The sequence below is a fragment of the Paenibacillus chitinolyticus NBRC 15660 genome (assembly GCF_000739915.1).
Lineage (GTDB): Bacteria > Bacillota > Bacilli > Paenibacillales > NBRC-103111 > Paenibacillus_F > Paenibacillus_F chitinolyticus.
In genome coordinates, this window is the sequence record NZ_BBJT01000007.1 from 115,344 (window position 1) to 173,014 (window position 57,671).

Genomic DNA, 57,671 nt, shown 5'->3' on the forward strand with positions numbered 1-57,671 from the left:
CTTTTAGGAAAACAATTTTCGCGGTAACTTTTGCAAACCTGATTAAAGAAAAAGCAATGAGGTTAATACTAAGCAACCAGGCAACACAAACTAAAACATAAACATTTAGGAGGTAATCTAGATGAGTTTCTTATGGTCATTAATTATCGGTGGTATCATCGGTTGGTTAGCCGGCATGATTATCGGTAAAGATATTCCCGGCGGCATTATCGGCAACATTATCGCAGGTTTCTTGGGCGCATGGCTCGGCGGTCTGCTGCTTGGCAACTGGGGTCCGGAAGTCGGAGGATTCTACTTCTTCCCTGCTTTGATCGGTGGTATCGTACTGGTATTCATCGTCAGCCTGATCTTGCGTTCTATGGGAAGCAAACGGGTATAACCTTAAGCTAACCTGATTTACAGGATAAAAAAGACTACGCGAAACACTCGCGTGGTCTTTTTTTGCGCTTTTACCTCGCTATGTTTTGCAGCTTCACAGCGTTTTTCCAGTGGCTTGCAACTTTTGGAACTATTTGTCCGTTTTATATACAGCAATCTTCCAAATTAATACATGAGGAGAGTGACTGTCATGAAAAAATATGTCATCGGTTTTGCCGTTGGGGCGATTGTATCCGCATCGACGGTAGCTTACGCAGGCAACACGATACAAGCTGTACTTTTCCCCGCAAAATATCAGGTAAACGGTGAGTCGAAAACGTTGCCGGACGACTATAAAACATTAAACGTGGACGGACACGCTTACGTGCCGATCCGCTTCGCGGCCGAAAGCCTTGGCGCCGTAGTGGCTTACGAAGGCAAAACAAACACCATTTCCATCGATAACGGGTTTAACGTGACCACGATGGACAGCACCATCCGCGCCGGCCATCTGAAAGTGTCCGACACCGCCAGCAGCACGGTGGAAGGTCAGCTTTACATAGGCCAGGACCATTGGGACCGCATGGCGCAAGCACGGAACAGTATTGAGCCAGGCTCGGAAGTGGACGTGAAGGGAACTATCTTGTTTTTTGATGCTCAAGGAAAGCCGCTGGGCCAAGCCCCGCTTGAGACCAAGTTTACGGCTGAAGGCGATCAAATCAAACCCTTCAAAGCGGTTGCCGACCACAACGTAAGCGGCTATGCCTTCGCTTCTCTTCAAGCCGGGCCTGTGCCGCATCCGCTGCCTGTTCCTCCGAATCTGTCCATCTCCGACGAGACCGGAACGCTTGGAATCGGAACGCTGAAGCTGATTAAACAGAACGATTTCACGAAAGTGAGCGGCTGGGTTAGCGTGAAGAAACCGGGTACGCTCCGCTTCGACGCGACCCTCCAATTTTATGATGCGGAAGGCCGGGATCTGGGCACCGCCACTGTAAAAGGTACGAGCGTCGGAAGTACCGGGGAAAGCCTATCGGCAACCACGTTCGAAACGGTCGGCAAAGGCGATCTCACCGGTTACAAATCCGTGAAGGTAAAGCTGAATTCCGCCGACCCTGTTCAATAAGTCTGGGCTTCGCGTTTTAAGGCTTACGAATTAATCCGTCAGTTTGCCACTAATTGAATTCAGTCCCCTTTCAGTAGCCGGTGCCGGGCAACCTGCGCACTAAACGTTACTTGGAGGGGATTTTTTTCGCGGCATTATACGGTTGTCCGGGTAAAGAGAGACATATCCTAGTCTGTCCAAAAACGAAGGGGGCTGTTTCGCATGGCTAAAAAATTCGACTATTCGCTGGATTACGAGCATCTGGACCTCCGTAAAAAACCGGAGCTCTACACCGTAGGCCGGGGAGAACAAGGCGTCCTGCTCGTCGAGCCCTATAAGAGCGAGATTTTGCCGCACTGGCGGTTTAAAACGCCGGAAATCGCGAAGGAATCTTCGGAGAAAATTTATAACCTTTTTATGGATTATAAAAAATCGGGTGATTTTATCGGAATGGACATGGCGAGAAAATTTCTCCAGATGGGCTATACGCGCGCCAGGCGTTACACGAACCACAAAGGAGGCCGGAAATATTCCAAAGAAGACGGTTCGATCCTGCCCTACCAGAACGATCCCGTAAAAGCGGAGTCCGCCGCTATTTTTAAAGCTCAATGGGAAATCGCGAAGACGGACGAAGACTATATCCGCATGAAAAAAGAACACCAGGATAAATACGAGAAGGAGGACAAAAAACAGTCTCCCGATTAATGAGTCCTTTCTTTCTCCTGACCGGGGATCGTAAAATGCCGCCACTCCGGCGGGAGGAGAGACTGGTAGCGCCTTTGCAGGAAGCGGTCGTCGATCAGGACCAGCGTCCCATAGTCGTTCTCCGTCCGGATCAGACGGCCGCCGGCCTGCATGACTTTATTCATGCCCGGGAATACATACGCGTAATCGAAGCCGCTGCGGCCGTCCCGGTCAAAATGCTCTTTGATGATATTCCGCTCCGGCCCTACCTGGGGCAGCCCTACACCCACCACGACCACGCCCGTAAGCCGGTCGCCCCTCAGGTCGATGCCTTCGGAGAAAATCCCGCCCATGACGGCAAAGCCGATCAGAGTGCGGGAAGAGTCCGCCCGGAACGAGGCGAGAAAGGATTCCCGCTCCTCCTCCGGCATCGACGGCTGCTGGACCAGGATGCGCAGCATGCGGCTGCTGTGGTCCCCGCTCCCGGTTTCAGCGCCGGAGCAGCCCGAACCGCCGGAACTGCCGGAACCCGCTTCCTCCGCCAGGATAGACCCGCCGCCGCTCTCATCCGAAGCCGGCAGCCGGTCTTGAAGCAAGACTTCCACCGCTTCGAAAGCAGTCTCTGACGCCGCTTCCGTACCGCCCGCTTCTCCGTCAACCGCAGCGCCGGATTGCGGGCCTCTCTCCTGTTCCAGGAAAAGAGCGGCCACCTCCCGCATGTATTCGTAAGAAGGAAAGAAGACGAGATAGTTGCCCGGTTTCTCGCGGACGAGCTTTCCCAAAAGCCGCGAGATCGGCAGCTTGGTCTTGTCCCGGTCCTTGTAGCGGGTGGAAAGCGGCTCGATCCATACATCGAGCTGCTCCTGCCGGAACGGCCACGGAATCGCCACCGTGTAGTCGTCCTCTCCGCCGCCCAGCATATCCATGTAGTAGGAAAAAGGCGTCAGCGTGGCAGAGAAGAACACATGCGCCCGATACCCTTTCCCCATCTGCGCCAGCAGCGCGGAAGGGTCCAGGCAGAGCAGCTTGAGCCGCACGTCGCTGCGCTGCACCTCGGCGAGGGTCACATACCGCTCGTCGTAGTACTTCGCCGTGCGCAGAAAACTCTGCACCGCGAAGTAGGTGTCGAGCAGAAGCTCCTGCGCCTCGCCGCCCTGCCCGGGAGCGGAGAGCTCCCGTTCCGCCTGCTGCGCGAACGCTTCCAGCAGGACCGGCAGCTCTTCCGCCACTTCCCGGAGCACGAAACTGCCGCTGCTGCCCTGTTCCTTACGGAAGGCGATGAAATAGTCGTTCACGGCCTTGGCCGCGGCTTCCACGGCGGAGTTCCGCCCCTTGAAATCCCTTTTCAGCTGCAGAAAAGGGGCTTTCGTCAACTCGGCGGAAAACATCTCTCTGCCGCGGTCCACAAGATTGTGCGCCTCGTCGATCAGAAGCGCCGTCTGCTTTTTCACTTCCTCTGGAAGCCGCTTGAGATATACTTTTGGATCGAAAATATAATTGTAGTCGCAGATAACCGCGTCGGCCGCATAAGCCGCATCAAGCGAAAACTCGAACGGACACACTTTGTGCTTGCGCGCGTATGTCTCGATGACACCCCGGTTCATCAGCTTTTCATGGGACAGCATGTCCAGGACAGCCCCGTTCACCCGGTCATAATACCCATCGGCAAACTCGCATATTTCCTTCCTGCAATCCACCTCATCACGGAAACAAATCTTGTCTTTCGCCGTCAGCGTGACGGTACGCATATGAAGCCCCCGCTCGATCATGAGGGAAAAAGCTTCCTCCGCGGCCGTACGCGTCAGCGTCTTCGCCGTCAGATAAAAAATCCGCTGGAGCAGCCCTTCACCCACCGCCTTAACGGACGGAAAAAGGGTCGAAATGGTTTTGCCCGTGCCGGTAGGCGCATTCGCGAACAGCTTGTGGCCGTCTTTGATCGTTTTGTAGACCGATCCGGCGAACTGCCGCTGTCCTTCCCGGTAGGCCGGATACGGAAACGGCAGCTCTCTGATGCTGGCGTCCCGCTCCCGGCGGTTTTGCAGCTGCATCGCCGCGTAAGGAGCATAAAGACGCACGGCTTCCAGCACGGCGGCCTCCATTTCGTTATAGGAATATTCCCTGACGTACCGCTGCTGTTCCTCCGTCCCGACCTGGACATACGTCAGTTGGACTTTCATGTGTTCCCTTCCGTGCTGCCGCGCATACATATAGGCGTAACAAACAGCCTGGGCCCAGTGAACGGGATGGCGGTTTTCCTCCACGAGCCGGGGATCGCCCGTCGAAGATTTGATCTCATCAATCGTAACCTCACCGCCGTCATCATCGAAAAGCAGCCCGTCGCAGCGGCCCTCCAGCACAAATGCCATCCCGTCCAAAAGAATTTCCGTTTGCAGGAAAACCTCCTTCTGATCGCTGTCCCCGTAAGTTTTCTGCACCTTCTGATGGGCCTTGGTTCCTTCGGTTAATGCCGTGGCGGTCCGGAAGCCGGATTCGATGCTTCCGCTCCGGTACGCATATTCCACCAGAGTTCGGACTGAAATTCTCACTTCACCGCTCATTTCCCTCACCGCCCTTTTTTATAAATACCCGCTCCGCGAACATTCGTTCTATCTGCCGATTATATCATCCTCCGGATTATTTCCCAACCATAGGCAGCCGGGAGGAACCGAGCGACCAACAACATTGCCGGATTCAAGAACTCTAGACAAGACACCAACTCTGTTCGCAAAAAAAAGACTCCTCCGCACGCCGGAAAAGTCTTTATAAAGAAATCAAATGAAAAGCAGCCCGGGTTACCCCTGCTCATCCCCGGCGGCGAGCGGATTCTGCTTTTTCCGGTAATAGTCCAGGACGCCCCCGATCAGGAAAAGAACAACGCCGATGTTAATCGCGATATCGGCCAGATTCAGAATGCCCCCGCCGGGACGGAATTCAAGAAAATCCGTCACTTTGCCGAACCAGAAACGGTCGATGGCATTTCCCGCTGCGCCTCCCGTCAGAAATCCCATGCTCGCATCCATCAGCGGGCCATGAATTTCCCCTTTACGGCGATAGTAAAGCACAATGGCGATGAACACAACCGCCAGCACGGCGAATACGCGCGCATATCCCTGAAACCTGCTTCCGGCCATCCCGCTGTTCTCATAATGCGTAAGCGCCATACTCCCCCAGAACGGAACGGATTCCCCGACCGCCATCGTGGCGCGGATTAAAGCTTTCACAAACTGGTCGGCAGCTGCAACCAAGGCGGCAGTGAAATAAAACAGCATAACAGCTCTCTCCTTCCGATTGGCAAGCTTTCGATCCTTAACGGCATAAATTGTTCCACAAGGAACATTTTCGCTATCTCCCGGATCGTTTTCAGACCATGTGCCCGGGCATCGTTTTTAGACGGCACCTTCTATATTTTTGAACTGATTGTAGAACATCCGGTAGTACACGCCCTGCTGTCCGATCAGCGAATCGTGCGCGCCTTTCTCCACAATTTCTCCGTGGTCGATAACCATAATGGTATCCGCATCCCGAATTGTATTCAGCCTGTGCGCGATAATAAAGCTGGTCCGGTTCTGCATAACCTTGAGCAGCGCATCCTGGATATGAAGCTCCGTGCGTGTGTCGATGCTGCTTGTCGCTTCGTCCAGAATGAGGATAGAAGGCTTTGCCAGAATGACCCGGGAAATCGCAAGAAGCTGCCGCTGGCCCTGGCTTAAATTCCCGCCGTTCTCCGACAGGAGGGTTTCGTATTTCGCGGGAAGCCGGTTAATGAACACGTCCGCGTTAGCCATGGCGGCTGCGGCTTCGACCTCGGCATCCGTGGCATCCGGTCTGCCGTACTTGATATTTTCCTTGATCGTCCCCGAGAAAAGGTACGTATCCTGGAGCACGATACCGAACGTCCTTCGCAGGCTGTCCCGCGTATACTCGCGGATATCCCGCCCGTCGATCAGGATGCGGCCCCCGGTAACATCGTAAAACCTTGTCAAAAGGTTGACGATAGTCGTCTTGCCCGCCCCCGTCGGGCCGACAAGCGCCGTGGAGCTGCCTTGGGCGGAATCGAAGCTTACGTTGTTCAGAATGGGCACATCCGGGCGGTAGCCGAAGCTTACCTGTTCAAAAACGACGTGTCCCTTCGGATGGAGAAGCTCGACGGCCCCCTCGGAATCGAAAGGCTCCTCTTCCTCGTCGATGACCTCGAACACCCGCTCCGCCCCCGCCACACCGGACTGGAGAATATTGAAAATGTTGGCCAGGTCGTTCAAAGGACGGACAAACTGCCGCGAATAGCTTAAAAAACTCGCGATAACCCCGACGGTAATATCCCCGCGCACGGCGAGAATCCCCCCGACCAAAGCTACGGCGGCAAAACCGATATTATTAATGACGTTAAGCAGAGGCATTAGGAATCCGGAACGGATTTGCGCCTTGAGCCCTACCTCGCACAGCTCCGCATTGACCCGCTCGAACTCCGCAATCGCTTTTTCTTCGTGATTAAACGCTTTGACGACCTGGAGACCGGAAATGGTCTCTTCGATATGTCCGTTCAGTTTGCCGAGCTGGATCTGCTGGTTTTTGAACAGGACGCTCGTTTTCTTCGTAATGGTCCGGGTCAGCACGAACAGGATCGGCACGGTAACCAGACTGGCCAGCGTCAGCGTCGGACTGAGGACGAGCATCATCGCCAGAGAGCCGACAATCGCGATGACGCCGCTCATAAGCTGCGTGGTGGACTGCGAAATCGTGCTGCTCACATTGTCGATATCGTTGGACAGGCGGCTCATCATTTCCCCGTGAGGCCGGGTATCGAAGTAAGCGACCGGAAGCTTCTGAAGCTTGGCGAAAAGAGCTCCCCGCAGCCGCATCACAATCCGCTGCGATACGCCTGCCATAAGCCAGCTCTGGAGGAAGGTGAACACCGCGTCGATTAGGTACGCCAGCAAGAGGACCAGCACCATCGTCTTCAGGAGGCCGAAATCGACGCCTTGTTCCGGATGAGACATCGCATCCACGGAGACCCCGATCAGATAAGGACCCACCAGAGTGAGAGCCGCTCCGATCAGAATCAGGGCGAAAATGACCGTCAACAGCTTCCGCTCGCTGCCGAAATAAGCCCACAGCCTGCGCAAAGTCCCCTTGAAATTCTTCGGCTTCACGACTGGTCCGCGGCCTCGCATTCCCCCGTGCCCTGGCCCTCCTCTGGGCGAAACTGTCACGGGTCTGCCGGGAGGGTTCTGGCCGCCCGGCCGTTCTTGGGAAGCTGCCATGTCAACCGACCTCCTTTCCCATTTGCGACTGGAAGATTTCCCGGTAGACCCGGCAGCTTCCGAGCAGCTCGTCATGCGTGCCGGAGCCTACAATCTCGCCTCGATCCAGCACGACGATTTTGTCCGCGTCCATGACGGACGTGATCCGCTGGGCGATCAGCAGGCAGGTGAGCCCCTCGGCGTATTTCTTCAGCGCGTCCTTGATCCGCGCTTCGGTGGCGGCATCGACGGCGCTGGTGCAGTCGTCGAGGATAAGAATGTCCGGCTTTCTCACGATCGCGCGCGCAATCGAAAGCCGCTGTTTCTGGCCGCCGGAGAAGTTCACGCCTCCCTGCCCGAGCCTAGTCTCATAGCCCTCGGGCGAAGCGGCTATGAACTCGTGGGCCTCGGCCATCCGGGCCGCATGCTCCATCTCCTCCGGCGAGGCGTCTTCTTTGCCCCAGCGGAGATTGTCGGCCACCGTGCCGGTGAACAGCACGGTTTTCTGGGGCACGACGGCAATCTTCTCGCGCAGGCGGCTCGGCTCCAGTTCTCTGACATCGGTACCGTTCACTTTGACGGTTCCGGACACCGCGTCATAGAACCGGGGAATGAGGCTGACGAGCGTGCTTTTGCCCGAGCCCGTGGAGCCGATGATGCCGACGGTCTGTCCCGGCTCGCAGGAGAAGGTGATCCGCCTCAGTACCGGCTCGCCGGATGCTCCCTCGTACGAGAACGTGACATTCTCGAACTCTACGCTTCCACCGGTCTGCATTCCCGTCAGCGTGCCTGATGCCGGCTTATCTGCGGAGCTTGCCGAGCTTCCGCCGGCTGCCGTTGTGACCGGAATTTGCGCAGCCATCGTATTTTCCTCCGCGAAAATTTCACCGATCCGGCCCGCGGAAGCCCGCGCGCGCACAAACATGTTGAACACCATGGAAATCAGCATGAGCGAGAACAAAATCTGCGTCATGTAATTGACGAAAGCGATAATGTGCCCGGCCTGCATCTGTCCCTGGTCTACACGAAGACCACCTAACCATAGGACAGCCACAATTCCGAAATTAACGGTCAGCGTAATCCCCGGGTTAAAGGCCGACATAACCCTCATGGCCGTAACCGACCGGGAACGGTACTCTTCGTTCGCCCGGCCGAACTTGCCGACTTCGTAATCGAACCGGTTGAAGGCTTTGACGACCCTGACACCGGACAAATATTCCCGCATAATCCCGTTAACCCTGTCGAGCGCCTGCTGCACCTTGATAAAGTAAGGAAAGCCCACCTTCATATTGATCGCGATCAGAATGCCGACAACGGGAACGACGACAGCCAGAATGACGGAGAGCGGCGGATTCAGACGGGCCGCCATAATCAAGCTTCCGATGCAGAGCAGCGGTGCTTTGACGAATACGCGCATCAAACCGTTCACGAACATTTGAACCTGCGTAACGTCGTTCGTTAACCGGGTGACCAGTGACGCCCGGTCGAACCGGTCGATATTTTCAAAAGACAGGGACTGGATTTTGCGGAATAAATCCGATCTCAGCTCGGCCCCGAACTTCTGCGAGACATGACTCGAGATCACATTGCGGACCGATGCCGAAATGGCCCCCAGCGCGGTTACCAGCAGCATAATGCCGCCCATCCGCCACACGTAATCCATCTGTTTGCCCCCTACGCCTACATCGATGATTTTGGACATCAGCGTCGGCAGCGTGAGATCGCACAAGGCTTCCAATGTCAGAAAAGCGACCGCGGCGCTGAAGGGCTTCCAGTACTTGCTTATATATTTTCGTGAAATGGGCATTCTGTCTCACCTGTCCGTCCTCGTAAACGATAAGTAAACCGCTAGGGAATAGTTCTATTATCCACCATACTCCCCTCCTTTTCAAAAGTCACGAGCTTCTCTTTTTTACGTGTTCCGGCAAAAGCAAAAAAACCGCCGGCGCACAGTGCACGGGCGGTTCTGACATTTCATTAAGATTCGGATACGACAGTGAAACGCTCATTTTCATGCTTCGGCTGTTCAATCTCATCCAAAACGGCGGCTGCATAATCTTCGTAACTCACATAGCTTTGGCCTTTGGAGTTAACGAGCAGGTTATCCTTGCCCGTACGATACTGCCCGGTTCTTTTGCCTAGCGCGAAGATGGCGGACGGGCTGACGAATGTCCATTTGATTCCTGCGGTGTTTTGCAGAATCTCCAGGTTTTTGCCTTGATTCGATGCCGTTGCAAAATAGGCGGCCGGGAAATCCGGCGTTTCCAGCACGCGCGTCGTTTTCGCTTCGTCCACGAACAGGCTGCCCGCTCCCCCGACGACGATCAATTTCGTCTCCGGCGCGCCTTGCAGAGCTTCGATCAGCACGTTGCCCGCGTCTACATGGAGATGCTCCTGGCCCGGGGCCGCTCCGAAAGCGTTAACGACGATATCGAATGCTTTCAGATCGGATGCGGTCAGATCGAACACGTCCTTTTCCAGAAGAGCTGCGCCTTCCGCGCTTACTTTAGCCGCGTCTCTCACGATTGCGGTAACCTCATGCCCTCTTTCCTGCGCTTCTTTCAAAATACGGCTGCCGGCTTTGCCGCTTGCGCCGATAATAGCTATTTTCATAACGAATTCCTCCCGGATAATGTTTTTGCAGTAAATGTCTTTCTTTGATGTAACTATTATAGTTACAGGTTATCGATTTTGTCAACTGGGCTTTAACAGCCTGTTTATGAAGAATCGACAAGGGCGGGGGATATTATACTTCTCGTTCAAGTCAATTTATGCCCACAACAAAGGTGATCTTTTATATGAACTGCACACTCATCCAACTTTTTTCTTTCCAAAAATTATGCTATACTGTGTATAACACTGCGTTTAACGTAGAATTTAATTAACGTATGAAGTTTCTTCTTGCTATCTATACTAAAAAAGAGCCTTCACCGCGCCAACGGTGAAAACTCTTTAGGACCCGAAAGGCTGTGGAACACCACGGCGCGCAAGCACAACTAAATGTAATGCAAGCGAAAACCACCGTTTAGGCGCCTAACCTACTAGCGGTGGTTTTTTCGCTTGTTCCGGAATTTACGACGCGCCCAGCGATAGAGCTTACGGATACCGAGCACAAGGCTCAGTAGCGTTACGGTCCAGCGCAGTACGTCATAAAACGCCACAAGTGCGACCATCGGCCTCACCCCCTTTCGGGAAGCTGCGCCGTGGTCTGAAAATCCACCACTATTCAAAGTCCATAAAACCGATTATAGCATGTCCTTTCCAGATTGTTCCATTGAACATTTGTTTCCAAATGCTACATCTTTCAGGAGAAAGACACCGGAAGCAGTCTTACGTTCCATCATCACAAAACACTTCGTCCCTACCCTTAAAAAAGTTAAAATCCGGTTACAGTTTAGCTCCGGATGGGTAATGTTACCTCTCTGTAACCCACCTTGATCCAAGGGGTGCCTATAATTAAACCGGACAACCTAGGAGGGATACTTATTATGAAAAAATCATTTAAGCTTCTGACACTTGGCCTGGCAGGCTCCTGTCTGCTGGCGGCCTCAGCCGGAACTTCTTACGCGAATAACGCGGTACAGGTTCCTGCGGCCACTTCTGTTGCGGCGGAACCCGTATCCGCACAAGCTTCCGTTAAAAACGGAGCTGTACAGGTGACAACCAAAGAAATCAAAGAAGATTCTCCCGAACTGAGCGTCGATCTTCAGATTCCCGTTATACAGGGAATGAAAGATACGCAGTACCAGGACGAGCTTAACGATATTATTTACCGGCATGCCATGAAAGATGTGGAGGCAGTGCGCAAACAGGCTCAACGTGATTTGGCTGCCGCCAACGGTTCCGCAAGCGAGCTGGCAATGCCTTATTCGGTCGACTTGATAGCTGAAGTAAGCGCATCGGGGGGCCAGGAAGACGCGAACCGTCTGTCTCTGCGGGTGGCAACTTCCGTTTATACGGGAGGCGCTCACGGGATGCCGCGTGTGGATACCTATAACGTCCTGAATGCGGAAGAAGCTCAGAAGATTGAGCTGAAAGACTTATTCGGGGACAATTATAAAGCGATTATCGACAAACAGATCAGTCAGGAAATCGCCAAGCATCCGGATGATTTCTTCGAAGACGCTTTCTCCGGCATTACCGATACGCAGTCCTTCCAGATCAGGGACGGTAAAGCGGTAATCGTGTTCTCGCCTTACGATATTGCCCCCTATGCCGCAGGCATCCAGGAGTTCTCCATCCCCATCGCTCCAGGAGGCAATTCCTCCGCACCTTCGAGTCTCGTAGTGGGCGGTGAAGTGCTGTCGGCGAAGCAGGGCTCGCTCTACACCACAGCGGAAGGCACCAACATGGTTCCTCTCCGCGTTGCGGCCGAGAAGCTGGGCTTCCAGCTTAAGTGGAACCAGGAGCAATGGGCCGCCGAGCTGTCCAAAGGAGCGGTATGGACAAGCGTTTACAAGGGAAAGGATGCGTACACCATCAACAAAATGGCGCCGGTTTCCCTGGGCGAAGCGGCTGTCATTAAAGAAGACGGCAACATGTACGTGCCCGCATCTTTCTTCTCCAAGATACTAAAGGCTGACGTAACCGTAACCGGCGATCAGCTCGTGATTAAATAAAACAGGCCTTCGCAGCGGACGGGCCCTGCCCCTCATATAACCCGTTTAAAGAAGCGTTTCCGCTCTTTAAGCGGGCTTTTTTTGCGGTACCGGACAAGTCTTCTTCCCTCAAAACAACATGAAAAAAGTCCCGCCACTCCCCAAAAGGAGAATGCCGGGACTTAGGTTCAGACCGGTTGATTCCGGTAAAATTCCGGACCGCTCTTAGTAAGCCAGAGCGAACAGGCCATGAATGTGAGACAGGTAACGGATGTTACTTGCTTCTTTCATGAGGGTTGCAGGCAGGCCTTTCAGGCGGGTTTGGTTGCCGCCGATCGAACCGATTCCGTCTTTGCGGCCCAGACTTCCGAGTGTACCGGAGAATACAGGCGTGAAGACGTCCATCGGTGCGCCTTTCTGTGCTGCGAAGAGGTTGTAACCGACCACTTCGCCCATCTGCCAAGCCAGTTGTGCGGTTGGCGGGTAAGGACGCTCGGCACCGGCCGGGAAGACCACGGCGCAGTCGCCTGCAAGGAACACGTCCGGGTGGGACGTGGATTGCATGAACTCGTTGACCGTCGCGCGGCCGCGGTTCACTTCAATCCCGGAGTTAGCGACAACCGGAGTGCCTTGTACGCCGCCCGTCCAGACGAGCGTGCTGGTTTCGATTGTGCTTCCGTCTTTCAGGGAAACGACGGATTCCTGCATTTCGGTGATCGCAACGCCCGTCAGGAACGTTACGCCGCGTTTTTGCAGGCTTGTCGTAGCGCGCTCGATCAGTTCCGGATGGAAGCCCATCAGGATGGAAGGAGCCGCCTCTACGCAGTACAGGGAGACGTCGTTGAAATCGACGCCTTTGCTGCGGCACAGGCCAGGCAGCATATCGGCGAGTTCGCCCACAAGCTCGATACCGGTCAGACCGCCGCCGCCGACTACGAATGTCGCGTCCGCTTTGTTCTTGGTCTGGCTGTAAGCTTCGATGCGTGCTTCCACGTGCTCGCGGATGCGGTTGGCATCGTTAACGGATTTCAGCGTGAAGCTGTGTTCCTGGAGGCCAGGAATGCCGAAGAACGCCGTTTCGCTGCCCAGGGCAACGACGAGCTTATCGTAATCGAACGATTTGCCGTTCGACAGGATGACGCGCTTGCTGTCCGCGGAAATGGTTTCGACCGTGCCGATTTCCAGGTTGATGTCTTTGCCGCGCAGGAGCTTTTCCAGAGGCAGGGCAACTGCTTTCTCGTGCAGATTACCTACAGCCAGGCGGTGCAGCTCGGTAATGATTTGATGCGTAGGAAAACGGTTAACAACCGTAATCGTAGCTTCTTCCGCAGTCAAGTGTTGACGGGCTGTCAGTGCGCTGAGCAAGCCGCCGTAACCGCCACCTAAGATCAAAATATGCTTGGACATACTCATCCTCCATTCTTGTTTCAGCTTACCTTATGATTTAACGCTGTTGCTGCCGTTCGGCTTGAACATCCAAGAATGCCTGTACGAAACGGAATGTCTTTTGTACTTGCGGGTCTTTCAGCATTTTGAGAAGTCCGAACAGACCGATCGTGGAATGTTCCGCTTGAGCGCGGTCGCTTGCTTCGATTGCAGCGGCAGCTACGCCTTTGGCTTTCTCGGTGATCGGCTTAACAAACTCGTTCATACCGCCTTTGAGGTCGTCGATCAGAACTTGGTCGCTCGCAACGCTTTGAGCCAAATCGTAAGCTTTGGTAAGAATCGTAACCATTTCCGCCAATTTCGGCAGATTCTCCACGAGAACGGTTAAAGACTCCTGAACCTCTGGCTTCATCAACTGATCAAGGACATCCTGAGTTTCCCTTTTTTCAGTAGTGCTTGGGGTTTGATTGGATGTTTCTGACATAAGCTAACGTCCTCCTTTGCTTTGAAATAGAAGCCCGTTTATTTTTCGATCCCTGCCTAGCCATCGAGACGTCTTCTGTCTTCGCATAAGTTTCCCTATTCGTGATAAATGAACCCACGCGGCCTGATAAGATTGTAACATTTTTCACATAAAAGGAAGAAGGTTTTTCTTGGCTGCGAGTCCATTACTTGCAAGATCGGGAAAAATGTCGAACAGGTCGAAACGGAACCCTATGTACTCCTATTATACCTCCGTCTTGCTGACAAGAGAAAAACTATTTTTTAGACATGTGAATAATTTGTGACAAAAATCATTTCTTTTCGCGCCCCCGCTCCTTAAGCAGGTATACATGCTTGTTTATTCCAATAATTCCTCGGATTTTCTTGCCAGAAGGGACAAGTCTTCGAGAAAAAATTTCATCAAAACCGGCTGCCCTGCTTACAAGAAAAAACCACCCGCGCGAACTCAACGGATGGTCTCGGTTGCGGCACCAAAGGCGGCAATCCTTCATTTTCTTGCCCGAGCTAGACCTTCGGCCTTTTAAAAAGCTGGTTCATCACCTCGGAAAAAATAAGTCCCGCGGCAATCGAACCCGAAATCATAAACGCTTTGGCGGCGAGCTGAACGGCAAGATTATAGTCGTTTTCCACGAAAGAACGCATCGCATCATAGGCCATGCCTCCCGGAACGAGGGGAATGATCCCCGCCACGCTGAAAACGATAATGGGGGTCTTGTAGAGACGGGCGAAAACCCGGGATATCACCGTCACGAAGAACGCCGCGGCCAAGGTGGCCACAATGGCGTTGGTATCGCTCCGCACTAGAGCGACGTATACGAGCCAGCCCATCATCCCGACGAAACCGCACTGGATCAAGGTATTCCTTGGAACGTTAAAAATAATGCCGAAGGCGGCGGAGGCGATATAACTCGTCACGAGCTGCGCAATCATTGAGGATTCCTCCGTTAATAAAATGAAAAGACGACCGCGATGCCGGCTCCGATGGCAAACGCCGTCAAAAACGCCTCCGCGCCCTTGGACAAGCCGGACACGAGATGGCCCGCCATCAAGTCCCTCACGGCGTTCGTGATCAACAGGCCCGGAACAAGCGGCATGACGGAGCCGATGATGATTTTGTCCAGCTCCTGTCCGAGCCCTGTCCATATAAACAGAGAGGCCAGCATGCCGATAATGAAGGAAGCCAGAAACTCGGCTACAAATTTGATCAGCACATACCGGTGAAAGATAAGGAATCCGATAAAACCCAGACCGCCTGTGACGACGGCCGGAAGAAAATCGGGCCACCCGCCGTTGAACATGATCGTAAAACAGCCGCTGGACACGGCTGCCGCCGCAATCTGAATGGCCACGGGGTAGGCCAGATTAGCCCTATCCACCTTGAGAAGGAGCCTGTGCGCTTCCTGAAGGTCAAGCTCTCCGTTGCTTATTTTGCGGGAGAGTCCGTTGACCAGGGTTACCTTATGCAAGTCGGTGGACCGCGTGGATATCCGGACCAGCTTGGTCGGATCGCTGCCGTCCACAGAGAAGATAATCCCGGTCGGGGTCACGAAGCTGTGGGTATGATGAAGGCCGTAAGAGGCCGCAATGCGGGTCATCGTATCTTCCACCCGATACGTCTCCCCTCCGTTCTGGAGCATAATCTTTCCCGCCAGCAGGCATACATCTACGATTTTATAAGTCTGACCGGGACCGGACGCCTGTTCCATCGCGCACCTCTTCCTGTGGATGTAGATAAGATGCCGGCCTGCCCTGCCGCCGCTCTCAATCCAGCAGCTCCATCAGCCGGGTAAACTCGCTTTCGCTCAGGTCTCTCCATTTTCCTTTGGGAAGTCCGTCCAGTTTGATATTCATGATGCGCACCCGCTGCAGCCGATGCACCTGATACCCGAACGCCTGGCACATACGCCGGATTTGCCGGTTCAGTCCCTGCGTCAGAATGATGCGGAAAGTATGGTCGTTGATGCGGGTCACCTTGCACGGTTTCGTCTTCGTGCCCAGAATACGGACGCCCGTGGACATACCTTGCACAAAGGAGTTCGTGATCGGCTGATTCACGGTGACGATATATTCTTTCTCGTGGTTATTTTCCGCGCGCAAAATTTTATTGACGATATCCCCGTCATTGGTCATGAGGATAAGGCCTTCCGAATCTTTATCGAGTCGGCCGATCGGGAAGATTCTCTCCGGATGCCGGACGAAATCGACGATATTGCCCGATATGTGACGCTCCGTCGTGCACGTGATGCCAACCGGTTTATTCAAAACTATATAGACGGACTTCTTCTTGGTCCCCAGCGGCTTGCCGTCGATTCTCACATCGTCTCCCGGCTCGGCCGTACTGCCAAGCTCCGCCGGAGCCCCGTTAATGGTCACTCGCCCGGCTTGAACGAGTTCATCCGCTTTTCGTCGGGAGCAAATACCCGTTTCACTAATGAATTTATTGATCCGCATGAAGCTGTTATCCCCTTCTTTTGCCTGTTAGGTTGTGAGTCCCCACCGATTTATATGCCTGTATTGTACCATAATCGGATGCAATTCGCGTCTCCGCTCCGTCACAAAAACGGCCCCTCCCCGTATTGATGGCATCACACCCAAACGGTGGATGAGAAAGAGGCACGTTTGGGACTGGGGAGAAGCTCACGGCAACGGGACAGCACGGTGTTTCAAGGAATAACGAGCTGCTGCACTAAGGCTCTTGGAAACCCGCAAAAAGCAGCAGCAGGGCCGCAATCAAAGCTCCGGCGATCAGGAAGATGCTCCCCGTTACGGCAAATTTCAGAAAGCCCCGCTCCTCTTTCAGCATACCGGCATAACCCAGCACAAGGCTTGCGGCGAGCGAACCGATGGCGGTATAAAAAAGCAGCCGAATGCCCGCCGATTCGGAGCCGGCCGGGTTCTCCGAGATCAGGTAACTCCCGACGAGCAGCAGAACGCCCAGACTGCTTAACAGCGTAGAGCCCGTTCCGAACTTCTTCTTCGATTCCATGGCAGCCTCCGCAATCATTGGATTTCTTTCTTATACTCCATTCATACGAAGCGGATCTAAGAAGTTTCCGGATTCGGGTTGAAAAACGGGAAAACGCCCGACTCATTTAAGGAGATCCGGGCGTTTTGTCTGCCGAATAAGGTCGCGTGTCCCTACGGCTGTTCTTCCCCCACGAGAAAAGTCAGTTTTTTTCCCAGAACGGAAATACTCGCCGGGGTATGCGCATAAATTTCCCCGTCCATGTCGGCCTGCATAGGCTGATCCGTGGTTAGCTTTAAGGAAGTCGTGCGGATGAACTCAAAGCTGCTCTTCTCGGAATCCCATTCCCCAAAATTCTTGATCTTGAACAGCTCCTTAAGCAGCGGCAGCCCGGCTTCGCGGATAATCGCCACGTCCAGGACGCCGTCGTAAAGGGCATCCGCCGCCAGGGGCAGCGGCCTCGTACCGAGAAACCGGCCGTTGGCGACGAAGAGCATCACCGCTTCCCCGTCTGTCCGCCCGCTGTCGTGTTCCAGGGTAAAGCGGAACGGATCTGCGGACGCTGCCGTCTGGAGCGTACTGATAAAATAACTCAGCTTGCCGATCGTCCCTTTCAGCTGCGGATTGATATTGACCGAGGCGTCGGTAATGAGGCCGATACCGAAGAAGTTCGAGAAATACCGGTCGTTCGCCCGGCCAATATCTACCGGCCGCGTGCGGCCTTGCATAAGGGCCTCCGCGGCCCGCCCCAGCTCCTGGGGAATATAGAGCGCCCGCGAGAAATCGTTGCATGTCCCGCCGGGAAGAATACCGACAACGGGCGGATCGGCAAGCGGCGCCAGCCCGTTCACGCATTCATGGACGGTCCCGTCGCCCCCCAGCACAAGGAGGAGGTCCGTCTCCTCCCCGCGCTCCCGGCAGATCCGCTCCGCATCTCCCGGCTCCTTCGTCTGCACCAGCGTGAGCTCTTCGATGCCCGCCTCAAGCGGGCCGATCACCGCCCCAAGCCTGCTCCCCGTTTCCGCCTGACCGGCGCTGCCGTTGTGGATCAGAATCGCTTTTCCGAACATGCCCACCGCCTCCTCCGATTACACCAAATTTCCTTCTCTAGCCTGTACTTACCCCGATCCAGAAATTCGGACCACCTTTTCCAGAAAAAGGGGCACAACTTCGAAATTCTGTCTGCTCCTATCCCGCTATCCGGCCCGCGATAAAATATGGAACCACAGGACGAAAGCGAACGCGGAAGCCAACACCTCTCTAATCGATTAACACCTTGCGAAGCTTTTCCGAAAAATTTTGCCCCCTACGCCCATGCCCTTTCCTTAACGAAAAAAAGAGAAGATGCACCTTTCAGGCACCTTCTCTCATTCTATCGTCTATCCGGAAATCAGGGAAAACCCATGGAATCCCATCAAATTTCTTTTCTTTGAAAATAGCTCAGTCCCGACAGGAAGAAAACCACGAAACCTCCAAGAATAACGTATATCAGTGTTTCGAAGGAAACATGAAGCCCTCCCAAGCTGGTGTCGCTCGCCGGGAGCATCGCGAGGAACGGCTGCGCCCACGGATAGAACGGGCCGTACGTTTCGGAATTGGCCACCAGAATGTTCGGCAGCGTGAAGATAACGTTGAGCGCAAGCGGGGCGGCGAAGCTCACCCAGGCGACGGAGACCCAGAGTTGCAGAGCCGCCAGCGGCAGAGTAGCGAGCCATCCGCCCAAGACAGGCCACAGCAGTTGGCTCCAAGGGATGCTTGCTCCAAGCCCCTTGATGCAGCCCACTCCGACCAAGCCGCCGAGGAACAGCAGTTGAGTGACGGCGAGCAGCCCGGTGACGAGCAGGAGCTTGGCCATGAACAGGTGGGAGCGCGAAACCGGCAGCGCCAGCACCTGCTTCCAGCCCCCGCCCGTGTGCTCGTAGCGGCACACGAAAGCCGCGAACACGCCGGTCAGCAGCGGAAGGAACAGCATCGCATGAATGAGGGCCATCGTGCTCAGCAGGAGCGTCCATGCGATCAAGGGTTCATTCGCCGGCACCGGCAGCGCCAGACCGGTCGCAAAAGCGAGCAGCGGGGAGATGAAAATCAGCAGCCAGATGTTCGTTTTGCGCAGCTTCAGCCATTCGGCACCCAGTATTTTAAAGAAAGCGGCCATCTCAGTTCACATCCTGTCTTGTAAAGTGAGTCAGCCCGATCAGGAACACGACGATGCCCGTGGCGATTCCAAGCCATACGTTAAGCTCGGGCCGTCCGGCTTCGTTTACGAGCAGCGGCCATTTCCATAGGAACCAGTCCGGCAGCCGGATGGAAAAGAGGCTCAGCACGGTTCCCAAAATACCGGCCGTCAGCGGAATGGCCTGATTGCGGACCGCTACGGACAACCACAGCTGAATGGACAGGATCGGGATTCCGGCGAGAAGCGGGAACAGGCTGATGCGGAGTACGTGCATAACGGGAACGTTCATCCCGAAGCCGAGCAGGAAGCCGAGAAGCACGGAGCCCGCCGCGAGCAAGAGGCACGACACAAGCAGCAGGATGAGTACGAGCAGCAGCTTCGACGTGAAGACGCTGAAGCGGGAAACAGGCAGGGCCAGCAGTTGCTTCCAGGAATTCCTCTGATGCTCGTAGCCCGCGATCATCGACGTCAGCAGCGTCATGCCGAGCAGCAGGGCCGGGGCCGCGAGAAACTGGATGTTCGAGAGCAGCCCGTACCAGAGATCGTTAGCGTACTGCTTAGTCAGATAGTCGTAACGCAGGCCGAAGTTGACGGCCTGGAGACCGACCACGCCCACGGGACCCAGCAGCACGAGGAACCAGGCAAGCGTCCGGCGGATTTTCAAGAAATCCGCCGCCAGTACTCTGCCGATCATAAGCTCTCTCCCTCCCCTACCAGGTCCAGGAAGAAATCTTCCAGCGATTTCTTCTTCTCTTCCACCCGGTAGACGGAGTGTCCCGCCTGGACCAGACCGGCCACAACCTGCGCGATCTTCTCGTCGGGAGCTTCCTCGAGAAGAAGCGAGGACTCGTCGGCCACCGCGAAGCAGCCGGCCGAGGCGACGGTACGCAGCGCCTGCTGCGGCGCGTCTACGGCAATGCGGATCTGGCCGCCTGCCCGTTTGCGCAGACTCTCGATCGTGTCTTCGAAGATCATCGAGCCGCCGCTGATAATGCCGACGCGGCTGGCCATCTGATCCACCTCGCTCAGCAGGTGGCTCGATACAAGAACGGTCACGCCGTACTGCTGCGGCATGCTTTTGATCAGCTCCCGGATCTCTAGGATGCCGGACGGGTCGAGCCCGTTCGTAGGCTCGTCGAGCACGAGCAGCTCCGGGCTGCCCAGCAGCGCGGCGGCGATGCCCAGACGCTGCTTCATGCCGAGCGAGTAGCCCTTCACCGGACGTTTCGCTTCCTTCGTCAGGCGGACAATCGCCAGCACTTCGTCGATCCGCTGTTTCGGCACGTCGAGAATGCGGCGGATAGCCTCCAGATTTTCGTAAGCGGTCAGATGGCCGTAGTAGGAAGGGTACTCTACCAGGGAACCGACCTTGCGCAGGATTGCCAGCTTTTCCTTGCGCAGATCTTTGCCGAACAGCTGCACCGTCCCTTTCGTCGGGCGGATCAAGCCGAGCAGCATCCGTATGGTCGTCGTTTTCCCGGCGCCGTTGGGCCCGAGAAAGCCGTAAATATCCCCTTTGCGGATTTGAAGATTCACGTTGTCCACGGCAGATCTCAGTTTGTATTGTTTGGACAACCCGAAGGTTTGAATAATCATTTCGTTCATGGAAAAATCACCTCGCCCCTTATGTTAAAGAGCGAAGGTTAATCCCAGGGTGCGGCTTGTTTAAAATTTGTTTAAAATCACCTGACGCGGGGGAACAGATAGATCGCCGTTCCTTCCCGCGAACTGACGACATCCCAGTCCAAATGCATTTCTTTCACCATCAGCGCGACAATCGTGAGGCCGATTCCGGCTCCCTTCTCCGCCGACGGCGCCTTCATGCCAGGGCCCTTGTCCTCGATCATGAGAGCAGTCCCGCCTTCCCTTTCCTCGGTACGGAGACCGATATATCCGCCGGACTTGGCGTGACGGAGTACATTCTGGAACAAATTGTCCAGAATCCGGTTCATCCACTGCGGATCGGCTTTCCAGTAGACCGGGTGCTCCGTCACTCCGACGTCCATGACCATACCTTCCTCCTCGAATACGGGGTACCATGCGGCGGCGGACGCCCGGGCGAGCCGGGCAACATCGATTTCGGTTCGCTGGAGCGGGTACTTTCCGGCGGAAAGCAGCGTATACGACAGCAGGTTGTCGATGAGGCGGTTGAGATCGTCGGACTTCGTCTCGATCAGAGCCAGCGAAGACTTGCCTGACGCGGAGATCGGCTCCTTCTGCAGCGAGTAAGCATGGCTGCGGATGATCGTCAGCGGCGTGCGCAGATCGTGGGACAGATTCGCGATGAGCTGCTTTCGCAGACCTTCCTCTTTCCGCTCCCGCTGGCGGCTTGTCGTCAGCTCCTCGATCATCCGATTGAAGGCCAGCTCCAGCTGTCCGATTTCGTCCTTCTTGCTGACGGCTATCGGATGGGGGATTTCCCGGCCATCCGGCAGCCCCATCGCCTCCTCCAGATGAACGAGACGCTTGCGGATGCGGTAGAAAAACAGCCACGACATGAATAGGAACAAGCCGAAGGCCAGCAGCATGATGCCGATGACATACCGGTCGCTATAGAGAGGCCGTTCCTCCTTCATCAGCACCCGCGGAATCTGCATTACCATAAACCCCTGAGACGCGTCTTCTCCCACGAAAGCGACCGTTGTAAAAGGATCGCCGTTATAACTCTTTTTCATAAAAGCAATCGTGTCGGCCGCTTCCCATACGGCTGGAAGGTCCGACCGTTCAGGCAGGGTTAAGCGCGTTTTTCCGCTGCCGTCGACCCAGAACAGATCCGCCTTCGGATACTTCTCCTTCAGCTCCCGTATCCGCTTGTCGATTCCCTCATCTCCGGCGCCCTGCAGCTTCTTGGCCTCCCCGTGCCAGGACTTCTCGATGTCATTTCCCCTCGCGTAGGGATTGGTCTTCCGGTTCTCTTCCTGGGTCTTGAACGAATGCGGCAAATAATACAGAACAGCGGCCATCGGAAGAACAATCGGCCAAATCAGCATCGCGAACACGACGATGCACAAATATTTAACCAGCAGCGAGTGGCGCCACTTCATGCTCTCACCCGGTAACCGATGCCGCGGATCGTCTCCACGATTTCGGGTTGACTGGGGTCGCGCTCGATCTTTTCGCGGAGATAGCGGATGTGAACCATCAGCGTTTTGTCCCCGTCCATGTAAGGGTCTCCCCAGACCCCTTCGTACAACTGCTCTTTTGTAAGAATCTGATTCGGATGACGCAGGAAGTACATGAAAATCTGGAATTGTTTCCCCGTCAAAATAATTTCTTCTCCGGTCCGCGTGTCCACGATCCGGTTCTCCTCCATATTTACCTGCAAATGATGCAGCGTGAGCTCCGCCTGCGCCAGTTTACCCGTACGCCTCAGCAGCACTTCCACACGGGCCGTCAGCTCATCCGGATGAAACGGCTTCGTCACGTAATCGTCCGCGAACTGCAGACCCTGCAATTTATCGTCGATGGAGGTGCGCGCGGAGAGCATCAGAACGGGCGTATCCGGGTAATTCTTTTTCATCCGCTGCCCGATCGAAAAGCCGTCCAGACCAGGGAGCATCACGTCCAGGATGACCAGGTCGCTTTTCTCCCAGAACTCCGCCGCCTTCTCTCCCGATTTCAGCCAGTTCACTTCGTAACCCCGCTCGATCAAGTGACTGTTGACCCATTTGCCGATTTCGGGATCGTCCTCAATGTACAAAATTTGTTTAACGGCCATACTTCTAACTCCTTCCAGTCTCGCTACCGTTACTTTACAAAGACATCCGCCGGATTGTCAAAAGGGAACCGTTACTTCAAGCTTTGTTTTAACGTATAACATGCTTATGAATCCGCGAGGGAACCGGTAGATAGGAAAATGCCGCACTCCCGCCTGGCGATCGTTACTCTGCCTGTCTTGATTGTGATCAACAGTCATTAAACCAGCCGATAAAGGAGGCCTTGTCATGAGGATGCCCAAGCGTTTCAAGCACCTGTACACCTATCTTCACAAATGCTTCGGCAAAAGCCTCCGGTCTATGCGCGGCTTGCCTTTTCGAAAGGGCGCAGTCATAGCGGGCACCTATAAAATCATGAAAAAACTCGGAGCCGGCAGCTTCGGTGTCGCCTATCTGGCACTGAAAACGGATAACGGACAGCAGGTAGTACTGAAGAGAGTTGCGCCCGTGAGAGGCGGAAAAAAGCGGGCGGAATACATCTTCGGGCAGGAAACCGCCATGCTCCGGCAGCTTCGGCATCCGGATATTCCGGCTTTCTACAAGGCTTTCCGCTGGCGGGGCGAGTTCTGCTTTACGATGGAGTATGTGCGGGGAAGCTCGCTGGATGTGCTGCTTTTCCGTGAAGAGAGAGCCTTCTCCGAGAAGGAAGCCCTGCTTCTGATCCGGCGGCTGCTGGAGCTTGCCGGAATGCTGCACGGCCAGGGAATCGTCCACCGGGATATTTCGATCGCCAACGTGCTTTTGGACGGAGACAGGTTGAAGCTGATCGACTTCGGGCTTGCCCGGGCGCTAAGTTCCGGCGGCGCCGCTTCGGACAGCCCGGCCGGGGAACATCTCCCCCGCTGGGACGCGGATGTGGACGACGACGATCCGTCGGAGAAAAAATTCCGGCGGGCCGTTCATGTGACCGGCGATTTTTACGCGGCCGGTCATCTGCTTTTATTTTTACTGTACAGCACCTATTCTGCGGAAGACGAAAGCTTGGCCGAAGGCGCCGGACTGAGCTGGGAAAAAGAGCTGCTCCTCCATCCCGGAACGAAAAAACTGCTCCGCCGGTTGCTTTTGACGGAACAGCCTTATGAACATGCGAGCGAGATACAAAGCGAAATCGATGGAATTCTGGCAGAACTTGAAGGATGAGGGTCAACTGCTGTAAGAGCTGGAAGAGCGTTTCTTCTTGTAGTGGTTGTGACCGTAGTGATTGTGGCCGTTGTAATGCTTGCGGGAATGTCTGCGGAAATCGTCACTGCTGCTGTGGGGACGGTAGTGGGAGCCTTTGTTCTTGTCCGAACCAAGAAGTTTAGTCAGCATTTTTTTTAGCATGGCCATACCTCCTTTTGGGTGTACTATACGGCGAAAGCAGGAATAACGTTTCAGATTGGGCAGGATATCTCCCTCGATCAGTTCTTACCCAAAAAGTCAGGGATAGCGAACTTTCCTCCATCGTTAGCATGCAAAAAAAGAAGGAGGAAACGGGTCCCTCCTTCTTTTCGTTCATTTCCGCAGCCGGTTCGCGCTTACCGTGCCGCGCGGCGCCTTACCACTTGGACGATCCCGAGGATCGTCCTCCGGAAGAGCCGCCGCCCCAGCTCGAGCTGCCCGAGGAGCGCCCTCCACTCCCGCCCCAGCCGGAACTCCCGGAGGAGCCGCCGCCCCCGGGCCCGCCGGGGCCTCTGCGGCGAAGCTGCTCCTCGTACATCCGGCGCTGATAGTCCCGGTCCATCTGCTCCAGCAGCTGCTGGCCGGACGAAATGCGCTGCATCGCTTCCGCGAAGAGTCCCCGCGCGATAAGCCGCCGGCTTTCCTCCATCAGCGTGTCGTAGCCGGAGGAATAGGGCGACAGGCTCATGCTGCCGCCGTACCGGGCATGCCGGCTCCGGTATTCTCCTTCAAGCTGCCTGATTGTGCGCAGTGTCTCTTCTTTCTCCCGCAGCAGCTGCTGCACACGCTCCGCGGCCTGCCCGGCCTGGACGGCCAGCCCCCGCCGGCGCTCTTCCAGCAGGTCGACGTCGAGCACCGGTGCCTGTGCCAGCTGCTCCAGCTCGGCCAGCCTGCTTTCGCCGTCGCGGATCATAGCGGACAGCTCCGGTGACTCCACCTGCAGCTCCCCGAAAGCGGAAGCCGCCTGCCGCAGCCGTCCGCGTTCCTCATCCAGCGCGTGCCGGACGGTCCGGACCCGCGCGTCCAAGCTGTCGTGATAACCGAGAATCCGCGTGTGAAGCTCGCGGATTTCGGTCATCAGCGCTTGGGCCTCCGTACCGGCCTCCCGGGCCGAGCGGTACTCCTGGACGTCCGGGGCGAGTCCGGACCGGATCTCCGTCAGCCGCCGGTCAAGCTCGTCGCGCGCCCGCGTCATACGGGTGTAATCGGCCTGCTGTTCCCGCCGGTGCACTTCCGCGTAATCGCGGGCGATTTTAAGGGACTCCTCCGGGTAAGCGCGGTCGAACGAGCCGAGGTCCCCCGTCAGCTCCTCGACCTCATGGGCCGTCTTCCGCGCCGACTCCCGGTCGGCGATCATTGCCTCCACCAGGCTGCGGGCGGCCTCCATGCCCTCCTCTATGGCGGCCGCGCTCCGGCCGCCCTCTTCGGTATCGCCTGCTTCCAGCAGCGTACCGAGACGGGCAGTTTCCTCCCTTGCCTGCTTAAGCAGAGCATACGGGTCGCCATCGGTAAGCAGCAATCCTTCCTGCCGCGCTCTTTCCCTGAGCTCTTGTTCCAATGCTTGGATCTCCGGTAAAAATCCGGGCTGCCGCTCCGCCAGCGCTTCGAAGTCCTTAACCGACATCCGGATGAAATCCAGCTCCCTCAGAGCGTCTTCGACCGACGTTGCGGCCTGCATAAAATCGAATTCGTCCAGCTCGTCGGCCTTGGCATAAGCCACCTTGGCCTGTTCCACATGCTTCCTCAGCACGGTCAGCGGATAACCCGTCCGGCGGGCAAGCGCTTCGACGGCTTCCTCCGCTTCGGCGATGCCGTTCTTTGCCCGGTCCACGGATTTTCTGACTTCCGTGGATTGCTTTTCGATCTCCGCAAGCTGCGTCCCGTACGGTCCTATCCTTCCGGCAAATTCCTGTACGGCTTGGAAAAGCTTCCTGGTCTCGGCCTCCGCCTTGGCGTTAATGAGGAAAGGTATCTTCAGCTCCGCCAGGCGTCCGCCCAGCTCTTCGGATTCTCCCTGCAGCCGCACTACCGCATTCTCCAGCTCGGCAGCCTTTTCTTTTGTTTCCCCTTGCAAAAATTGTTTCTCCAGGTCCTGAAAAACTTCCGAAAACAACATTCCGTTCAACACCGGCTGCATTTCGTCGAGCAGTTGTTTCGCTTCCGTCAGCCGTTTCCGGGCCGCGGATCTTCTTTTGTACTGCCAATAGGCCCAAATTCCCGCTCCGATCACGGCGAGCCCCAGCACAACCGGAAAAATCGAGGCCATACCGCCGCCACGAGCATCATTTGCGCCGGAATCGCCGGCGTTCCCGGATGAAGCTCCCGCTCCGGCAAGCGAGTTCACATAACCGCTCACCGCCAGAATACCTTCTCCAATCTTGCCTTCTCCGGCAGCAGGCACAAACTTAAGATCGACAATCCCCTTCGCATCCTTCGCCTTGCTTCGCGAAACGGCCGCAGCGAGCTGCTCGTTCTCATAAACGAGATGGACAAAATTCGGCTGAGTTGTGATGACCAGCATCAGCTGATTCCGGTTCAGCTCCCATTGATCGTAGGCTTCATTCGCCAGGCGCTCTCCTTCCCTCTCGTTTAAGCCTTTGGCGGTAAGCACAAACACTTCGTAATCTTTGTTCTTCAGTCCGCTTTCCACCTGACGGGCCTGAGTTTGCGTAAGCAAGCCGACGGGATCGGTAACGATTCCGTCATTCCTTGGCACTGCCGCGGCAAATACAGTCGTACAGGTAAGAAATATCAGGAGTAGGGCCAACCCTATCACACGGAATCTCTTCATGTTGTTCCCCTTTCGCTCGAATGATCTGTTACTTGCTCCTTACCCGAAAATACCGATTCCGCTTCTTTTCCGTCATAAGAAACCTCTGCCGTTTTCCTCCCCGTCATTCCCGGGGAAAAAGCTCTCTGGCCATTTGAATAAATAAATGTACCGCCAGCGATGCTTCCTTCAAAGAAGGCACGGCTACCGATATATCCCGGCAGACGCGAGGCTCCAGGTCAAGCGTAACGAGCCCCGGAGGCAGGGCGGATAAGGACAAGCGGGACAAGATAGCGAGTCCGAGTCCTTCCCGGATCATATTCAGCACCGTCGCAACATTCGACGCCGCAAAAGCGAGCTGGAGCTCCGCACCCGATTTTTGAAACAAATCGATAATCGGGGCCTCGTATCCTCCTCTGCACAAAATCATCGGTTCCCCGCTCAAATCCGAGATCGTAAGAAAATCCCTGCCTCCCAGCGGATGAGTCTCCGGAAGAACTGCCACCATCTTGTCTCTAAAAAGAGGAACGATCTCCATATCCGCATCGGGAAAAATAACGAGTCCCACATCGATAAACCGCGTCGAAAGCCACTCCTTCACTTCGGCAATCGTACCTTCATGAAGCACCAGCTGGAGATTCGGATATTTCTGCTTGAACGTGCTCATGATTTTGGGTAAAAAATGAGCCGCGGCGGTAGGAAACGCACCGATGCGGACGGTGCCGACCTCCAGCCCTTTCTCCGCGGCAATCTCCTGCTCAATGTTCTCGACGCGCTGCAAAATCTCACGCATTTGGATGAGCACCCTTTTGCCGATATGGGTCAGGGCAATGCCGTTCTTCCGGTCCCGGATCATCAAATGGATGCCGAGATCGGCCTCAAGACTGGAGATGGCATGGCTCACGGCTGGCTGCGTCATGTTAAGCTCCAAGCCCGCTTTGGTGAAACTTCCCGTCTCCGCTATTTTTACAAAAACCTGAAATTGAGTAATGGTCATAACCTTTCACTTATGCTCCTCATAAAAATTATTCATTTTATTTATCTTATAACCCATCGTATCATAAGGAAGCAGTTCTAACCAAGGAGTGATTCAGATGGAACGTTCTTCCCGTAAACGAACGGCTTTCCTGCTCGCGTTTCTGGTCTTGATGTGGGGGATCAACTGGCCCCTGACCAAACACGCGCTCATTTATACACCGCCCCTGCTATTCGCGGGCATTCGTACATTGATCGGCGGATTCCTGCTGCTGCTTGTCGCAATTCCGAGATACAAGAAGCTCAACTTCAAGCAAACGTGGTACATTTATTTAATTTCCGCCGTATTGAACATCATTTTGTTCTATGGATTGCAGACCGTCGGGCTCGGTTACCTGCCTTCGGGGCTGTTCTCCGCTATCGTTTTCTTTCAGCCGGTGCTGCTCGGAATTCTTTCCTGGCTGTGGCTGGGCGAATCCATGTACGGGCTTAAAATGTTCGGCCTGCTCCTCGGTTTCGCCGGGGTGGCGACCATTACTTCGGCCGGACTGAACGGGCATATCTCCTTTACCGGCATTCTGCTGGCGCTCGGATCCGCAGTGAGCTGGGCTTTCGGTACTGTTTTTATGAAAAAAACAGGCGACCGCGTCGACTCCATCTGGATGGTCACGCTGCAGCTGCTGATGGGCGGAGTCGTCCTGACGGGCACCGGCCTTTCCACAGAAAGCGTCTCGGACATCGCTTGGACCGGTCCCTTTATTTTCAGCCTGCTCTTCATTTCGGTATTCGTCATTGCGCTGGGATGGCTCGCTTTCTTCACGCTGGTCGGTTCGGGTGAAGCGAGTAAAGTCGCTTCGTTCACCTTCCTGATTCCGCTGATTTCGATCACTGCCAGCGCTATTTTCATGAACGAAGCGATTACGATCAACTTGCTGGCAGGACTGATGCTCATCGTGGTCAGCATCGTGCTGGTGAACGTGCCGCTCCGGTCTTTCCGCGCCGCCAAGGCAAAGAAATCCAAAGATATCCCCCCTTGCGCGAGTCTGGCACAGGCCAGGGATTATAAATAACGGTTCGGGAACAAGAAAAACCGGCGGAAAGGCTAAGCCTTCCACCGGTTTCTTTTTTATACGCCTAACCGTTCATTCCGCACCCTTGCGAGCCGCGATTACTTAACGGGGATTACCTGGATCAATGCATCGAGAAGAGCACCCGATTTGTCCATGCTGTATTCCCAGAACATCGCACCGCCCAATCCCTGATCCTGCACATACTGGGCTTTCGCCTTTATGGATTCAGGATCGTCATAGGAAAGCCATGTGCTGCCGTCAAAGAGATACGGTGCCTTGGCTGCATCGTCCCAGTAACGGGTATAGCCGTTGGCCGCGTTGTATTTCTCCAAAATTTCGTTGTAGGTAGGGGTAGAACCGCTGCCTTTGGCAGCCTGTCCCAAACCGTTGTTGGCAGTCGACTGCACATCGGTCCAGATGTGGCTGTAGAAGGCGATGCCGACGACGATTTTGTTAGCCGGTACTTTCGCGTCTTTAAACCGTTTAACTACGGTTTCCATGCTAAGTCCCGGTCCGTAAACGTTCGTGTGATGCTCCGTCTTCTGAACCCATCCGCCCGAGTAATCATAGTTCATGATATTAAAATTATCCAGATACTTGGAAATTTCCTCGGCTTCAAGAGCCTGCAAGTGACTTGGTCCTGCACCTGCCGCCATGGACAATTCATAATACTTGTTGTCGGCAAGCCCCAGCTGATTCAGTTTGTCCCGGAGCATTTGCAGGAACAGGGTATAGTTATGCTTATCTTCCGGTCTTGCTTTCATTAGACCGTCCGCGCTGATCGTCGGATATTCCCAGTCGATATCCACGCCGTCCAGCTTGTACTTCTTGATGTAGTCGATAATGCTGTTCGAGAAGGTGTCGCGTGCTTCGTTGGTCAGAACCGCATCCGAGAAGCCGTCCGCCCCCCAGCCGCCTACGGCAAACAGCACTTTAAGGTTCGGATTCTGTGCTTTCAGACTGTGAATGTATTGGTAGTTCTGGTCGTCCTTTTGCTCCGGACGCGTGATGATTTTGTTGTCTTTTACCAGCGTAAAGGAGTAGTTCAGGTGCGTCAGTTTGTTGGCGTAAACCGAATTCGTGACGGACCAGTCTTCCCAGCCGGCGATATAAGCGATGACTTTCTTTCTAGGGTCTACTTTGAACTTCACGGTCGTAGAAGCCGTTTTACCGCTCTTGCCGTGAACAGCCGTGACAACCAGGGTATAATCGCCGGCTTCCGTAATGCCGGTTCCTTTGATGTATTCCTCTCCATTCAACGTAGCGACACCCACCGTACCCGGTGCATCCGTCCAGTTAGGCAGTACGCCTGTCGTGTAGGTTTCCCCTTCTGTGATGTTGGCGATTTGCGGTTTCGCAGGCACGGAAGTGGTATCAGGCGTGTAAGGGTTGCCTTTCAGCCCGTCAACGAGCGCACTCAGCAGGGCACCCGTTTCGTCCTGGCTGTACTCCCAGAACATAGCGCCGCCGAGCTTCTCTTTCAGCGTATAGGCCGCTTTCTCGGCCATGGACTCAGGATCGTCGAACGAGATGAAGATTCCTGTCTGAGCGTTATACAGATATGGAGCTTTAGCGTTCTGATCCCAGTAGCGGGTATATCCGTTCGCTTCACTGTAGGTCGCGAGAGTTACGCTGTAGGTCGGAGTTGCACCGGTGCCTACGGCCTTTTGTCCGAGTCCGTTGTTGGCGGAAGATTCCACGTTCGTCCACAAGTGGCTGTAGAACGCGGCGCCGATGACGATTTTACTGGAAGGTACACCGCTGTTCTTATAAAGCTGCACGGATTGATCGACACTGTTGCCGGATCCGTAAAGATTGGTATGGTGCTCCGTTTTCGGAACCCATCCGCCCGACAAATCATAGGTCATCAGGTTCATATTATCCAGCAGCGGAGTAATTTTATCGATTTCAACGCCCTTCAGATAACCGCTTCCCGCACCGACCGCGATGGTCAGCTCGTAATAGCGGTTGGTCTCAAGACCCAGCGCGTTTAGCTTGTCGCGCATTAATTGCAGCAGGGAAGTAAAGTTCTGTTTATCCTCCGGCCGTGCCTTCATTACGCCATCGGCGCTTTGCGTCGGATACTCCCAGTCCAGATCGACGCCGTCCAGGTTGTATTTCTTCACATAGTCGATGATGCTGTCAGTAAATGTTTGGCGGGAAGCTTCTGTTAATGCCGCGTCCGAGAAACCGTCCGCCCCCCATCCCCCTACGGAGATAAGAGTTTTAAGATCAGCGTTCTGAGCTTTCAGACTATGCAGATACGCGTAATTCGCATCATCGTTCTGCACTTCGATCGGCACGATCTTGTTGTCTTTGACATGCGTAAACGCATAGTTGATGTGAGTCAGTTTGGATGCGTCCACCGGTTTGGCTTCGGACCAGTTTTTCCAGCCGCCCACGTAAGCGATCACCTTCGTTTGCGGTTCAACTTTGAACTTCACGGTCGTGGAAGCCGTTTTGCCGCTTTTGCCGTGAGCTGCGGTAACGACGAGCGTGTACTCGCCCGCTTCCGTAATGCCGGTTCCCTTGGTGTAGGCGGCTCCGTTCAGCGTAGCGCCGCTTGCGGTACCCGCTGCATCCTTCCAGTTGGGCAATACGCCCGTCTTGTAAGTTTGTCCTTCGCTTACGCCTGTAACTGCAGGTGCTGCCGGAACTGTTGTCGTATCAGGGTTCAGTGTCTTTCCTTGAACACCTTTCACCAGTGCGTCCAGCAAAGCTCCCGTCTGATCTTGGCTGTATTCCCAGAACATCGCTCCGCCGAGTTTCTGGTTCAGCACATAGCTCCCTTTTTCATGAAGGGATTGCGGGTCGTCATAAGAAAGGAATACTTTCGTTTGTTCGCTATACAAGTAAGGTGCGTTGGCCTCACTATCCCAATAGCGCTTGTAGCCGCTAGCTTCGTTATAATTCGAGATGATTTCATTATAGGTCGGTGTTGCGCCGTTACCAACCGCCTTTTGACCCACGATCTTACCGCCTGCAGCTTCTACATCCGTCCACAGGTGACTGTAGAAGGCTCCGCCGATGACGATTTTGCTTGCGGGAACTTTATTGGCCAGATACAGCTTAACGGATGAATCTACGCTCAAATCACCGGCATACAAATTCGTATGGTGAGCGGTTTTGGTGTCCCATCCGCCGTGGAAATCATAGGTCATCAAATTAATATTGTCGAGCAGCGGGGTAATCTTCTCGATTTCAACCCCGTCGAGGTATTTTTTCGTAGCGCCGACAGCAATCGTCAGCTCATAATATTTGCCGTCCTGGCTTCCCAGAGCATTCAGCTTCTCACGAATCGTTTGCAGCATCAGCGTGAAATTCTGCTTATCCTCCGGCCGCGCCTTCATAACGCCGTCAGCGCTTTGTGTCGGATACTCCCAATCCAGGTCGACCCCATCCAGCTTGTACTTTTTGATGTACTCGATGATGCTGTCCGCAAATGTGTTGCGCGCGCTTTCCGTCAATGCCGCATCCGAGAAACCGTCCGCTCCCCAGCCGCCGACGGAAGGAAGAATTTTCAGCTTCGGATTGTCTTTCTTCAAGCTTTGCAGATAAGCATAGTTGGCATCGTCGTTCTGTGCCGGCAGGGAGACGATTTTATTGTCTTTCACATGCGTGAACGCATAGTTGATGTGCGTCAGCTTGGCCGCGTCGATCGGGTTGGAGGCCGACCAGTTTTTCCAGCCGGGCACATACGCGATGACTTTCTTCGCTGTTTCCGTGGAACCGCCGCCGGAGCTGCCGCCAGAACCGCCCCAGCCGCCGCCGATCGGCAATCCGATTATGATGGAGCCTTTCTGCGGGCCGTCTACCTTGACGGGAGCTTTCTCGAAGGAAGAGCCTTTGCCGCCTTCGTTGACTGTCGCGTTTTCAACGGAGCCGTAGCCGGTAATTTTGGCCAGGTCATTCAGCACGAGAGACACAATGCTGGCATCATTGTTAACGGCCAGTGTCGTGTCGCTTCCGTCCACGATTACTTTGCCGATGGAGCCTTTGGAAATCTCGACTTTGATGCCGGAAGCCAGCACGTGAAGGGAGTTAAATGATCCAATCAGCTGTACCGAAGAACCGGCAGACAGTACTTTCGCGAAAATCACGTCGATAAAGCCGGCTCCCGTCAGAGAACTTTCCTCCAATTTAGCGGAAGATTGGACATACGTTTCTTGAACGGAGGTGTTTCCTTGGGCCACGAGACGGACCACACCGGTTTCCTTATCGACAACAACCTTGATCAGAACCGTATCTACGAGGTGGATGGAATTTTCTCCGCCGCCGTTGACCGTAACGGTTCCCGTTACTTTCACGTTCTTCAAAGTAACATCTCCGTTTCCGATGCCTTTGCCCAGAAGGAGATTGCCTTGGATGACGGTGTTTTGCAGGGTAACGCCCGAAACATTCACGGCAACGTCCCCGTTAACCGTTTCGGTTCCCGATGCAGGTCCGAACGTGCCGGCCTTGTCATAGGAAACGGTTTGTAGCGATGGCGCGCGGCCCAGCAGAACGACCGTCTCTGCGCGGGTCAGCTTGCCTGCCGGACGGAAGGTGCCGTCTTCGTAGCCTTCGATGACTCCCTTGGCTACCATGGCGCTTACCGCGCCTTTGCTCCAATCGGCAATCGAAGCCGCGTCTTTGATGTTCTTCAGCGCGTCTTCGGAAGCCTCATCCAGCTTGAGCAGCTTGGAAAGCATGACCGCGGACTCCTGTCTGCTCACCGGCTGGTCCGGACGGATGCTTCCGTCGCTGTAGCCGTCCACGTACCCGGCTGCCACCGCTTTGCTGATTTGTTCATACTGCCACTGCTCCGCCGTAACGTCCGTGAATTGGATCGAAGCGGAAGCCGTTAATTTATAGTACCGGTTAATAAGCGCCATAAGCTCTGCGCGCGTAATGGCATTATCCGGCTGAAGAGAACCGTCCGAGTAGCCCTGAATCAGTCCTTTATCATGCCATTCGCCAAGCTCTTTCTCTGCCCAGTGCCCCTTGATATCGGCCGGTTGGGCGCTTGCTTGTCCCGAAACAACAGTCAGATAAGTTGAGAAGACCATGCTTGTACATAAAAGTAAAACAAGCCATCTCCAAACAAAAGATTGCTTAAGCGCTTTCATAGTACACCCCAATTTCATCAAATTTATACAATGCCATTCCAAAGAGGAATCCTTCTCACCTCCAGTGCGTTCTCTTCGCAGGCACTGCTTCTAAATTCAGCCGCTTGGCTTGAACTTAAAACAAACGCGTGAAGCCTTATAAAGCTCATCAGAAAACTTGGTAAACGGTTACATAAAGCCGATGAAAAACAAATGCGTGCTTCTGCATGGAGACATGGATAGATCTAACGACGTGAAATGAGTGCTTCATGAACCAAGAATTATGAATGACAGACAAGCCGAAAGCGGGGGAAAACTGAGGGTGAATTATGGAAGTTATTATGTAAGTTACTAATAATTATAATGGTTTTACAAAAGGTTAACAGGGATGTTTTTGTCCACTGGAAGGGGATAATTCTCTATCTCGCTATTAATTTCACTGATTTTTTATACATATTAACGATAATAAAAACGCCTTTTATAAAGCAAAAACCACCGAGGGAAAAAATCCCCCGGCGGCTCTTCCGGATAGCTTAACGCAAGGATGCGAACGCCGTCCGATTACTTCGTAATTCCGTTGTAGATCACTTGCGCCGCTTCCGCGCGTGTCGCTTTCGCACGCGGTGCGAATACGCCGTCGGCACGGCCGGTCATCAGGCCTTTCTCGGCAGCTGTTTCCACAGCCGTTTTGGCCCAAGTGCTGATTTCCCCGCCATCGGTAAAGATAGCTTTAGGCGTACCTGTCGTGCCTTGAAGCTGCGCGTACATGCGGGTAATCATAACCGCCATCTCTTCACGCGTAATCTTCTGATCCGGCGCGAAGGTATCTGCGGAGCTGCCTTCCACGATGCCCTTCTCGGAGGCAGCTGCTACGGCTTCCGCATACCAGCTTCCGGCCGGAACGTCCTTGAACGCGGACGGCTTGGAAGAAACGAGCTTCATCTGCTTCACGATCATGTTCACAAACTGGGCGCGGGTTACATCCTGCTCCGGTTCGAAACGGTTGTCGGCTACGCCGTCAACGATTTGCTTGCCGGAAAGCTCCTGGATGACTTTATAAGCCCAGTGCGTCTGCGGAACGTCCGCGAACGACTTCAGATTCACGATACGGCCGTCGAGAGATGCCGTGATTTTGCCGCCTTTGAACGTTTTCGTAATGTAGTTGTAGAACACATCAAGATCGATCAGGCCGGCTTGAGAGTTTTTGCCTTCAACCAGTACTTTATAGTTGTCTCCGCCCGCAGCCATGAAGTTATTCACGGTTACGGTGTACTCGGCGGCATCCTCAATCGGAGTGCCGTCCGCCTTCGTCAGCTTCACGATGCGCTCGGCTGCCGGTTTGCTAAAGTCGGCCGTGTACTTCAGACCGGAAATTTGAAGTGTTTTGGTATCCGCGGAACCGTCCGATTTCTTGCCCCATTGCTGCTGCAGAAGCGTTTTGATCTGCGAGCCTGTCAGCGTCATTTTAACGAGCGTGTTGCCGAACGGCTGAATTTTCGCGAGATCGGAGAACTTGATGTCTCCTTTAGGCAGATCGGCACGGATACCGCCCGGATTCATGAATGCGAAGTCCGTGTTCATGCCGTCACGCATAGCGTCCGCAATCAGGTTGCCCAGCGGAGCTTCTTCGTTGTAGGCGTTGTTTCTGGAAATCACAGAGTCCGTCGTACCGACAGGCTGCTTCAGGACCGGATATTTATCCAGGTATTTGTTGATCAGAGCGACCGTATCCGCGTCAGGTGTTACGCCTTCCTGCTTCACGTCTACGATTTCCGCCGTTTTCTTCACGATATCGCCGGTAGCCGGATCGATTTCGAGGTCAACGTCGGCAAAAGCCGTGCCGTAGGAATAAGCTTGAACGATCAGCTTGTTGTTAACGACCGTATTGACTTTGGCATGGTTGTCACCGGCGAAAATAACGTCGACTTCATCGTCGATCGCGTTAGCCAGATCAACCGCCTCGCCGGAAGCCACGTTGTCTTTCACGCTGGCCGGATCGTGCGCCAGAACGACGATCGCTTTTACGCCTTTGGCTTTCAGTTCTTGTACGGCTTTGTTGACGACAGGAGCCTGCTCAACGAACTTAACGCCTTTCAGGCCGTCCGGAGATACTTTGGACGGAGTGGAGTTGGTCGCCACACCGATAAATCCGATTTTCTGGCCGCCCACTTCTTTGATCACATAAGAAGGCAGAATGTTCTCGCCCGTTTTCTCGTCCACCACGTTGGCGTTCACGTACGGGAAGTTCAATTTATCGAAGGTCACGTCTTTATTCTTCGTATCAGTGCCGCCGTTGATTTGAGCGAGCATAGCGCCTACGCCCTGGTCAAACTCGTGGTTGCCCAGCGTGCCTACGTCGAATTTCAACATGTTCATGAATTCCAGGGTCGGCTTGTCGCGCTCCATCGAGGAAACCGGTGCAGTCGCGCCTACGGAATCACCTGCATGAACAAGCAGTGTGTTCGGGTTCGTTTTCTTTCTTTCTTTCAAGTAAGTCGCCAGGTAAGGGGCGCTGCCCACTTTGCCGGACGCGGTTTCCGTCGTCGTATCGAGCTGGCCGTGGAAATCGTTGATGCCCAGCAGCTGGACTTTTACGTTCTTGTTGTCCGGCTGAGGCTGGCCTTTACCACTCAGGTCGATGGAGTAAACGCTGAAGCCTTTGTCCGTCGTTACGCCCGTACTCTTGATGTGCGGGTTCTCCGGCAGGTACGTAACCGCGCTCGGGGAGCTGGTGAACGTGACTTTCACGTTTCCTGCAACCGGTGCGATAGACCAGTTCTTGTCCGCGGCCGGGTTGATCGTCTTCTGCTCGGAAATGTAATCCATTAGAGCCTGACGGTTCTCGTCGGCGGAATCCACGATCAGCTCCGCGTTCTTGAGGCCGGGGAAGTTGCCGCCGCCGCTTGCGCGGTAGTTGTTCGTGACCACGATGAACTCCTGGTTCGGGTCGATCGGCTTGCCGTTGAACTGGAGATTCACAATCCGGCTGGAGGAAGCGTCGTTAACGGCTCCATCCACTTTGTACTTCGCCGGTTTGGTTACGTCCACCTGGTAAGTCACTCCGTCGATCACGTCGAAGTTGAACACCTGGAAGGAGGAGTTCAGCAGCTGCTGCTCGTCCGTTTTGGCCGGGTCGATCTGGTTGAACATTCCCGCGGACATTTCCAGCCATTCTTTCACGCCGGAGCCTTTGACTTTAACGGCTTTCAGCGTGTTGTCGTACAGATAGAGATCGCTCGCGCTCTTGATCGCGATAGGACCTTTGGCGATATCCGTATACTCCGACGGGCCGTTGCGTCCGGCTTTGAACGGAGCGCCTACGGAGAGAATCGGAAGATCTTTATACTGCGGTAAGGTCGTCGAAATGTACTTGCTCACATATTCTTTCTGAGCGTTCGTTACGATTTGGACCGAAGGGTCGTCCTGCACCAGCGCGAAATAGCTGTGAATCGGAGCGGTCGTTTCGCCGATCGGCTGGTTCGCGTATTTTTTCGTGCCTTCGTGCTCGGCCGCAACCGCTTGTACGATAGCCGGGTCCGTTTCCACGAGCGCTTTTTTCGCCGTGCTGTCATAAATATAACGGGTCGAGGACTGAGAATTGGAAACTTTCCACTTGCCGCCCTCCTGCACGAGCTTCAGGTCGATCAGACCGAGGTTCGAACCGCCGTAGCCGGATTGTACGGCCGCAACGCCGTTGATCGTGCCTTTCGCGTTATCTACGCCGGCAACCGGGTTTCCGTTCGCGTCTTTAAACAGCGCGTCAAGCTTCTTCACGTCAGGTGTAGGGAACACCTTATGGGAGTGCGAGAACGTAATCGCGTCGATGCCGGGCACCTTGCTGAGAGGCAGAACCACGTTCTCGGCGAGCTGGTCATTCGCCGCGGCCGTGCCGTCAAAACCGGAGTGCGCCATCGCGATCACGATATCCGCGCCTTTGGTTCTCATTTCAGGCACGAATTTCTTGGCCGTCGCGACGATGTCTTTGGCCACGACTTTGCCGGCAAGGTTGACTTTGTCCCACTCCATGATTTGCGGAGTTACGAGTCCGATGACGCCGATTTTGATTTTCTGGTCGTTGCCGTTCTCGTCTTTGAACGTCTTGTCCATAATCAGATAAGGCGTAAATTTGTTGACGTCGTTGTCCGGGTTGTTGTCTTTGTCGTCTATGTACACGTTCGCGTTAATGTATGGGAATTTGGCCCCTTTGATCGATTTATCGAGAAAATCAAGGCCATAGTTGAATTCATGATTGCCAAAGGTAGCCGCATCGTAATCCAGAAGATTCATAGCTTTGTAGACAGGATGGATGGCGCCGGGGTCTTTGAGCTGGTTAATCTGGGCCATGTACGTACCCAGCGGAGTCCCTTGGATCAAGTCTCCGTTGTCGACCAGGAAAGTATTGGGGTTTTCTTTGCGTGCTTCTTTGATCAGCGTGGCGGTTTTGGCCAAACCTACGCTTGCCGCCGCCGCGTCTTTGTAATAATCATAGTCTACAAGATTTGTATGCAAATCCGTCGTTTCCATAATACGAAGATTAACGGTTGGAGAAGCGGATGTTTGCGCTTGCACAATGCCTCCTAAAGACTGGGATGAAATGATGCCGAATGCTAGGGAAGCGGTCGCGAGCTGCTTCATTCTTCTGTACTTCCTGGATCCCATTACGAGAATTCCACCTTCCTGTAAATAGTTACTTACCGATTTTAGCAGGTTCGGAATTAACCGTGTGTAAAATATTTAATAATTTTATTGAAAACGCTTAAAATGATTCTTAAGTCCTGTATTTAACCGACGGTCAATCCGGTCAGCAGCCTATTTAAAAACGCGCGGGTTTAGACAGGACGTCCACTTGGGTAACCATTCCTTAGACCAAAAGAGATGAGCGCCCCTTTGCTACAAAAGGCCCATAGTCGATTAGGAGGAAGAGGAATGACAAGGAATCACACGATGATGCAGTTTTTCGAATGGCACGTCCCCGCGGACGGCTCCCACTGGAAACGGCTTAAGGAGCTGGCTCCCGAGCTGAAAAAGAAAGGGTTCGACGCCGTCTGGATTCCCCCGGTTACCAAGGGACAGTCCGACCAGGATACGGGCTACGGCGTGTACGATCTGTACGATCTGGGCGAATTCGACCAGAAAGGGACGGTCCGGACCAAGTACGGAACGAAGGAAGAACTGCTGGAAGCCATCAAAGCGTGTCAGGACAATGAGATTTGCGTATACGCGGATCTCGTGATGAATCATAAAGCGGGTGCGGACGAGAAAGAACTGTTCAAGGTGGTCCAAGTGAACGACCAGAACCGCAATGAGGTGATTTCCGAGCCGTTCGATATCGAAGGCTGGACGAAATTCACTTTTCCGGGACGCGGCGACAAATACTCGGCTTTCAAATGGGATTTCGGACATTTTAACGGCACCGATTACGATGCCAAGGAAGATAAAACCGGCATTTTCCGCATCCTTGGGGAGAATAAGAGCTGGAACGACAACGTGGACGACGAATTCGGCAACTACGACTATCTCATGTTCGCCAACATCGATTACAGCCATCCCGGCGTGAGAAAAGAGATGATCAACTGGGGCAAATGGCTCGTCGACACTTTGCAGTGCGACGGCTATCGGCTGGATGCCATCAAGCATATCAACCACGATTTCATCCGGGAGTTCGCAAGCGAAATGATCAAGGAACGCGGGGAAAACTTCTACATCGTGGGAGAGTTCTGGAACCCCGAAGTAGCGGCCTGCCGCGAGTTTCTCGATAACGTCGATTACAAAATCGATCTGTTCGACGTGGCCCTGCATTACAAGCTCCATGCCGCCTCGCAAGCCGGCAAAGATTTTGACCTCACGACCGTGTTCGAGGACACGCTCGTTCAAACCCATCCGCTGCACGCCGTCACCTTCGTGGACAATCACGACTCCCAGCCGAACGAATCGCTGGAATCGTGGATCGAAGACTGGTTCAAGCAGAGCGCGTATGCCCTGATCCTGCTCCGTAAGGACGGTTACCCGTGCGTCTTCTACGGGGATTATTTCGGCATAGGCGGAGAGGCTCCCGCGGAAGGCAAGGCGGCGGCCATCGATCCGCTGCTCTATGCCCGCCAGCATAAAGCCTACGGCGAGCAGGAAGACTACTTCGATCATCCGAACACGATCGGCTGGGTCCGCCGCGGCGATGCCGAAATCGAGCGCTCCGGCTGCGCGGTCGTCATCTCCAACGGCGACGACGGCGAGAAGCGCATGTTCGTCGGCGAAGAACGGGCCGGCCAGGTGTGGCTCGATATGACCGGCACGCGGGAAGACGAAATCACCATCGGCGAGGACGGTTTTGCCGGCTTCCCTGTGAACGGGGGAAGCGTGTCCGTCTGGGCTCAGCCGGACGAGAGCTGACGCGGCGCGCGGGCACCGGGCGACGGGTACCCGACACCGGGCGACGAGCAACCGGGCGACGGGCACCGGACGAAATAAGTTTATACATTAAAGGACATAACGGATTAGTCTTCTAATTCGTTATGTCCTTTGTTGTTCAACTCACGCATCCAACTCAAAATTCATCGTATTTAATTTAGTTTAGTTAACTTTCAGCAGCTTTACTTTTTTTGTGGGGAACCGCTTTGGCAGCGGCCTGCCCGTCCCGATTCGCTCTTTCTCCCGCTAATTCGACATGTTTCCCGTGAAACAGTTTACCGTCGATTCCTTCAGAGCTGCCTTTAAACGGTCAGGGTCATGGCGCTGAACGGCCTCGGCGATTCTGTCGCTATGCGCAGTCCTTCTGCTGAGCTGAGAAAAGCCCGGGTCCCTCGGCAAGAAGAGGGTTCCGGGGTTCCGGGCTTTCGCACATCCGCCGTCCGAGCCGACACGTGCTGTAAATACGGGTGCGCTCCGTCATACGGCACTCCACCCCTCCCGAGGTCTGTGCGGCGTGCAGAAGCCGGGTGGCCTAAGGCCGGCCTCCCGGCTCCGCGGCCTTAAGCCCCAGAGCCGGACTACTGCCGCTTCCGCTTTCGCCGGGTTCCTCCGCTTCCACGAGGTGCTTGAGCACGGAGAGCCGGTTCTCCCAGAACCGCTCGTAGTACGCCAGCCACCGCTTCAGCTCCAGCAGAGGCTCCGGCTGAAGCCGGTACCGTTTCTCGCGGCCGACTTTCCGCTCCTGGACAAGGCCCGCATCGGCCAGAATGCGCAGATGCTTCGAAACGGCCGTCCGGCTCATCGGAAAGTGGCCGCTGATCGCATTGACGGGCATCTCCTGCCCGGCAAGCAGATTCAGGACCTTGCGGCGGGTCGGGTCCGCAATGGCCTGAAAGACGTCCTGCTTCGGTTCGGCTGCGCCCATATCAGGCCTCGACTTGCTTGCGGAGCGCCTCGACCAGACCTACCCAGCCGCCGGACATCCGCTCGCGAACCTCCGCATGAGACTGTCCGAATTCGGTCACCTTCTCCGGATCCCATCCCGCGTGAATCAAGGTGAATTCGGTTCGGCCGTCCAGGTCGGCCAGCTCGAACGTCAGCGTCCAGTCTTTGCCCCATCGGAAGGAAAGCCGGTTCGGCGGGTCCAGCTCGGTCACCTTGCAGGGAGACTTCCCGAAGGGTCCCGCTTCAAGGTGGAATTCATATCCGAGTTCGGGCTGAAAATCATTGGGCATAAACCATGCGGCAATTCCTTCGGATGTCGCCACGGCGTTCCATACCTTCTGGATCGGGGCGTTGAAGAGCTGAGTCTGGCGGATATCCGGCAGAGTATTCGGCGTGTTAGTCATCTATAGTTCCTCCTGTATGCAAGTGCTTATTTTTTGGGTTTTACCAGATCCGAACGGCGAAAACGCAAAGCCGACCATTTGTCGTCGACGGCCACATTGCTGACGGGCCGGTATTCCGTGTTATTTTGTACCCTCGCAGCTAAAGTATCCCGGTTAATGTCCGTCTTGACCTTGGAGCTCTGCTTGGGGTACGTGATCCAGAAAACGGCATCCTCGCTGAGCATGGGGATCACCTTCGGTACCCATTCTTCAACCTCTTGCCCGTGATTCACAAACAGCTGGACAAATGCAGCCTTGTCCTCCTGGTTGGCAGCCTCCGTTTCGATGCCGAGACGATACCCTTCGGGCGCATTCAGGACGAGGGCCGGTCCTTCTTTATAACGAAGTTTTTTGAGCAATTCTTCTGACATGGATGGATTCCCTCCGTTAATTTAGGAAACGTTTTGGTTACCTATTTGATTATAGGAAACCAAATGGTTTCATGTCAAGGCAAAGAAAAACGCCGGCTGGTGTGCCGGCGTCTCCGTTTTATCGGATGGCGATATAAACCTGGACGACACAGTTCTCGGGGTCAAACCCGCGTCCGTCGTACACCTCGAAGTCTCCCGTGTAAGTCCGCTGCTCCGCGGCGTTTTGGAAATACGCCCAAATTTCGTGCCACAGCTGCGGCACCACGTCTTTCACCGGGCCTTTGCGCGTCTCGAAAATCATGTAGCGGGCTGCGGGAACATCCGCAAACTGAAGACCGGAAGATGCGCCGTCTGTCGTTTCTTCACTGATTTCGTGTCCAAGCAGCGCCGTATATTCTCCCGACGCGTCGCTTTCGTAATCCGTGTACAACCCGTAAATCAGATGAGGGTTCTCAATGCCCGGTCTGGACGCAATATCGCTGCCGAAAAATTGCTGCCAGAGCTGCGACAGCTTTCCTTCCGGCCCCGCCTCCGCGGCGTTCGTGGTTCGGACACTCACGCCCGCCAGTCGGAAGGATGGTTTGTTTGCAAAAACGGATTTCATATTCATAGGTTCATTCTCCTCTTTTCCCTGTTTAAGAGGAGTGTAATCGGGAAAAGTGGACATCTGTATGTCCTAGTTCTCGTAGCGAAGCAAAATTTTACGGGCCCGCTCCAGGATTTCGTCGGCCAGGCTGGGAGGATGCTCGATCTTCAGACTGTCTCCGAAGCTCAGCAGCATCCCGTAAAACCACTCGTCCAGCGCAAAAACCCCTTGGACGCACAGGTTTCCGTCCGGCAGAAGACTCACAAGACCGGGCGGAAAAGCGTCTCCAACGCGGTGCCGGACCTCCGGACGAAAGTGCAGCGTCATCTCCACTTCCTTGTGAGCGAGCCACTGCCGGTTCCAGCCGTACCCCTCCAGAGGAGGAACTTCACGAGGCTCCGAAGCCTGAGAAAGGACGGACAAATCCGCGATCCGGGAGAGCCGGAAGACGCGGAACTCCTTTCTCATCGTGCAGTACGCGTGCAGGTACCAGACGGAACCCTTCAGGATCAGGGCGGCGGGTTCAACGATTCTTTCGGTCTCGGTCCCGTTCGTGTTCACATAGACGATAGCCGCCCGCCGGCTTTCCTCAATCGCCCGCTTCAAGAGAGAGACTTTGTTTTTCGCCGCCGCCCCCTGTCCCCACGGATGAAAATCGAAAACGATCTCGTCCTTGCGCCGCTCCCAGTCCGCGGTATCCGTCCGCAAAAGCAGTCCCTGCACCTTTTCCGCCAGATTAGCGTAGGTCTGGTCGTCGAGAGCCGTGCTTACGCCTTTGACGGCCGCAAGCAGGGACGAAATCTCTTTGAGGGAGACAAGCTGCCTGGCCAGCGTGTACGGCTCCATAATTTCAAATCCGCCGGATACGCCCTGGTGGGCGACAACCGGAATTCCCGCCCGGCTGAGCGTCTCCATGTCGCGGTAGATCGTTTTCGTCGTCACTTCGAACCGTTCGGCCAGCTCCTTGGCGCTTATCCGCCCCCGGTTGAGCATCAGCACCGTCATCGCAAGCAGTCGGTCTATCTTCACTAAGGTCATCCTTTCCGGAATTGCGCCGCACTCTGTTCCCTTCTATTTGTGTGCTCGTAAAAGGGATATACAATCATTGTATTCTACAATGCCGGGGAAGGAAAAGACGCTGCGCTTGCGTGTAAGGCGACGTTCCCGTCAGCCGTAAAATAAGGCGCCCGGCAAGAACTCCTCCGGCCCCAGTCTCCCTCCTAGACAAGCCGAAAAGCCGCTGCGCTTCCCGGAGGAAACGTAACGGCTTTCCGTTTTGAAGTTTAGCTGCTTCCGGAACAGGCCCGCTTCGCTTCCGCCTATTCCAGATTGGCATGACGCCCGAACATCGTCTCGGACGTATACCCCTTCTTCTCCATCAGCCGGAGAATAATCGCATCGCAGAACAGCAGCAGCGTCTGCTCGAAAAGGGAACCCATCGGCTGAATCGTCGGATACGGGTTGTCCGATTTGTCTTTCGGCGAGCCCGGGAGCTTAACCGCGATATCCGACAACCGGCCGAGAGCGGATTCCGGAAAAATCGTGATGGCGGCGACGGAAGCGCCCAGATTTTTCGCTTTCTCCGCCATCGAGACGAGGCTCTTCGTCTCCCCGGAACCCGAGCCGACGATGAACACATCGTCCTTGATCAGATTCGGCGTGACGGTTTCGCCGACGACGTATGCGTCGAAACCGAGGTGCATCATGCGCATGGCAAAAGCCTTCATCATCAGTCCGGAACGGCCCGCTCCGGCTGCGAAAATTTTGCCGGCGTTCAGAATGGCATCCGCCAGTTCCTCCGCTTCGCGGCTCACGACAGCTTCGGCTGTGCGGTGCAGCTCCTCCCGAATCTCCGCCAGATATTGAGTCGTCTGCATAGGAGATTACCCCTGCTTGATCAGCTTCTGCATTTCGGCCGCGGCCGCTTTACGGTCGTCTTGTCCGGTAATGCCCCCGCCTACGATAACGAGATCCGGCTGCGCCTTAATCACTTCCGGCAGCGTGCTGAGCTTGATGCCGCCGGCGATTGCCGTTTTTGCCCGCTTAACGGCCCCTTTGATCGTTTGGAGATCTTCGAACGAGTTTTTGCCGACAGCCTGCAGATCATATCCGGTATGAACGCAGATGTAATCGACACCGAACGCATCGACTTCTTTTGCGCGCTCTTCCAGGTTTTTCACGCAGATCATATCGACCAGAACTTTTTTATTCTGCTTTCTTGCCTCTTCAACGGCCCCTTTGATGCTCATATCTTCCGCCGCGCCCAGAATCGTAATGATGTCGGCGCCCGCTTCGGATGCTTTCATGACCTCATAGCCCGCCGCGTCCATGATTTTGAGATCGGCAAGAACTTTCAGATTAGGGAAAGCCCGCTTCATTTCCTTGACGGCTTTTAAGCCTTCATTGATGATGACCGGCGTTCCGATCTCAACGATATCGATGTAAGGCTCCAATTCTTTAACCAGCTCAATCCCTTCCGGGATGTTTACGAGATCCAGCGCCAATTGCAATTCCATGTATGTGCCCTCCTAGGATGTCAGTTAGCAGTTGTTGATTGCCATGCGTTTTATTCTAGGTCCTCGGCAGCCGAAAAGAAAGTACGCACTATTAGGGAACGTAGTCACCAAAAGGATACTAATGCACGACAAAACCCCAATGATTCGTTCCGCGAACGCAAAAAAAGCCCCTCCGAAGAGGAGCCGTCCGCCGTCAATAGTCAAAAGGCTGATCCGCCGTATAAAGCGTTCGGGACCGTCGAAAAATCGGATTTCAGGCGCTCGTTCCAGCCCGGCATCGGCGGCACAAGCCGAATAAGAATCAAGGCTCGGCCGCTTCTGTATGCGGTGGCTCTGACGGGGCCGCTTGCATCTTCTTCTGATGATTCGCGCCCCACTCCGACATCACGTTCAATACTTGCTTGATGGTCAGCCCGTAGGGTGTGAGTGAATACTCCACTTTGGGGGGAACCTGATTGTACACCTTGCGGTCAATAATTTCGTCCTGTTCAAGCTCACGCAGCTGCTGGGTAAGCATTTTCTGGGTAATATCCGGCATTTCCCGCTTTAACTCCCCGAAACGGTGTGTGCCTTCCGTCAAATGGCAGAGAATGACCGGTTTCCATTTGCCCCCTACTACTTTCAGCGTCAATTCCACAGACTGTTTAAAAAGCTGATCTCCCATTGGCCTGGCTCCTTTAGTATCCTTAAAGCACCTATATCACTAAAAAGTAGGTACTTGCATTGTGTTATATGCTCTTTCATAATAACAGGTACAGTCGGTTTATTCTTTAACAATTTCGTTTTCTTCATCCCGATTCCGATCCCGTTCCCGAGGCTCCGATCCGGAAACCGGGCGGCAGAAATAGATCTTTTTCGCAAAAACCGGACATCGACGTTAACCCCTACCTTTGACAAAAGGCGGGGGTTTCCTTCTCCGGCCCGATAAGATCACTCATTCCGACACCATTTAAACAGGAGGCTGATTCCGATGGCTGACACCAATCAACCGGCAGCAAGCATTACCCGTATCCCGCTCTCCATTCTGGATCTGGCTCCGGTCGTCCTAGGGGCTACACCGGCGGATTCGTTAAAAAATACACTCGATCTTGCTCAGCACGCCGAACAGTGGGGGTATCACCGCTACTGGCTGGCCGAACACCACAATATGCCGGGCATCGCAAGCTCGGCGACCTCGATCGTGATCGGCCACGTCGCCGGCGGCACGAAGAAAATCCGCGTCGGTTCGGGCGGCATCATGCTGCCGAACCACGCGCCGCTGATCATCGCCGAGCAGTTCGGCACGCTGGAGTCGCTCTACCCGGGCCGCATCGACATGGGCCTCGGACGGGCGCCCGGCTCCGACCAGCTGACGGCCCGGGCTCTGCGCCGCGGTCCGGAGAGCGACGGCCAGCACTTCCCGCAGCAGCTCGAAGAGCTGCGGGGCTATTTGAACCCCGGACCCGGCGCTTCCCCGGGCCGTGTAAGAGCCGTGCCCGGCGAAGGACTGAACATCCCGATCTGGCTGCTCGGTTCCAGCGGCTTCAGCGCGCAGCTGGCCGGCCAGCTCGGCCTTCCGTTCGCCTTCGCCAGCCACTTCGCGCCGGATTACCTGGTCGCGGCGCTGGAGCTGTACCGCAGCTCCTTCCGCCCGTCCGAGGCGCTGAAGGAGCCTTATGTCATGATCGGCGTCAACGTCTTCGCCGCCGATACCGAGGAGGAGGCGCGCAGGCTGGCGACCTCCCACGAGCAGCAGTTCCTGAAGCTCATCCGCGGACAGACCGGCCTGCTCAACCCGCCGGTGGACAACATGGATGAGCTGTGGAGCCCGCACGAGAAAGCCATCGTCCGGAAGCAGCTCAGCATCACGGCCGCCGGAACGAAAGAAACCGTGCGGGAGAGACTCGACTACCTGCTGTCGGAGACGCAGGCGGACGAGCTTATCGTCACCTCGCAGATATACGATCACGGGGCGCGTCTGCGCTCCTACGAGCTTCTGGCCGAGGCGGCCGGGGAACGATAAGCCGGCCCTCCCCCGCTTTGTGCGCCGCATAAGCGCCGACTAACGCACCCGGTTGGCTCTTTTCGGCCCGCCCGTTCAACAAAACCCGCCGCTTGCGGCGTTACGCATTTGCCCTCACCCAAACCGCTGTGCCCTTTCCGGGCCGGCGGTTTTTTCACGTGGAACAAGTATAATCCGCTTGTCTCTCTCATAATAATTAACATTTGTTTCCTTTTATCCAAAAAAGGGTAAAAATTTAGATGGCCTGTACACCATACCATTCATTCTTATGAGGGAGGCTTTTTTTATGGCGGTTAAAGAACAGCTGTTCATTAATGAAATTACCGGTTTTAAAATGAAGGACGAGTTCTGGAATCCCTACCCCTGGTACAAGAAGATGCGTGAAGAATCGCCGGTATTTTACGACGAGCGGCAGGATACGTGGAATGTGTTTCTTTATGACCACGCCAAGCAGGTTTTGAACGACTACAAACTTTTTCCCAGCAAAAGAGACCGGAGCCTGATTCCGGTTCCCCTTAGCGACAATAAGGTGAATCTGATTTTTTCCGATCCGCCGGATCACCGCAAACGCAGAGGGCTTCTCTCCAAAGCCTTTACTCCGCACAGTCTGGAAGACTGGAAACCGCGGATTCAGAACATCGTGAACGAACTTGTGGCCAACATAGCGAAGAAGAAGTCGGTCGATCTTGTTCAAGAACTGGCTGTTCCTCTTCCCGTCACGGTTATCGCCGACCTGCTGGGAGTGCCTTCGAAAGATTGGCAGCAGATTAAAAACTGGTCGGACATTTTGTTCATGCCCCACGATTTTCAGCATATCGAGGAGTTGCAGGCCGCCAAAGCCCGTGCCAGCAAAGAGTTCGTCGAATATCTGCTCCCCATTGTCGCGCAAAAACGCGCGCAGCTCCAAGACGATATCATCTCGGATATGATTCTTGCGGAGTACGAAGGGGCCTTTTTCACGGACGCCGAGGTCGCTCAAACCGCGATGGGCCTGCTCGGTGCCGGGAACGAAACCACGACCACGCTGCTGACGAACATGTTCTACAGTTTGGTCAAAGACCAGCCCGGTGCTTACGGGGAGCTGCGCAAAGACCGCAGTCTGGTGCCGCAGGCGGTTGAAGAGACCCTGCGCTACCGGTTCGCGGCTGCGCTGGACCGGAGAATCGGGGAGGACACGGACGTGTTCGGCCCGAAGATGAAGAAGGACCAGTTGATCATCGCCTGGGTTTCGTCCGCCAACCGGGACGAGAACCGGTTTACGGACGGCGAGTCGTTCGACGTGCGGCGCAAGGACATCAAGCACCTTACGTTCGGCAGCGGTCATCATTTCTGCCTGGGGGCTCCGCTCGCAAGGATGGAAGCGGTACAGGCGCTGGAGACATTCGTGGAACGGTTCTCGGATTACTCGATACCGGACGACTTCCGGCCGCAGGACCATTTGCCTCCGAACAACCATAATCTGAATTCACTGCCTGTCGTTGTAGAAGAGTAAGCGGCCGGAGGGAGGCCAGCTTGTCCGGCCTGCGTAAATGATTCGGGCGACAGGCACCTTACAGCTGTTCGGCTGCTTGTGTTGACCACCGTCATGTGACGCCGTGCCCCGCGCGCTGGGAGCTTCGCGCGGAGCGGAAAACTTCTGCCCGCCCTTCTTGCCCGCCCGGTGTTCGCTCTTATTGCTCTCGCTCTTAACTTCTGGTAAAATATTCTTATCTTACTAAAGAACGGAGGGTTATGTGTGGGAACAGTTAATTTCGATCGACTTTACGCAGCTAACTAAATAGCGCTTAAAGACCCTGCCCTGTGCAGGGTGATCGGGATTGGTCTGCCTGCTTCATAACCCCAATTAGCCATAGGCTAAAGAGGGCGGGACTTCTCCGCCCTCTTTTTCTATGCCCTCCGCCGAAGGCAAGCCCGTTGTGGCTTGCCTTCGGCACCCCCTCGATGCTCCGGTAACGGAATGGCTTATCCGCGCTTCGGTAACGAAACGGCTTATCCGCCGCATATTTCGTTCCTCTGCATCGTTCGTCGCCGGACGCTTTCACCGCAGGACCCGCTTCTGCACCCCCGCTATTTTTTTACCGTGTGGAGCAGAGGGGCGTCCTGCCGCGTGACAAGCTGTCCTGTGGCGAGGGGAAATTTACGCATACACGTGTATGGACATGCGGGACACTCGCGTTCCTTTCCGGTCACCCAATCACAGGCAGCGCCTGTGTTTTTATTTTTTAACATGAATCGGAGGGTGTAAACCATGAGTGAACGAATGATACGCGTCAAAGATATTGAATTGTGTACGGAAAGTTTCGGCAATCCCGCACATCCGGCCGTCCTGCTTATTATGGGCGCAACGGCTTCCATGCTATGGTGGGAAGAAGACTTCTGCAGGCTGCTGGCCGAGAAAGGCTTCTTCGTGATCCGCTACGATAACCGCGACACCGGGCGTTCCGCAAGCTATGAACCCGGCCGGCCCGGTTATACGTTCGAGGACATGGCTGACGATGCAATTGCCGTTCTGGACGCCTATGGAGTGAAGAAAGCCCATTTCGCGGGAATGTCCATGGGAGGCATGCTCGTCCAGATCATCGCCCTCAGGCATCCCGATCGCGTGCAGAGCATCTCGCTTGTGAGTACGATGTATTTCGGTCCCGGATGGGAAGAGCTGCCCCCGATGGAAGCGAAAGTGGAAGCTTTCTTCAATTCCATGGGTGAGATGGACTGGTATGATCCGCAAACGCTCCTTCGGAACGCCGTTGACAAATGGCGCATCCTTGCCGGGTCCAAGCATCCGTTTGACGAGGAAAGAGTAACCGCCCTGGCCGAAAGGGACATCGGGAGAGCCCTTAACTACTCGAGCTCTTTCAACCACAGCTATGTGACAGGCGGGGAATCCTATCTGGGCCGGTACGGCGAGATTCAGACGCCTGCCCTTGTCATTCACGGGACGGAAGATCCCATCATCCCTTACGTACACGGGGAAGCGCTGCGCGACTCGATTCCGGTCGCGGAGCTGTTAACGCTTGAAGGCATCGGCCACGAGCTGCCGCCGGCCGAATGGCCGGCCATTATCGGCGGTATCGCCAAGTATGCCGCTTTGTAGCCTGTAACCCCAATAAAGCCTTCGGAGCCGCTTCTCCAAGCGGTTCCGAAGGCTTTATTTTGTAATCCGGCCGCCTGGAATCCGGAAGGCGGACCGCCCCACCGGCATCTCGGCTCCGTACCACCGGAAAGCGCATCGCGTCTCTTCCGGGGAATCCGCCTTTACGGCTTCCGGCGGCGGTTCAAAAAATACTAAAAAACTTTTTTGAGCATGCTCCACAAGGCATCTGCCGTCATATAAGGCTCTCCGGCGTTTATTCGGCGGACAATCTCGCTGCCCGGTTGGTTGATGCCGTCTTCAATCGAAAAAAAGAGTTCGATCCCCGCCCGCCGGCCCTCTACCGCGACGGCGTCCGTATAAGCCCCGTAAGGGAAGGCCAGCAAACGGCGGTGTTTGCCCGTTTCGTCATCCAGTCTCTGCTCCAGAAAAGCGATGTCGCTTCGAATCCGTTTCCGGTACTCTCCGTCGATCTCGCTCCGCTTCTTCTGCTCCAGGAACATCCGGGAGATTAGCGCCGGGGTCATTATGTCCGTTCCATTTTCCGGAACTTCCCGGTGAAGATCGTAGGTGTGGTTATAGATGCCCATGCCCGCATCTTTCAGCTCGCGGATTTGATTCCAATTCAAATGGGGATCAGCGTCCCGATTGAACAGATCCGTGGAAATTCCCACGATAAAATTGGAGGCGGACACGCCGTGTTTTTTCAAAATCGGCAGAGCCTCGGTATAAAAAGATTCGTACCCGTCGTCAAAGGTCAGAACAACGGCATTGGGCGGCAGTTTCCCGCCTTCCCGCATAAACTGTACAAACTGTTCCATCGGAACGATATGAAATCCACGGTCCTTCAGCATCTCCAGATGCCCCTCAAACTGCCCGGGAGTTACGGTTGAAGGCAGGTCTATACGGCTGCCGGCCGTTTTCCGGATATCATGGTAAAGCAGAACGATGGCTTTATTCTCGTAATAAACCGGTCCCGCCGCATTCTCTCGTCCATTCCGGTCCCATCCAACCGTAAGAATCAGAAGAATCCCGAAAAAAATGCCGCAGGCCGCCAAAACTATGTTTTTCATTCCTATGCTAACCTCTCATACTCCGTATTAAGCGCGCTACACTATAGTCGTAAGCGAACGGCCCCGGGTTCAAATCCGATGAATGCAGCACAAAAAAATCCCTTCTGACGACACGCATGCAACCTTCCGGTCAACATCCTGTCTAGAGAAGGGACTTATCGGATCTATTCGATTACCGCCGACTCGGCCGCTTGTCCGCGGTTCGGCGGTCTCTTCCGGTTTCATTATAGCAGGTTCGGCGGATAGAAAGGGTTTTTATGTCATTTTTTCTCCCAATCGGCGGCTTCCACGCTTCTCGTAGAGGTGAAAAAATCGGCGCTTCTCGGCGCTTATCAAAATTTGTTCACAATTTTACTCGTGCTCGGCATCTTCATGCTGCTGGCCTCCTTCGGTAAGGCCCTGACCGGAAAAGGACGCTCGCTTGTCCAAAAAGAACAAGCCCCGAAAGCTCAGTTTGCGCAGGATCCGGCCCCTGTTTTGGCCCTTCCGCAGCCCCCTGCGGAGCCTGTCGGACGCTAAAATCGTACATTAACCATCCGGTGGTCAATTAAAATTCGGTTTTTGCCATCGACCTTTTTTATCGCCCTATAAAGCATTTTTTATGGAAATATGGTTGCTCTCCCAGTAAAAACATGTAATAGTATTAGAAAATTAAATCTACAAGGTTGGTGAAGTGAATGGGAGTAACGCTTGGAGGCAAGGCCGTTAACGAAGTCGCGGCAAGAACGTATATTGAAGAAGTTTATCAGACTGTTTTACAGCGTAATTCGAATCAATATGAATTCCAGCAAGCCGTTAAGGAAATCGTGGAATCGCTTGTTCCCGTTTTTGCTAAAAACCCGCATTACATGAAAGCCGGCATTCTCGAAAGGCTGGTCGAGCCCGAGAGGCTCGTTTCGTTCCGTGTTCCCTGGGTGGACGACCAAGGCAATGTTAGGGTAAATCGCGGTTTCCGCGTTCAGTTCAACAGCGCCATCGGACCTTACAAAGGCGGACTCCGGTTCCATCCTTCCGTAAACGAAAGCATCATCAAATTTCTCGGCTTCGAGCAAATTTTCAAAAATTCCCTGACCGGTCTGCCGATCGGTGGCGGTAAAGGCGGATCGGATTTCGATCCCAAAGGCAAATCCGACGGGGAAGTTATGCGCTTCACGCAAAGCTTCATGACGGAGCTTTGTAAATATATCGGTCAGGATACGGACGTTCCGGCCGGAGATATCGGCGTCGGAGCCCGCGAAATCGGATACATGTTCGGACAATACAAACGTATCCGCGGCGGCTTCGAAGCGGGCGTTCTGACCGGCAAAGGCGTCGTTTACGGCGGCAGCCTGGCCCGTCCGGAAGCGACCGGCTACGGTACCGTCTACTTCGTGCACGAGATGCTGCAGGCCAAAGGCCTGAGCTTCGAGGGAAGCACCGTCGTCGTATCCGGCTCCGGCAACGTGGCGATCTACGCCATGCAGAAAGCTCAGCAGTTCGGCGCGAAAGTGGTGGCATGCAGCGATTCCGGCGGCTATATCTATGATCCGAACGGAATCAATGTGGAGACGGTCCGCCAGCTGAAAGAAGTCGAAAGAAAACGGATCAGCGAGTATACCCTTCTCCACCCCGGCTCCTTCTATCATGAAGGCTGCGACAAGATCTGGACGATTCCCTGCGATATCGCCCTCCCATGCGCGACGCAGAACGAAATCGACATTACGTCAGCCAAGACTCTTATCGCCAACGGGGTAAAAGCTATCGGGGAAGGCGCGAATATGCCGACGACGCTTGACGCCATCGACTCGTTCCTGCAAGCAGGCGTTCTCTTCGGCCCGGCCAAAGCGGCCAACGCCGGAGGCGTGGCGGTTTCCGCGCTGGAAATGTCGCAGAACAGCATGCGCCAATCCTGGACGTTCGAAGAGGTGGATGAGAAGCTCCACCAGATTATGAAGAACATTTACCAGGCTTCGATTCAAGCGGCCGCCGAGTACGACCACGCGGACAACCTTGTCGTGGGCGCGAATATTGCGGGCTTCAAGAAAGTGGCCGACGCCATGATCGCCCAAGGCATCATTTAATCTTCTTTATGCCCGGACATATACACAAAAAGCCTCAACCGGCCTTTAAAGGCCGGTTGAGGCTTTTTGTCATAGCCAAACAATCCTAACCGCCCATCGTGTTAGCACCTTGCGGTTCCAAACCGACAGGGATGCGGGAAGCCGCTGCTTCAACAGCCACACCCGGTGTGCCGGTATCGGGCCGTCAGAAAGGCTGTAGAGGCCTCTGACGGCCCGATACCCCCCTGCAAAGCCTTCCCGGATGTTCCGCCTGTTTCAGCGGCCCTGACGGGCTCCTGCGGGCTCCGTTCATCGTCGTCATGCATGAGCCGGCAGAATCAGTCCCTGGAATATACGAAGGTTGCTTTTGCCGGCATCTCGGACGCGGTCGAAAGAACCACTTCCCGGATTCAAGTGATGTCCCGGAGCATTGATAAGATTACGGAGATAAAGGACGGCATGCTGAACTCCATCTCCAACCTTTCCGCGATCAGCCAGCAGACTGCGGCCGGAACCGAGGAGGTTGCCGCCACGATGGAAGAGCAGCGGACGGCCGTCGTCGCCCTGACCGACATGTCCGATCAGCTTAAAGCGACGGCCGCGCATCTGATCGGCGAGACCAAGAGCTTCAAGCTGGAGCCGGACAGCTAGCCGGGGCTCCCCCCGCTTTATGTAACCGCCCGGCCCGTTAAAGCCCGTTCATCCGTCCGGCAAGCCCGCTTGCTCCCGGAATAGGGCGGCTGAACCGGAAACAGATCACCCCTGTGCCGAAGCGCAACCGCTTCGTACAGGGGTGATCTGTTTTTGCCGAAGGTCTCTCAATAGTAAGTAACCTCGCTCCGGGTCCCGAGCGGAAGCATTTCATAGAGGTAACGCTGAACCCTCTCCTTGACCTCGTCGGTGACGGGAATCGAAGCCCGGGCCACAAAATGGACGGTGCCCGTGACGGAATCGTACCGGCTGAACGTGAAGCGGATGCTCCTCATGAACAAATCGTTCAGTGCCGACGCAATGCGGTACTGGTTGGATTCCCGGGCCACCGCCGCTTTCCAGATCGTCTCCGGCAGCTCCTGGATGAGGGCTTGGGGAATGCTATCCGTCTTGAGCTGGTCGTAAGGTTTTACTTTAAAACAAACATGAGGAAGCAAATAACTCGAAGCGAATTCCTTCAGATTGGCCATGTCTTCGGCGGTCAGAAGCAGTTCTTCGTTCCACGCGTAGATAACCGCCGTATTTTTACCGTCTGTATGAACACGGACATATCTCAAATGAGGATAGCGCTGCTGAATCAATTGCTCGGCTAATAATCGGGTTCCCACCAGCCTCACCTCGGCGAAAAAGTTTGAATATCCGCTCTGCGAACGGTTGCAAGACTTTCCGGTGCTTCTGCTCCGGTTATACAGTATATGCATCGCGGGCTTTCCGCGTTCAAACAAATACCGCCCCCCATGACGGGGGGCGGTATTTGTTACGGGGTTCTTACTGAACCTCGATGGTAAGAAGGGCCGGAACCTCGCGAGTCAGGTTCAGCAGTTCCTCCACCCGGTACGTTTCGGGCAGCCTTACGGTGATCTCCAGAACTATTTCGTCCGTTTCCTTCGTTGCATTGTCCATCGTGAAGCTGAGAACCTTGATGCCCCTGCCTCGGATGGCCGCCAGCATGTTCTCCAAAGCATCCGGCTCATTGGCCAGACGCATGAACAAGTGCTCGCTTTTCGGAGCCGCAAGCCAGTTGAACCGGCCGTGCAGCACTTTTTGCGCAGCCAGGATCAGCAGCGTGACGCCGATTCCGAGCCCGTACATGCCGGAACCGACGGCCATCCCCACACCGGCCGTAGCCCAGATGCCGGCAGCGGTCGTAAGCCCCTTCACCGTCTGCTTCTGCATGAAGATCATGCCGGCACCCAGGAAGCCGACTCCGCTGACCACCTGCGCAGCCACACGGGAAGGGTCTAACCCGAGATTGGGCCAGTCCAGCTGGTCCTGGAAGCCGTATTTGGAAATCGTCATCATAAGCGCCGCACCCACGGCCACAACAAAATGAGTTCGGATTCCCGCTTCCTTGGAGCGGCTTTTCCGCTCGTAGCCGATAAGCGCTCCGCATATCCCGGCGACAAGCACCCTCAACAAGTAATCGAATTGAACCATATTCTCACTCCTTGCCGCGTCTTTCAACTATAAGGCCGCGCTGTCCGTTTACTATCTATTACCCGATTGCGGCCGTTTGATCACCAGCTTATGCAGGATCTTTCAATCGTAACCCTTTTCCTTGGCGATATCCAGCTTTGTCCAGTTTACGCAAGTTTCCAGAATCAGAGACATCAGAATCCCCACCACCAGGCCGTTGCCAGCAAGCGGACGGATATAAACGGGCAGCGCCGAGAATACAACGGAGGGTGTGTTCATGATGCTGACACCGAGCAGAATAGGCAAGGCTAGTCGGTAAATGGTTTTGGAATTAAATCTTGTTCCCTCCACTGAACGGACGGCCGTACCGAACATTTGCAGATAAGCGACGAAAAGAACGGCGCTCCCCACACTGACCGGCAGACCGGAAAACCATCCTCCGAGAGGCGGGATGAGCCCCAACACGAGAAAAAGCCCGCCGCCGATAGCGAGAGCCTGGCGGTGCAGGATCTTCATGCTCTCCAGCAGCCCCATAGAAGAGGTGAAGGTGCCGAACGGGATCAGGCCGAATACCGGCGTCAGCAGGGTCATCAGGCCGGTGACCAGGAACGAACGGCGGTACTGACTCTCCGTGGCGGCTTCACCGTACAGCTTTTCGGCGGCTTTTAAAGACGTCACTGTGTTGGACATGTTGATGAAACCGACGATGAAAGAAGCCGCCATGATCCCGGCATCCACCCGGAGACTCCCCCATGGAAAAAGCCCCTGTACGGCCGCAGCGTAGTCCGGCATACTGCCGGGAGCCGGGAAGGCGAGCCCGTAAGCGGCCCAGCCCAGCAGAATGCCGAAGAGCATGGCAAAGTTGCTCACCCATCCGCGCCCCTTCAAATAAAGCACCGCGACAAATAGCGCGATCAGCACCGACAGAAGGGCTACCGGCGGATTCATCCGCCCGTCCTCCCCGACGCCGAGCATGCCTCTGAAGAAGCTGGCCATAAGCTGGGCGGACAGAAGGAACAGAGAGACGCTGATGACGACCGGGTTAAACAGCCTGCGCATAATACGCGCGAAACCGAGCAGCCCGAGGACGGTCATCATCAGGCCGGATAGAAGGTACCCGGCGGCAAGTCCTCCGCCGACCGCCTTCATATCCGCGCCGCTTGCGGCGGCCGATGCGGCGATGCTGAGCGTGAAGCCCCACCAGACGCCGGCAGGACCGTCCATCAGGGCAAACCGGTGGCCCCAATACGCCTGGAGCATGCAGGCCGCGCCGGTCAGCACGAAGGACACCTGCAGAGAGAAGGCGATTTGGCCCGGCGCCAGCTGAAAGACGTGCCCCAGCGTGAGCGGTACCACGATCGTATTGGTCAGGATGAAAAACATCCATTGAATGCCCGCCAGACCGATCTTGGGCGTTAATGTCGCGCGCATGCTCAGGCCTGGCTTTCTTTCCAGACCGCGTAGGGATGATCCGGACAATCCGGCTCCACGCGGACAAGCTGGACGACCCTTTTCTCGGGAGCAAGCGCCAACTGGTCGTAAACGAATTTCGTACTCATTCCGATTCGCGAAGCTTCCTCTTCCGTATACGCATAATAAACGGCCTTGAATTTGGCCCAGTAGACGGCGGACAGGCACATCGGGCAGGGCTCGCCGCTGGCATACAGCTCACAGTCGGATAAATCCGACTGCCGGAGCACGCGGCTCGCTTCCCGTATGGCCTGGATTTCGGCATGTGCGGTAGGATCGTGCGTCTCCAGCACATCGTTCACGCCTTCGGCGATAATCCGGCCGTCTTTTACAATAACGGCCCCGAACGGCTTGCCCTTTTTTTCACGGGTATTCGTGCATGCAAGCTCCACGGCCCGCTTTATAAAAACATCGGTAGAATCCATCGGATAGTTCCCTCTTTCCATAACTCGGATTTATACAGCATTTCCATGGTATCATGATGGGAAGTATATAAATAATATCAATAAAATTTGTTTCCTATATGATTTTCGTATGGAAAAAGGAGACGATCGGGTTGGACCTGAAACAACTTCATTATTTCAAAGCCATCGCGGAAGAAGGACAGATTACGGCCGCCGCCAAAAAACTTCATATCGCCCAGCCTCCGCTCAGCCAGCAGCTGAAAGCGATGGAAGAAACGCTCGGCGCCGCTTTATTCCGCAGAGAAGGCCGGAGAATGCTGCTCACGGAAGAAGGCCGGACCCTGTACAAACACGCGGTCAAAATCATCGCGTCCATGGAAGAAGCGCAGGAAGAGATTCATGCCG

At 54.9% G+C, this 57,671-nt stretch carries 50 protein-coding genes (1 of these 50 only partly in view); 14 read left to right on the plus strand and 36 right to left on the minus strand.

What is annotated here, in order from left to right:
- The first annotated feature begins 121 nt into the window (after positions 1-121).
- The 3 genes from PCH01S_RS17745 to PCH01S_RS17755 all read left to right on the plus strand — a co-directional run bounded on the left by PCH01S_RS17745 (position 122) and on the right by PCH01S_RS17755 (position 2,167).
- Positions 122-379 (plus strand): GlsB/YeaQ/YmgE family stress response membrane protein, encoded by a 258-nt coding sequence (locus PCH01S_RS17745; protein WP_042231347.1) that lies wholly within the window; start codon positions 122-124, stop codon positions 377-379.
- 189 nt (positions 380-568) lie between these two features.
- Positions 569-1,483 carry a stalk domain-containing protein gene (locus PCH01S_RS29360; protein WP_053228745.1) on the plus strand — a complete coding sequence of 305 codons (915 nt, stop codon included), beginning with the start codon at positions 569-571 and terminating at the stop codon, positions 1,481-1,483.
- 201 nt (positions 1,484-1,684) lie between these two features.
- Positions 1,685-2,167: a DUF4385 domain-containing protein gene (locus PCH01S_RS17755; RefSeq protein ID WP_042231349.1), complete on the plus strand. Its 483-nt coding sequence runs from the start codon at positions 1,685-1,687 to the stop codon at positions 2,165-2,167.
- On the opposite strand, the gene PCH01S_RS17760 is transcribed toward PCH01S_RS17755, so the two are convergent.
- The 6 genes from PCH01S_RS17760 to PCH01S_RS31445 all read right to left on the minus strand — a co-directional run bounded on the left by PCH01S_RS17760 (position 2,164) and on the right by PCH01S_RS31445 (position 10,559).
- Positions 2,164-4,704, minus strand: coding sequence for an ATP-dependent DNA helicase (locus tag PCH01S_RS17760; RefSeq protein ID WP_042231351.1), 2,541 nt, complete (start codon positions 4,702-4,704; stop codon positions 2,164-2,166). The genes PCH01S_RS17755 and PCH01S_RS17760 overlap by 4 nt on opposite strands.
- A gap of 234 nt (positions 4,705-4,938) precedes the next feature.
- A complete protein-coding gene (gene lspA / locus PCH01S_RS17765; RefSeq protein WP_042231354.1) occupies positions 4,939-5,415 on the minus strand; it encodes a signal peptidase II in 477 nt (158 codons plus the stop codon).
- A gap of 117 nt (positions 5,416-5,532) precedes the next feature.
- Complete coding sequence (locus PCH01S_RS17770; RefSeq protein ID WP_042231357.1) at positions 5,533-7,407, minus strand: ABC transporter ATP-binding protein; 1,875 nt, start codon at positions 7,405-7,407, stop codon at positions 5,533-5,535.
- A 1-nt stretch (position 7,408) separates the two neighbouring features.
- A complete protein-coding gene (locus tag PCH01S_RS17775; RefSeq protein WP_042231359.1) occupies positions 7,409-9,193 on the minus strand; it encodes an ABC transporter ATP-binding protein in 1,785 nt (594 codons plus the stop codon).
- 170 nt (positions 9,194-9,363) lie between these two features.
- Complete coding sequence (locus PCH01S_RS17780) at positions 9,364-9,999, minus strand: NAD(P)-dependent oxidoreductase (RefSeq protein WP_042231360.1); 636 nt, start codon at positions 9,997-9,999, stop codon at positions 9,364-9,366.
- 428 nt (positions 10,000-10,427) lie between these two features.
- Entirely contained in the window at positions 10,428-10,559 is a 132-nt protein-coding gene (locus PCH01S_RS31445; RefSeq protein ID WP_255246850.1) for a hypothetical protein, read from the minus strand.
- A gap of 315 nt (positions 10,560-10,874) precedes the next feature.
- Here PCH01S_RS31445 and PCH01S_RS17785 point away from each other — a divergent pair, with 315 nt between their 5' ends.
- Entirely contained in the window at positions 10,875-12,005 is a 1,131-nt protein-coding gene (locus tag PCH01S_RS17785) for a DUF3298 domain-containing protein (RefSeq protein WP_042231361.1), read from the plus strand.
- Positions 12,006-12,209: 204 nt separating this feature from the next.
- Here the strand turns inward: PCH01S_RS17785 and PCH01S_RS17790 are convergent, their stop codons facing one another.
- The 12 genes from PCH01S_RS17790 to PCH01S_RS17845 all read right to left on the minus strand — a co-directional run bounded on the left by PCH01S_RS17790 (position 12,210) and on the right by PCH01S_RS17845 (position 22,733).
- A complete protein-coding gene (locus PCH01S_RS17790; RefSeq protein ID WP_042231362.1) occupies positions 12,210-13,391 on the minus strand; it encodes an NAD(P)/FAD-dependent oxidoreductase in 1,182 nt (393 codons plus the stop codon).
- A 37-nt stretch (positions 13,392-13,428) separates the two neighbouring features.
- Complete coding sequence (locus PCH01S_RS17795; protein WP_042231363.1) at positions 13,429-13,854, minus strand: DUF1641 domain-containing protein; 426 nt, start codon at positions 13,852-13,854, stop codon at positions 13,429-13,431.
- A 524-nt stretch (positions 13,855-14,378) separates the two neighbouring features.
- Positions 14,379-14,804, minus strand: a complete 426-nt coding sequence (locus tag PCH01S_RS17800; RefSeq protein WP_042231364.1) for a threonine/serine exporter family protein — start codon at positions 14,802-14,804, stop codon at positions 14,379-14,381.
- A 14-nt stretch (positions 14,805-14,818) separates the two neighbouring features.
- A complete protein-coding gene (locus PCH01S_RS17805; protein ID WP_042231365.1) occupies positions 14,819-15,580 on the minus strand; it encodes a threonine/serine exporter family protein in 762 nt (253 codons plus the stop codon).
- A gap of 55 nt (positions 15,581-15,635) precedes the next feature.
- On the minus strand, positions 15,636-16,325 hold the full coding sequence (gene rluF / locus PCH01S_RS17810) for a 23S rRNA pseudouridine(2604) synthase RluF (protein ID WP_042231366.1): 690 nt from the start codon (positions 16,323-16,325) through the stop codon (positions 15,636-15,638).
- A 235-nt stretch (positions 16,326-16,560) separates the two neighbouring features.
- Positions 16,561-16,860, minus strand: coding sequence for a hypothetical protein (locus PCH01S_RS17815; RefSeq protein WP_241688762.1), 300 nt, complete (start codon positions 16,858-16,860; stop codon positions 16,561-16,563).
- A 152-nt stretch (positions 16,861-17,012) separates the two neighbouring features.
- The gene (locus PCH01S_RS17820; RefSeq protein ID WP_042231368.1) at positions 17,013-17,909 is read right to left on the minus strand and encodes a diacylglycerol/lipid kinase family protein; all 897 of its coding nucleotides are present in this window, start codon (positions 17,907-17,909) and stop codon (positions 17,013-17,015) included.
- Between the two features lie 344 nt (positions 17,910-18,253).
- Positions 18,254-18,994, minus strand: coding sequence for an ABC transporter permease (locus tag PCH01S_RS17825; protein WP_042231369.1), 741 nt, complete (start codon positions 18,992-18,994; stop codon positions 18,254-18,256).
- Position 18,995: 1 nt separating this feature from the next.
- Positions 18,996-19,709, minus strand: coding sequence for an ABC transporter permease (locus PCH01S_RS17830; RefSeq protein ID WP_042231370.1), 714 nt, complete (start codon positions 19,707-19,709; stop codon positions 18,996-18,998).
- Positions 19,706-20,620 (minus strand): ABC transporter ATP-binding protein, encoded by a 915-nt coding sequence (locus PCH01S_RS17835; RefSeq protein WP_042231371.1) that lies wholly within the window; start codon positions 20,618-20,620, stop codon positions 19,706-19,708. Before PCH01S_RS17835 ends, PCH01S_RS17830 begins: the two co-directional genes overlap by 4 nt.
- A 77-nt stretch (positions 20,621-20,697) precedes the next feature.
- A complete protein-coding gene (locus tag PCH01S_RS17840) occupies positions 20,698-22,059 on the minus strand; it encodes a sensor histidine kinase (protein ID WP_042231372.1) in 1,362 nt (453 codons plus the stop codon).
- Entirely contained in the window at positions 22,056-22,733 is a 678-nt protein-coding gene (locus PCH01S_RS17845) for a response regulator transcription factor (protein WP_042231373.1), read from the minus strand. The genes PCH01S_RS17840 and PCH01S_RS17845 overlap by 4 nt, the downstream gene beginning before the upstream one ends.
- Positions 22,734-22,959: 226 nt before the next feature.
- Between PCH01S_RS17845 and PCH01S_RS17850 the strand changes: the two genes are divergently transcribed.
- Positions 22,960-23,871, plus strand: a complete 912-nt coding sequence (locus tag PCH01S_RS17850) for a serine/threonine-protein kinase (RefSeq protein WP_042231374.1) — start codon at positions 22,960-22,962, stop codon at positions 23,869-23,871.
- 3 nt (positions 23,872-23,874) lie between these two features.
- Here PCH01S_RS17850 and PCH01S_RS17855 read toward each other — a convergent pair whose 3' ends face one another.
- From PCH01S_RS17855 to PCH01S_RS17865, 3 genes are all read right to left on the minus strand, one after another.
- On the minus strand, positions 23,875-24,054 hold the full coding sequence (locus tag PCH01S_RS17855; RefSeq protein WP_042231375.1) for a hypothetical protein: 180 nt from the start codon (positions 24,052-24,054) through the stop codon (positions 23,875-23,877).
- 214 nt (positions 24,055-24,268) lie between these two features.
- Positions 24,269-26,683, minus strand: coding sequence for a TPM domain-containing protein (locus tag PCH01S_RS17860; protein WP_042231377.1), 2,415 nt, complete (start codon positions 26,681-26,683; stop codon positions 24,269-24,271).
- 103 nt (positions 26,684-26,786) lie between these two features.
- On the minus strand, positions 26,787-27,659 hold the full coding sequence (locus PCH01S_RS17865) for a LysR family transcriptional regulator (RefSeq protein WP_042231379.1): 873 nt from the start codon (positions 27,657-27,659) through the stop codon (positions 26,787-26,789).
- Positions 27,660-27,756: 97 nt separating this feature from the next.
- Here PCH01S_RS17865 and PCH01S_RS17870 point away from each other — a divergent pair, with 97 nt between their 5' ends.
- On the plus strand, positions 27,757-28,707 hold the full coding sequence (locus PCH01S_RS17870; protein ID WP_042231380.1) for a DMT family transporter: 951 nt from the start codon (positions 27,757-27,759) through the stop codon (positions 28,705-28,707).
- Positions 28,708-28,805: 98 nt separating this feature from the next.
- Here PCH01S_RS17870 and PCH01S_RS29365 read toward each other — a convergent pair whose 3' ends face one another.
- The gene (locus tag PCH01S_RS29365; protein WP_053228747.1) at positions 28,806-33,815 is read right to left on the minus strand and encodes a glycosyl hydrolase family 18 protein; all 5,010 of its coding nucleotides are present in this window, start codon (positions 33,813-33,815) and stop codon (positions 28,806-28,808) included.
- Between the two features lie 540 nt (positions 33,816-34,355).
- Positions 34,356-38,429, minus strand: a complete 4,074-nt coding sequence (locus tag PCH01S_RS17885) for a bifunctional 2',3'-cyclic-nucleotide 2'-phosphodiesterase/3'-nucleotidase (RefSeq protein ID WP_241688763.1) — start codon at positions 38,427-38,429, stop codon at positions 34,356-34,358.
- Positions 38,430-38,720: 291 nt separating this feature from the next.
- Here PCH01S_RS17885 and PCH01S_RS17890 point away from each other — a divergent pair, with 291 nt between their 5' ends.
- A complete protein-coding gene (locus PCH01S_RS17890; protein WP_042231384.1) occupies positions 38,721-40,181 on the plus strand; it encodes an alpha-amylase in 1,461 nt (486 codons plus the stop codon).
- A gap of 550 nt (positions 40,182-40,731) precedes the next feature.
- Here PCH01S_RS17890 and PCH01S_RS17895 read toward each other — a convergent pair.
- The 8 genes from PCH01S_RS17895 to PCH01S_RS17930 form a co-directional block, all read right to left on the minus strand.
- Positions 40,732-41,124: an ArsR/SmtB family transcription factor gene (locus PCH01S_RS17895; RefSeq protein WP_042231386.1), complete on the minus strand. Its 393-nt coding sequence runs from the start codon at positions 41,122-41,124 to the stop codon at positions 40,732-40,734.
- Between the two features lies 1 nt (position 41,125).
- Entirely contained in the window at positions 41,126-41,548 is a 423-nt protein-coding gene (locus PCH01S_RS17900; protein WP_042231387.1) for an SRPBCC family protein, read from the minus strand.
- Between the two features lie 26 nt (positions 41,549-41,574).
- Positions 41,575-41,958 (minus strand): hypothetical protein, encoded by a 384-nt coding sequence (locus tag PCH01S_RS17905; RefSeq protein ID WP_042231388.1) that lies wholly within the window; start codon positions 41,956-41,958, stop codon positions 41,575-41,577.
- Between the two features lie 118 nt (positions 41,959-42,076).
- Positions 42,077-42,568, minus strand: a complete 492-nt coding sequence (locus PCH01S_RS17910) for a GyrI-like domain-containing protein (RefSeq protein ID WP_042231389.1) — start codon at positions 42,566-42,568, stop codon at positions 42,077-42,079.
- Between the two features lie 66 nt (positions 42,569-42,634).
- Complete coding sequence (locus tag PCH01S_RS17915) at positions 42,635-43,573, minus strand: helix-turn-helix transcriptional regulator (RefSeq protein ID WP_042231390.1); 939 nt, start codon at positions 43,571-43,573, stop codon at positions 42,635-42,637.
- A gap of 290 nt (positions 43,574-43,863) precedes the next feature.
- The gene (gene hxlB, locus PCH01S_RS17920; protein ID WP_042231391.1) at positions 43,864-44,421 is read right to left on the minus strand and encodes a 6-phospho-3-hexuloisomerase; all 558 of its coding nucleotides are present in this window, start codon (positions 44,419-44,421) and stop codon (positions 43,864-43,866) included.
- A gap of 6 nt (positions 44,422-44,427) precedes the next feature.
- A complete protein-coding gene (gene hxlA / locus PCH01S_RS17925) occupies positions 44,428-45,060 on the minus strand; it encodes a 3-hexulose-6-phosphate synthase (RefSeq protein ID WP_042231392.1) in 633 nt (210 codons plus the stop codon).
- A 301-nt stretch (positions 45,061-45,361) separates the two neighbouring features.
- The gene (locus tag PCH01S_RS17930) at positions 45,362-45,724 is read right to left on the minus strand and encodes a winged helix-turn-helix transcriptional regulator (protein ID WP_042231393.1); all 363 of its coding nucleotides are present in this window, start codon (positions 45,722-45,724) and stop codon (positions 45,362-45,364) included.
- Positions 45,725-46,030: 306 nt separating this feature from the next.
- Between PCH01S_RS17930 and PCH01S_RS17935 the strand changes: the two genes are divergently transcribed.
- From PCH01S_RS17935 to PCH01S_RS17945, 3 genes are all read left to right on the plus strand, one after another.
- Positions 46,031-47,062 carry an LLM class flavin-dependent oxidoreductase gene (locus PCH01S_RS17935; protein ID WP_042231395.1) on the plus strand — a complete coding sequence of 344 codons (1,032 nt, stop codon included), beginning with the start codon at positions 46,031-46,033 and terminating at the stop codon, positions 47,060-47,062.
- A gap of 286 nt (positions 47,063-47,348) precedes the next feature.
- Entirely contained in the window at positions 47,349-48,554 is a 1,206-nt protein-coding gene (locus tag PCH01S_RS17940; protein WP_042231397.1) for a cytochrome P450, read from the plus strand.
- Between the two features lie 756 nt (positions 48,555-49,310).
- On the plus strand, positions 49,311-50,156 hold the full coding sequence (locus PCH01S_RS17945; RefSeq protein WP_042231399.1) for an alpha/beta fold hydrolase: 846 nt from the start codon (positions 49,311-49,313) through the stop codon (positions 50,154-50,156).
- 191 nt (positions 50,157-50,347) lie between these two features.
- Here PCH01S_RS17945 and PCH01S_RS17950 read toward each other — a convergent pair whose 3' ends face one another.
- Positions 50,348-51,226, minus strand: a complete 879-nt coding sequence (locus PCH01S_RS17950; RefSeq protein WP_042231401.1) for a polysaccharide deacetylase family protein — start codon at positions 51,224-51,226, stop codon at positions 50,348-50,350.
- A gap of 339 nt (positions 51,227-51,565) precedes the next feature.
- Between PCH01S_RS17950 and PCH01S_RS17955 the strand changes: the two genes are divergently transcribed.
- The 3 genes from PCH01S_RS17955 (at position 51,566) to PCH01S_RS17965 (ending at position 53,916) form a co-directional block, all read left to right on the plus strand.
- Positions 51,566-51,745, plus strand: coding sequence for a hypothetical protein (locus PCH01S_RS17955; protein WP_129112438.1), 180 nt, complete (start codon positions 51,566-51,568; stop codon positions 51,743-51,745).
- Between the two features lie 158 nt (positions 51,746-51,903).
- Positions 51,904-53,286, plus strand: coding sequence for an NADP-specific glutamate dehydrogenase (gdhA, locus tag PCH01S_RS17960; protein ID WP_042231405.1), 1,383 nt, complete (start codon positions 51,904-51,906; stop codon positions 53,284-53,286).
- A gap of 303 nt (positions 53,287-53,589) precedes the next feature.
- On the plus strand, positions 53,590-53,916 hold the full coding sequence (locus tag PCH01S_RS17965; protein WP_042231407.1) for a methyl-accepting chemotaxis domain-containing protein: 327 nt from the start codon (positions 53,590-53,592) through the stop codon (positions 53,914-53,916).
- Between the two features lie 167 nt (positions 53,917-54,083).
- Here PCH01S_RS17965 and PCH01S_RS17970 read toward each other — a convergent pair whose 3' ends face one another.
- From PCH01S_RS17970 to PCH01S_RS17985, 4 genes are all read right to left on the minus strand, one after another.
- Positions 54,084-54,584 carry a hypothetical protein gene (locus tag PCH01S_RS17970; RefSeq protein WP_042231857.1) on the minus strand — a complete coding sequence of 167 codons (501 nt, stop codon included), beginning with the start codon at positions 54,582-54,584 and terminating at the stop codon, positions 54,084-54,086.
- Between the two features lie 160 nt (positions 54,585-54,744).
- Complete coding sequence (locus tag PCH01S_RS17975; RefSeq protein ID WP_042231409.1) at positions 54,745-55,413, minus strand: MgtC/SapB family protein; 669 nt, start codon at positions 55,411-55,413, stop codon at positions 54,745-54,747.
- Between the two features lie 102 nt (positions 55,414-55,515).
- Positions 55,516-56,823, minus strand: coding sequence for a uracil/xanthine transporter (locus PCH01S_RS17980; RefSeq protein WP_042231415.1), 1,308 nt, complete (start codon positions 56,821-56,823; stop codon positions 55,516-55,518).
- 2 nt (positions 56,824-56,825) lie between these two features.
- Positions 56,826-57,287, minus strand: a complete 462-nt coding sequence (locus PCH01S_RS17985) for a nucleoside deaminase (RefSeq protein ID WP_042231416.1) — start codon at positions 57,285-57,287, stop codon at positions 56,826-56,828.
- A 131-nt stretch (positions 57,288-57,418) separates the two neighbouring features.
- On the opposite strand from PCH01S_RS17985, the gene PCH01S_RS17990 reads away from it, so the two are divergent.
- A protein-coding gene (locus PCH01S_RS17990) for a LysR family transcriptional regulator (RefSeq protein WP_042231860.1) crosses the window boundary here: on the plus strand, positions 57,419-57,671 show its beginning. It continues 626 nt past the right edge of the window; only the first 253 of its 879 coding nucleotides appear in the window; its start codon is at positions 57,419-57,421; its stop codon lies beyond the right edge, outside the window.

Coding starts and splice junctions, on each gene's coding strand:
- PCH01S_RS17910 (WP_042231389.1), bottom strand. CDS start 42,568: ATGAATATGAAATCCGTTTTTGCAAACAAACCATCCTTCCGACTGGCG.
- PCH01S_RS17745 (WP_042231347.1), top strand. CDS start 122: ATGAGTTTCTTATGGTCATTAATTATCGGTGGTATCATCGGTTGGTTA.
- PCH01S_RS17820 (WP_042231368.1), bottom strand. CDS start 17,909: ATGTTCGGAAAAGCGATTCTGATCCACAACGGCAGCGCCGGTCAGGCG.
- PCH01S_RS17865 (WP_042231379.1), bottom strand. CDS start 27,659: ATGACCATTACTCAATTTCAGGTTTTTGTAAAAATAGCGGAGACGGGA.
- gdhA (WP_042231405.1), top strand. CDS start 51,904: ATGGGAGTAACGCTTGGAGGCAAGGCCGTTAACGAAGTCGCGGCAAGA.
- PCH01S_RS17815 (WP_241688762.1), bottom strand. CDS start 16,860: ATGGAATCGAAGAAGAAGTTCGGAACGGGCTCTACGCTGTTAAGCAGT.
- PCH01S_RS17775 (WP_042231359.1), bottom strand. CDS start 9,193: ATGCCCATTTCACGAAAATATATAAGCAAGTACTGGAAGCCCTTCAGC.
- PCH01S_RS17855 (WP_042231375.1), bottom strand. CDS start 24,054: ATGCTAAAAAAAATGCTGACTAAACTTCTTGGTTCGGACAAGAACAAA.
- PCH01S_RS17780 (WP_042231360.1), bottom strand. CDS start 9,999: ATGAAAATAGCTATTATCGGCGCAAGCGGCAAAGCCGGCAGCCGTATT.
- PCH01S_RS17965 (WP_042231407.1), top strand. CDS start 53,590: ATGAGCCGGCAGAATCAGTCCCTGGAATATACGAAGGTTGCTTTTGCC.
- PCH01S_RS17940 (WP_042231397.1), top strand. CDS start 47,349: ATGGCGGTTAAAGAACAGCTGTTCATTAATGAAATTACCGGTTTTAAA.
- PCH01S_RS17835 (WP_042231371.1), bottom strand. CDS start 20,620: ATGAACGAAATGATTATTCAAACCTTCGGGTTGTCCAAACAATACAAA.
- PCH01S_RS29365 (WP_053228747.1), bottom strand. CDS start 33,815: ATGAAAGCGCTTAAGCAATCTTTTGTTTGGAGATGGCTTGTTTTACTT.
- PCH01S_RS17980 (WP_042231415.1), bottom strand. CDS start 56,823: ATGCGCGCGACATTAACGCCCAAGATCGGTCTGGCGGGCATTCAATGG.
- PCH01S_RS17985 (WP_042231416.1), bottom strand. CDS start 57,287: ATGGATTCTACCGATGTTTTTATAAAGCGGGCCGTGGAGCTTGCATGC.
- hxlB (WP_042231391.1), bottom strand. CDS start 44,421: ATGCAGACGACTCAATATCTGGCGGAGATTCGGGAGGAGCTGCACCGC.
- PCH01S_RS17785 (WP_042231361.1), top strand. CDS start 10,875: ATGAAAAAATCATTTAAGCTTCTGACACTTGGCCTGGCAGGCTCCTGT.
- PCH01S_RS17945 (WP_042231399.1), top strand. CDS start 49,311: ATGAGTGAACGAATGATACGCGTCAAAGATATTGAATTGTGTACGGAA.
- PCH01S_RS17805 (WP_042231365.1), bottom strand. CDS start 15,580: ATGGAACAGGCGTCCGGTCCCGGTCAGACTTATAAAATCGTAGATGTA.
- PCH01S_RS17885 (WP_241688763.1), bottom strand. CDS start 38,429: ATGAAGCAGCTCGCGACCGCTTCCCTAGCATTCGGCATCATTTCATCC.
- PCH01S_RS17890 (WP_042231384.1), top strand. CDS start 38,721: ATGACAAGGAATCACACGATGATGCAGTTTTTCGAATGGCACGTCCCC.
- PCH01S_RS17905 (WP_042231388.1), bottom strand. CDS start 41,958: ATGTCAGAAGAATTGCTCAAAAAACTTCGTTATAAAGAAGGACCGGCC.
- PCH01S_RS17790 (WP_042231362.1), bottom strand. CDS start 13,391: ATGTCCAAGCATATTTTGATCTTAGGTGGCGGTTACGGCGGCTTGCTC.
- rluF (WP_042231366.1), bottom strand. CDS start 16,325: ATGCGGATCAATAAATTCATTAGTGAAACGGGTATTTGCTCCCGACGA.
- PCH01S_RS17760 (WP_042231351.1), bottom strand. CDS start 4,704: ATGAGCGGTGAAGTGAGAATTTCAGTCCGAACTCTGGTGGAATATGCG.
- PCH01S_RS17935 (WP_042231395.1), top strand. CDS start 46,031: ATGGCTGACACCAATCAACCGGCAGCAAGCATTACCCGTATCCCGCTC.
- PCH01S_RS31445 (WP_255246850.1), bottom strand. CDS start 10,559: ATGGTCGCACTTGTGGCGTTTTATGACGTACTGCGCTGGACCGTAACG.
- PCH01S_RS17755 (WP_042231349.1), top strand. CDS start 1,685: ATGGCTAAAAAATTCGACTATTCGCTGGATTACGAGCATCTGGACCTC.
- PCH01S_RS29360 (WP_053228745.1), top strand. CDS start 569: ATGAAAAAATATGTCATCGGTTTTGCCGTTGGGGCGATTGTATCCGCA.
- PCH01S_RS17900 (WP_042231387.1), bottom strand. CDS start 41,548: ATGACTAACACGCCGAATACTCTGCCGGATATCCGCCAGACTCAGCTC.
- PCH01S_RS17795 (WP_042231363.1), bottom strand. CDS start 13,854: ATGTCAGAAACATCCAATCAAACCCCAAGCACTACTGAAAAAAGGGAA.
- PCH01S_RS17845 (WP_042231373.1), bottom strand. CDS start 22,733: ATGGCCGTTAAACAAATTTTGTACATTGAGGACGATCCCGAAATCGGC.
- PCH01S_RS17840 (WP_042231372.1), bottom strand. CDS start 22,059: ATGAAGTGGCGCCACTCGCTGCTGGTTAAATATTTGTGCATCGTCGTG.
- PCH01S_RS17860 (WP_042231377.1), bottom strand. CDS start 26,683: ATGAAGAGATTCCGTGTGATAGGGTTGGCCCTACTCCTGATATTTCTT.
- PCH01S_RS17850 (WP_042231374.1), top strand. CDS start 22,960: ATGAGGATGCCCAAGCGTTTCAAGCACCTGTACACCTATCTTCACAAA.
- PCH01S_RS17895 (WP_042231386.1), bottom strand. CDS start 41,124: ATGGGCGCAGCCGAACCGAAGCAGGACGTCTTTCAGGCCATTGCGGAC.
- lspA (WP_042231354.1), bottom strand. CDS start 5,415: ATGCTGTTTTATTTCACTGCCGCCTTGGTTGCAGCTGCCGACCAGTTT.
- PCH01S_RS17825 (WP_042231369.1), bottom strand. CDS start 18,994: ATGGCCGCTTTCTTTAAAATACTGGGTGCCGAATGGCTGAAGCTGCGC.
- hxlA (WP_042231392.1), bottom strand. CDS start 45,060: ATGGAATTGCAATTGGCGCTGGATCTCGTAAACATCCCGGAAGGGATT.
- PCH01S_RS17770 (WP_042231357.1), bottom strand. CDS start 7,407: ATGGCAGCTTCCCAAGAACGGCCGGGCGGCCAGAACCCTCCCGGCAGA.
- PCH01S_RS17975 (WP_042231409.1), bottom strand. CDS start 55,413: ATGGTTCAATTCGATTACTTGTTGAGGGTGCTTGTCGCCGGGATATGC.
- PCH01S_RS17800 (WP_042231364.1), bottom strand. CDS start 14,804: ATGATTGCGCAGCTCGTGACGAGTTATATCGCCTCCGCCGCCTTCGGC.
- PCH01S_RS17950 (WP_042231401.1), bottom strand. CDS start 51,226: ATGAAAAACATAGTTTTGGCGGCCTGCGGCATTTTTTTCGGGATTCTT.
- PCH01S_RS17830 (WP_042231370.1), bottom strand. CDS start 19,709: ATGATCGGCAGAGTACTGGCGGCGGATTTCTTGAAAATCCGCCGGACG.
- PCH01S_RS17930 (WP_042231393.1), bottom strand. CDS start 45,724: ATGGGAGATCAGCTTTTTAAACAGTCTGTGGAATTGACGCTGAAAGTA.
- PCH01S_RS17870 (WP_042231380.1), top strand. CDS start 27,757: ATGGAACGTTCTTCCCGTAAACGAACGGCTTTCCTGCTCGCGTTTCTG.